This is a genomic window from Psychrobacter celer, assembly GCF_016107555.1.
Classification (GTDB): domain Bacteria; phylum Pseudomonadota; class Gammaproteobacteria; order Pseudomonadales; family Moraxellaceae; genus Psychrobacter; species Psychrobacter celer.
On sequence record NZ_JABASU010000022.1, the window covers coordinates 1 to 52570 of the forward strand.

At 43.0% G+C, this 52570-nt stretch carries 51 protein-coding genes, 2 pseudogenes and 1 other annotated feature; of the genes and pseudogenes, 22 read left to right on the top strand and 31 right to left on the bottom strand.

Features of this window, described 5'->3' with window-relative positions:
* Window positions 1–406, bottom strand: a 406-nt coding sequence (locus tag JFC05_RS09895; RefSeq protein ID WP_198336779.1) for a type I restriction-modification system subunit M N-terminal domain-containing protein, incomplete at its 3' end; no start/stop codon positions are given.
* A gap of 303 nt (window positions 407–709) precedes the next feature.
* Between JFC05_RS09895 and JFC05_RS09900 the strand changes: the two are divergent.
* The 4 genes and pseudogenes from JFC05_RS09900 to JFC05_RS09915 form a co-directional block, all read left to right on the top strand.
* Window positions 710–1024 (top strand): annotated as a pseudogene (locus tag JFC05_RS09900) (DedA family protein); the annotation flags it as partial.
* A gap of 70 nt (window positions 1025–1094) precedes the next feature.
* Window positions 1095–2795, top strand: coding sequence for a phosphoethanolamine transferase (locus tag JFC05_RS09905; protein WP_198334087.1), 1701 nt, complete (start codon window positions 1095–1097; stop codon window positions 2793–2795).
* A 44-nt stretch (window positions 2796–2839) separates the two neighbouring features.
* On the top strand, window positions 2840–3526 hold the full coding sequence (locus JFC05_RS09910; RefSeq protein ID WP_198334088.1) for a response regulator transcription factor: 687 nt from the start codon (window positions 2840–2842) through the stop codon (window positions 3524–3526).
* Between the two features lie 205 nt (window positions 3527–3731).
* Window positions 3732–4970: a sensor histidine kinase gene (locus JFC05_RS09915; RefSeq protein WP_338104542.1), complete on the top strand. Its 1239-nt coding sequence runs from the start codon at window positions 3732–3734 to the stop codon at window positions 4968–4970.
* 56 nt (window positions 4971–5026) lie between these two features.
* Here JFC05_RS09915 and JFC05_RS09920 read toward each other — a convergent pair whose 3' ends face one another.
* From JFC05_RS09920 to JFC05_RS09930, 3 genes are read right to left on the bottom strand one after another with little or no spacing between them, the layout of a single operon-like run.
* Window positions 5027–5356: a CorA family divalent cation transporter gene (locus JFC05_RS09920; protein ID WP_276511267.1), complete on the bottom strand. Its 330-nt coding sequence runs from the start codon at window positions 5354–5356 to the stop codon at window positions 5027–5029.
* 19 nt (window positions 5357–5375) lie between these two features.
* Entirely contained in the window at window positions 5376–6134 is a 759-nt protein-coding gene (locus JFC05_RS09925; RefSeq protein WP_198336782.1) for an IS5 family transposase, read from the bottom strand.
* Window positions 6135–6193: 59 nt separating this feature from the next.
* Window positions 6194–6871, bottom strand: a complete 678-nt coding sequence (locus tag JFC05_RS09930) for a CorA family divalent cation transporter (RefSeq protein WP_198336783.1) — start codon at window positions 6869–6871, stop codon at window positions 6194–6196.
* A 274-nt stretch (window positions 6872–7145) separates the two neighbouring features.
* Between JFC05_RS09930 and JFC05_RS09935 the strand changes: the two genes are divergently transcribed.
* The 3 genes from JFC05_RS09935 (at window position 7146) to JFC05_RS09945 (ending at window position 9461) form a co-directional block, all read left to right on the top strand.
* Window positions 7146–7742, top strand: coding sequence for a PepSY domain-containing protein (locus tag JFC05_RS09935; RefSeq protein WP_025651486.1), 597 nt, complete (start codon window positions 7146–7148; stop codon window positions 7740–7742).
* 432 nt (window positions 7743–8174) lie between these two features.
* Window positions 8175–8648 (top strand): diacylglycerol kinase, encoded by a 474-nt coding sequence (locus tag JFC05_RS09940; RefSeq protein WP_025651484.1) that lies wholly within the window; start codon window positions 8175–8177, stop codon window positions 8646–8648.
* Between the two features lie 48 nt (window positions 8649–8696).
* Window positions 8697–9461, top strand: a complete 765-nt coding sequence (locus JFC05_RS09945) for a PAP2 family lipid A phosphatase (protein WP_025651483.1) — start codon at window positions 8697–8699, stop codon at window positions 9459–9461.
* On the opposite strand, the gene JFC05_RS09950 is transcribed toward JFC05_RS09945, so the two are convergent.
* The gene (locus JFC05_RS09950; RefSeq protein ID WP_025651482.1) at window positions 9423–9968 is read right to left on the bottom strand and encodes a manganese efflux pump MntP; all 546 of its coding nucleotides are present in this window, start codon (window positions 9966–9968) and stop codon (window positions 9423–9425) included. The genes JFC05_RS09945 and JFC05_RS09950 overlap by 39 nt on opposite strands.
* 196 nt (window positions 9969–10164) lie before the next feature.
* Between JFC05_RS09950 and JFC05_RS09955 the strand changes: the two genes are divergently transcribed.
* The 3 genes from JFC05_RS09955 to JFC05_RS09965 all read left to right on the top strand — a co-directional run bounded on the left by JFC05_RS09955 (window position 10165) and on the right by JFC05_RS09965 (window position 13191).
* Window positions 10165–10734: a PepSY domain-containing protein gene (locus JFC05_RS09955; RefSeq protein WP_180952558.1), complete on the top strand. Its 570-nt coding sequence runs from the start codon at window positions 10165–10167 to the stop codon at window positions 10732–10734.
* A gap of 149 nt (window positions 10735–10883) precedes the next feature.
* Window positions 10884–11543 (top strand): response regulator, encoded by a 660-nt coding sequence (locus JFC05_RS09960; RefSeq protein WP_025651479.1) that lies wholly within the window; start codon window positions 10884–10886, stop codon window positions 11541–11543.
* Window positions 11536–13191 (top strand): sensor histidine kinase, encoded by a 1656-nt coding sequence (locus tag JFC05_RS09965; protein ID WP_025672617.1) that lies wholly within the window; start codon window positions 11536–11538, stop codon window positions 13189–13191. Before JFC05_RS09960 ends, JFC05_RS09965 begins: the two co-directional genes overlap by 8 nt.
* Before the next feature lie 188 nt (window positions 13192–13379).
* Here JFC05_RS09965 and JFC05_RS09970 read toward each other — a convergent pair.
* Window positions 13380–14599 (bottom strand): IS3 family transposase gene (locus JFC05_RS09970; RefSeq protein WP_198336784.1). Its coding sequence is split into 2 segments (ribosomal slippage): window positions 13380–14317 and window positions 14317–14599, totalling 1221 coding nucleotides; the frame shifts between segments, so codons are not numbered across the junction.
* Window positions 14208–14324: a sequence feature (AL1L pseudoknot), on the bottom strand. Its footprint overlaps the gene before it by 117 nt.
* 17 nt (window positions 14600–14616) lie before the next feature.
* Between JFC05_RS09970 and JFC05_RS09975 the strand changes: the two genes are divergently transcribed.
* Window positions 14617–15432 (top strand): COG4705 family protein, encoded by an 816-nt coding sequence (locus JFC05_RS09975; RefSeq protein WP_198336803.1) that lies wholly within the window; start codon window positions 14617–14619, stop codon window positions 15430–15432.
* Between the two features lie 313 nt (window positions 15433–15745).
* Here the strand turns inward: JFC05_RS09975 and JFC05_RS09980 are convergent, their stop codons facing one another.
* From JFC05_RS09980 to JFC05_RS10060, 18 genes are all read right to left on the bottom strand, one after another.
* Window positions 15746–16168 (bottom strand): ion channel, encoded by a 423-nt coding sequence (locus tag JFC05_RS09980; RefSeq protein WP_198334098.1) that lies wholly within the window; start codon window positions 16166–16168, stop codon window positions 15746–15748.
* A gap of 124 nt (window positions 16169–16292) precedes the next feature.
* Complete coding sequence (locus tag JFC05_RS09985; protein WP_227697515.1) at window positions 16293–16622, bottom strand: DUF6122 family protein; 330 nt, start codon at window positions 16620–16622, stop codon at window positions 16293–16295.
* Window positions 16623–16723: 101 nt separating this feature from the next.
* Window positions 16724–18016, bottom strand: a complete 1293-nt coding sequence (locus JFC05_RS09990; protein ID WP_198336785.1) for an ATP-grasp domain-containing protein — start codon at window positions 18014–18016, stop codon at window positions 16724–16726.
* Window positions 18017–18191: 175 nt separating this feature from the next.
* Window positions 18192–18908: a twin-arginine translocase subunit TatC gene (tatC, locus tag JFC05_RS09995; protein WP_392397126.1), complete on the bottom strand. Its 717-nt coding sequence runs from the start codon at window positions 18906–18908 to the stop codon at window positions 18192–18194.
* A 113-nt stretch (window positions 18909–19021) separates the two neighbouring features.
* A complete protein-coding gene (gene tatB / locus JFC05_RS10000) occupies window positions 19022–19408 on the bottom strand; it encodes a Sec-independent protein translocase protein TatB (protein WP_025645695.1) in 387 nt (128 codons plus the stop codon).
* A 55-nt stretch (window positions 19409–19463) separates the two neighbouring features.
* Window positions 19464–19748: a Sec-independent protein translocase subunit TatA gene (gene tatA / locus JFC05_RS10005; RefSeq protein WP_011959992.1), complete on the bottom strand. Its 285-nt coding sequence runs from the start codon at window positions 19746–19748 to the stop codon at window positions 19464–19466.
* Window positions 19749–19828: 80 nt separating this feature from the next.
* On the bottom strand, window positions 19829–22438 hold the full coding sequence (locus JFC05_RS10010) for a copper-transporting P-type ATPase (RefSeq protein WP_198336787.1): 2610 nt from the start codon (window positions 22436–22438) through the stop codon (window positions 19829–19831).
* Window positions 22439–22835: 397 nt separating this feature from the next.
* Window positions 22836–22991 carry a DUF305 domain-containing protein gene (locus JFC05_RS10015; protein ID WP_320157930.1) on the bottom strand — a complete coding sequence of 52 codons (156 nt, stop codon included), beginning with the start codon at window positions 22989–22991 and terminating at the stop codon, window positions 22836–22838.
* A gap of 93 nt (window positions 22992–23084) precedes the next feature.
* The gene (locus tag JFC05_RS12910) at window positions 23085–23357 is read right to left on the bottom strand and encodes a DUF5676 family membrane protein (protein WP_227685533.1); all 273 of its coding nucleotides are present in this window, start codon (window positions 23355–23357) and stop codon (window positions 23085–23087) included.
* Between the two features lie 112 nt (window positions 23358–23469).
* The gene (locus JFC05_RS12865) at window positions 23470–23853 is read right to left on the bottom strand and encodes a methyltransferase family protein (RefSeq protein WP_198336788.1); all 384 of its coding nucleotides are present in this window, start codon (window positions 23851–23853) and stop codon (window positions 23470–23472) included.
* A gap of 399 nt (window positions 23854–24252) precedes the next feature.
* Window positions 24253–25596: an APC family permease gene (locus JFC05_RS10025; RefSeq protein WP_227697516.1), complete on the bottom strand. Its 1344-nt coding sequence runs from the start codon at window positions 25594–25596 to the stop codon at window positions 24253–24255.
* Between the two features lie 145 nt (window positions 25597–25741).
* On the bottom strand, window positions 25742–26218 hold the full coding sequence (locus JFC05_RS10030; protein ID WP_037059145.1) for a DUF305 domain-containing protein: 477 nt from the start codon (window positions 26216–26218) through the stop codon (window positions 25742–25744).
* A 95-nt stretch (window positions 26219–26313) separates the two neighbouring features.
* Window positions 26314–27567: a copper resistance protein B gene (locus tag JFC05_RS10035; protein WP_198336789.1), complete on the bottom strand. Its 1254-nt coding sequence runs from the start codon at window positions 27565–27567 to the stop codon at window positions 26314–26316.
* A 25-nt stretch (window positions 27568–27592) separates the two neighbouring features.
* Window positions 27593–29290, bottom strand: a complete 1698-nt coding sequence (locus JFC05_RS10040) for a copper resistance system multicopper oxidase (RefSeq protein ID WP_198336790.1) — start codon at window positions 29288–29290, stop codon at window positions 27593–27595.
* Between the two features lie 67 nt (window positions 29291–29357).
* The gene (locus JFC05_RS10045; RefSeq protein WP_025645678.1) at window positions 29358–29987 is read right to left on the bottom strand and encodes a DUF411 domain-containing protein; all 630 of its coding nucleotides are present in this window, start codon (window positions 29985–29987) and stop codon (window positions 29358–29360) included.
* 139 nt (window positions 29988–30126) lie between these two features.
* Window positions 30127–30723: a c-type cytochrome gene (locus JFC05_RS10050; RefSeq protein WP_025645677.1), complete on the bottom strand. Its 597-nt coding sequence runs from the start codon at window positions 30721–30723 to the stop codon at window positions 30127–30129.
* Between the two features lie 125 nt (window positions 30724–30848).
* Window positions 30849–31127 carry a hypothetical protein gene (locus JFC05_RS10055; RefSeq protein ID WP_193006275.1) on the bottom strand — a complete coding sequence of 93 codons (279 nt, stop codon included), beginning with the start codon at window positions 31125–31127 and terminating at the stop codon, window positions 30849–30851.
* 134 nt (window positions 31128–31261) lie between these two features.
* A complete protein-coding gene (locus tag JFC05_RS10060; RefSeq protein WP_093068413.1) occupies window positions 31262–31588 on the bottom strand; it encodes a hypothetical protein in 327 nt (108 codons plus the stop codon).
* 227 nt (window positions 31589–31815) lie between these two features.
* Between JFC05_RS10060 and JFC05_RS10065 the strand changes: the two genes are divergently transcribed.
* The 4 genes and pseudogenes from JFC05_RS10065 to JFC05_RS10080 form a co-directional block, all read left to right on the top strand.
* Entirely contained in the window at window positions 31816–32550 is a 735-nt protein-coding gene (locus tag JFC05_RS10065) for a heavy metal response regulator transcription factor (protein ID WP_198336791.1), read from the top strand.
* Window positions 32540–34093: an ATP-binding protein gene (locus JFC05_RS10070; RefSeq protein WP_198336792.1), complete on the top strand. Its 1554-nt coding sequence runs from the start codon at window positions 32540–32542 to the stop codon at window positions 34091–34093. The genes JFC05_RS10065 and JFC05_RS10070 overlap by 11 nt, the downstream gene beginning before the upstream one ends.
* 147 nt (window positions 34094–34240) lie before the next feature.
* Window positions 34241–34720 carry a tyrosine-type recombinase/integrase gene (locus JFC05_RS10075; protein ID WP_227697518.1) on the top strand — a complete coding sequence of 160 codons (480 nt, stop codon included), beginning with the start codon at window positions 34241–34243 and terminating at the stop codon, window positions 34718–34720.
* A 296-nt stretch (window positions 34721–35016) separates the two neighbouring features.
* Window positions 35017–35898 (top strand): annotated as a pseudogene (locus tag JFC05_RS10080) (IS256 family transposase); the annotation flags it as partial.
* A gap of 423 nt (window positions 35899–36321) precedes the next feature.
* Here the strand turns inward: JFC05_RS10080 and JFC05_RS10085 are convergent.
* Window positions 36322–36594, bottom strand: coding sequence for a hypothetical protein (locus JFC05_RS10085; protein ID WP_227697519.1), 273 nt, complete (start codon window positions 36592–36594; stop codon window positions 36322–36324).
* A 404-nt stretch (window positions 36595–36998) separates the two neighbouring features.
* Between JFC05_RS10085 and dinB the strand changes: the two genes are divergently transcribed.
* The 7 genes from dinB (at window position 36999) to infA (ending at window position 45746) form a co-directional block, all read left to right on the top strand.
* Window positions 36999–38084 (top strand): DNA polymerase IV, encoded by a 1086-nt coding sequence (dinB, locus tag JFC05_RS10090; protein WP_198336794.1) that lies wholly within the window; start codon window positions 36999–37001, stop codon window positions 38082–38084.
* 269 nt (window positions 38085–38353) lie between these two features.
* On the top strand, window positions 38354–39529 hold the full coding sequence (gene queA, locus JFC05_RS10095; RefSeq protein ID WP_227697520.1) for a tRNA preQ1(34) S-adenosylmethionine ribosyltransferase-isomerase QueA: 1176 nt from the start codon (window positions 38354–38356) through the stop codon (window positions 39527–39529).
* Window positions 39530–39652: 123 nt separating this feature from the next.
* Window positions 39653–41509: a type IV pilus assembly protein FimV gene (locus tag JFC05_RS10100; RefSeq protein ID WP_198336796.1), complete on the top strand. Its 1857-nt coding sequence runs from the start codon at window positions 39653–39655 to the stop codon at window positions 41507–41509.
* A 51-nt stretch (window positions 41510–41560) separates the two neighbouring features.
* Complete coding sequence (locus JFC05_RS10105; protein WP_198336797.1) at window positions 41561–43210, top strand: FimV/HubP family polar landmark protein; 1650 nt, start codon at window positions 41561–41563, stop codon at window positions 43208–43210.
* A 214-nt stretch (window positions 43211–43424) separates the two neighbouring features.
* A complete protein-coding gene (locus JFC05_RS10110; RefSeq protein ID WP_198336805.1) occupies window positions 43425–44510 on the top strand; it encodes an asparaginase domain-containing protein in 1086 nt (361 codons plus the stop codon).
* 64 nt (window positions 44511–44574) lie between these two features.
* A complete protein-coding gene (gene truA, locus JFC05_RS10115; RefSeq protein ID WP_198336798.1) occupies window positions 44575–45417 on the top strand; it encodes a tRNA pseudouridine(38-40) synthase TruA in 843 nt (280 codons plus the stop codon).
* A 107-nt stretch (window positions 45418–45524) separates the two neighbouring features.
* On the top strand, window positions 45525–45746 hold the full coding sequence (infA, locus tag JFC05_RS10120) for a translation initiation factor IF-1 (RefSeq protein ID WP_021814850.1): 222 nt from the start codon (window positions 45525–45527) through the stop codon (window positions 45744–45746).
* Window positions 45747–46228: 482 nt separating this feature from the next.
* On the opposite strand, the gene JFC05_RS10125 is transcribed toward infA, so the two are convergent.
* From JFC05_RS10125 to leuC, 6 genes are all read right to left on the bottom strand, one after another.
* Window positions 46229–47362 carry a L,D-transpeptidase family protein gene (locus JFC05_RS10125; RefSeq protein WP_198336799.1) on the bottom strand — a complete coding sequence of 378 codons (1134 nt, stop codon included), beginning with the start codon at window positions 47360–47362 and terminating at the stop codon, window positions 46229–46231.
* 392 nt (window positions 47363–47754) lie between these two features.
* Complete coding sequence (leuB, locus tag JFC05_RS10130) at window positions 47755–48858, bottom strand: 3-isopropylmalate dehydrogenase (RefSeq protein WP_192994570.1); 1104 nt, start codon at window positions 48856–48858, stop codon at window positions 47755–47757.
* A gap of 203 nt (window positions 48859–49061) precedes the next feature.
* The gene (locus JFC05_RS10135; RefSeq protein ID WP_198336800.1) at window positions 49062–49730 is read right to left on the bottom strand and encodes a hypothetical protein; all 669 of its coding nucleotides are present in this window, start codon (window positions 49728–49730) and stop codon (window positions 49062–49064) included.
* 137 nt (window positions 49731–49867) lie between these two features.
* The gene (gene leuD, locus JFC05_RS10140; RefSeq protein WP_198336801.1) at window positions 49868–50518 is read right to left on the bottom strand and encodes a 3-isopropylmalate dehydratase small subunit; all 651 of its coding nucleotides are present in this window, start codon (window positions 50516–50518) and stop codon (window positions 49868–49870) included.
* A gap of 47 nt (window positions 50519–50565) precedes the next feature.
* Window positions 50566–51030: a hypothetical protein gene (locus JFC05_RS10145; protein WP_198336802.1), complete on the bottom strand. Its 465-nt coding sequence runs from the start codon at window positions 51028–51030 to the stop codon at window positions 50566–50568.
* A gap of 25 nt (window positions 51031–51055) precedes the next feature.
* Entirely contained in the window at window positions 51056–52474 is a 1419-nt protein-coding gene (leuC, locus tag JFC05_RS10150; RefSeq protein ID WP_105246307.1) for a 3-isopropylmalate dehydratase large subunit, read from the bottom strand.
* Between the last annotated feature and the right edge of the window lie 96 nt (window positions 52475–52570).

Sequence of the window (52570 nt, forward strand, 5' to 3'; positions counted from 1 at the left end):
ATAGACAGTATATAGCGTTAGACCATACGCCAGCATGAAAAATGTCCATTACACCGAATATCTCACGCGCGTCTTTTGAGAATGACTGAATATAAGTGTTTAAATTATCCTTGATATCGCTTTGACCTAGCTTACTTAAATCCATAGGAGATATATTATAAAAAGCATGCTTACTGATACGGGTAAGCTGCTTTTCTATCATGTCCTCCTGCATACCTTGGTCTTTGATAGTGGCATACTTCTCGACGACCGCTTCTTTATGGTCAGCTAATACACACTCTAAGCGGCGCAGTAGCGTAAATGGCAAGATGATGCGGCCGTATTGCGATTGCTTAAAGTCACCTCGCAATAGATCAGCGACAGACCAGATGAAAGCGGCGGTTTGAGAGAAGTTTTGTGTTGTCATAGGAGGGTCTTATTATTGAATAGGGCTTACAGAATAAGTCTAAGATAAATAGAGGTTTACCAGAATTCTTGAGATTATAACGCACCCGACCCTCTATAGTAAAAATAGTTTATTAGGTGCTAACTCCTACACTAACTGGGTGCTGAGAATATTATTAAACATATCTGTATTAAACTGTGACTATATTTCATGAACAATAAAAAAGGAAGCTGACCCTATATAAAATATAGGGCTATCTTCCTTTTTCTATTTAGTATTTTACTTAGGTGACACACTAAATATCAGGGTTTATCGTCTAGCGACTGGTTCGATAAGCATGGTAAAAAAGCGGTATTTTCTGGGCGTATGGTTCCTGGTATTCGCTCACTCATCTCTGTTCCAGCTGGCATGAACAAAATGCCGATCTTCTCGTTCTTAGCATTGACTGCTCTAGGTTCTAGTGTTTGGACAACTGTACTGACGCTTGCAGGTTACCACTTTGGCAAAAACTACGAGGTTATAGAGACTACGTTAGCACCCTACTCAAAGATTTTTTTACTGCTTGCTATCGCCATGATTTTTGGTTGGATAATTAAGCGACGATTAGCTAGTAATAAAAAAGGGAATATCTCACCTTAACGTCTTCTTAACAGGCCTCTTGTTATCGTAAGGAAACAAACCCCTTACCATCCTGTTGAGAAGCCTAGTTATGTCAACCTCTCAAGCACTTAGCACTGAAATCACCAAAGCTCCTACCAAAAAAAGCTATCTAAACAGCATTTTTAATCATGAAATTAATCTTAACTATCTGATTATTATCATTGCGCTCTATTTAGTCGCTACTGCAAATTTTGGTTTTTTCGCGCAAGTGCTTAGCATTTACCCTTTTGGTAATAACGTTGGCTTCATGGTTTCTATCACAGGCTTATTGTTTGGCTTAATGTGGCTGCTTTTCCAATTATTTTGCTATCGTCCTATTGCTAAACCAGTGCTCATCGCTATGGTAATGACAGCGGCCGTATGTGGCTATTTTACTGACGCTTATGGCACTATTTTCGATACTAATATGCTGATCAATAGTATACAAACCGATCAAGGTGAAGCGATGGGGCTGATGTCGCTAAGCTTCTTTATACGAGTGTTCCTGCTAGGCGTTATACCCGCAGTTATTATTGCTAAAATCCGCATAAAAAGAGTACCTTTACGTCGAGCGCTATGGCAAAAAGCGTTAACCTTAACCTCATCTATCGCCTTAATGGCTGTCTGCCTACTGCCCTTTGGCGATCAATACGCCACCTTTTTTCGTCAGCATAAAATGGTTCGTAGTTATGCTAATCCTATTACCCCTATTTATTCAGTTATCAAATTAGGTACCGACTATATCGATGAATTGCGTCGTCCGGATACTTTGACCCTGCATGCTACAGACGCCAAACGTATAACCCCTACTGCTGGTACTAGTGCAGCAAAACCTAAACTCATGGTATTTGTCGTTGGTGAAACGGTTCGTGCCGATCATATCGCTCTTAATGGCTACAAGCGCGACACTACGCCTTTACTTGCTAGCCAGCCAAATATCTATAGCTTTAGAAATGCGACCTCTTGTGGCACGTCCACCGCTTATTCCGTACCTTGTATGTTTAGTTATGCTAATCGAGAAAATTATGATTACAATACGGCAGACTATAATGAAAATGTACTAGATACCTTGAACAAGCAAGGCGTCAAAGTTGTTTGGCGAGACAATAATTCGAGCTCTAAAGGAGTAGCTAATAGAGTAACTTTTGAGGACTTTAAGACGCCTGATGTTAATCCAAATTGTGATGAGGAGTGTCGTGATATTGGTATGCTTGACGGTTTTGATACTTTAGTTAAGTCAGATACAGGAGTAACAGCAGACGGCTCTGCTAAAGACACCCTTATTTTATTGCATCAAATGGGTAATCATGGTCCTGCTTACTACAAACGTTATCCTAAGGAGTTTGAAGAGTACAAACCAGTATGCATGACGAACGAGCTTGCTAAATGCGATGATCAATCCGTCATCAATGCTTATGACAATGCTATTCGTTATACAGATTATTTCTTAAATAACGTGATTAATACGCTCAAAAAGTATGAGCAGGACTATGATGTGGTAATGGTATATATTAGCGATCATGGCGAAAGTTTAGGCGAGAATAATATTTACTTGCATGGCATGCCCTACGCTATCGCACCTGATGCGCAAAAGCAGGTGCCTGTCATCATTTGGTCGCCTACTAGCAATAATATTGATAAAAGTAGTCTCATTAGTACGATTAATCAGCCCGTATCACATGACTTTATTACGCCAACTTTACTTAACTTTTTCGGTATTACTACCGATGAGGTAGCAGCAGCGCCAACCTTTTTTAAAACTGTCCATTAAGACCTTCAACCTAGGCGCTACTAATATTTATACAAGAGACTATTATGTACAAGATACTTATCATCGAAGACAATCCCGATATTGTCGCCAATATCTACGCTTTTTTTGAACCTAAAGGTTTTGAGTTGGACAATGCTCATAATGGCATTAGCGGCCTAACACTCGCTGCAAATAATCGCTATGACGTTATTTTATTAGATGTCATGCTGCCGGGTATAGACGGCACCAAGCTATGTAAAAAACTGAGAGATGAGCTACATAATAAAACCCCCGTATTGATGCTGACGGCTCGTGATACGATTTTGGATAAAGTCGCAGGCTTCGATAGTGGCGCTGACGATTATCTGGTCAAGCCTTTTTCACTCATTGAGTTGGAATCACGTATCAAAGCGCTTATCCGTCGAAATCAGGATGAGTATTTTGAGCACAGCTTAGCTGTCGGACCATTATCCTTAAATGCTAATGAGCACACGATTAGACGAGAAGGTAAATCACTAAAACTGACACCGACAGGGTTTAAAATTTTAGAAACATTAATGAATGCGTCGCCACGAGTCGTCAGTAAAAGTGAGCTTGAGGAAAAGGTATGGGGTGAGGATATTCCAAGTAGCGATGCGCTACGGACTCATATGCATAGTGTACGCGTACAAGTCGACAAGCCATTTGCCAGACCTATGATAATGACGATGCCTGGAGTGGGTTATCAGATAATTAATCCGGATAAAGTATAAAATATTCTTGTACGATTTAGCGACTCAGCCTGATTGAGAGTCGTGTTAGTGATATCTACTATTCCCTTCTTACCGCCTTCTACTAGAAGTAAATACCATGTTCAGCATCGACTCCATCGCCAATAAATTTCGACTGTCATATTTTCTATTTGCCATACTACTGTGTGCGACATTCGTCAGCATTTTTGTGTACGCTGAGACAAGGATGGAGCAAGAGTTGGTCAAAGCTCGTTTGCTACAACAGCTAGAGCTTAGTCAAGAAAAGGACGGCGATCAGCCTATTTATACGGCAAAACCTGGCATCACTATTTATCGTTATAATCATGCACCTGATAATTTAAAAGCTTTGGCAACCGAGACAGTGCAAGAGATGCCCGTAACCGTGCCCACCAAAGGTGGCGATGTTAGAACGGAACTGCATTTTTTTCACTATCAAAAAAATAAGCAAAACTATATTTTGAGCTATTTAGAAGACACTGAGATGGTAATGGGGAACTACCCTGTCCTTGCCATCTTTGAGCACCTAGAAGATATCTTTGCTAATGCCTTGAGAGTTGCCGTTATTTTAAGCTTACTAATTGCCGCAATATTTTCTCAGCTATCCTCTAGGCAAATTACTAAACCTTTATTAGACTTAAAAAAAGCAGTAGAGACCGATCATCAAAATTTAACCGAATTGACCCATTTGCCCTCCGAGGTTGGCGTATTAGCACGCGCTATTGATGAGAAGAATCATAAGCTTGAGCAGTATCTCAAACGTGAGCAGCTATTTACTGGAGATGTTAGCCACGAGTTGCGCACGCCTTTGACGATTATCATGGGTGCATCAGAAGTACTGGCTTCCCAGTTAGAAGGCGATAGCCGTTTGAGCGAGTTTACTAACCGTATTAGCAATACGGCCAAAGAAACCTCTGAGATTATCAGCGCATTATTACTACTCTCGCGTGCTCCTGAAAAACTGGACGCTCCGCAAACCTCTATCAATAACATTGCTAACAATGAGGTGGAGCGCTTGAAATACTTGCTGCGTTATAAAACGGTGAGTTATACCTTAGTGGCTAAACAAGAGTATTTCGCCTATGTGCGGCCTGAACTGCTAAAAATGGCACTAGGAAACTTAATAAAGAATGCCTTTCAATACACGGATGAGGGTGAGGTAGTTATTATTATTGACGATAAAAAAATCACCGTTACCGATACTGGCTTGGGTATTCCTGAAGCGATGATGCCTCTACTCTATGAAAGGTTTGAGCGTTTAGAGCAAAAGAAAAATGATGGGCAATTAACTGATAAGTTCTCGTCAAAAGATTATACGAGCTATAAGGTTGATGGCACAGGGTTAGGTCTAAGTATTGTTCAGCGCATCATAACGCATATGGGCTGGCAACTTACCCATCAAGCTAATGCTGCAGGCGGTAGTACGTTTAGTATTTATTATAAATAAATTCTACTAATAAACAATCTTTAAAAGCCTAAGACATTACAAGTTAGCAGTACAGTTTAAAACCATTTCTTACTTTTAAAATACACAACGATGGCCACAGTCAATGTTACCATCACACCCCACAAGGCAAAGTAACCCTCATTCCATTTTAACTCAGGCATATAGTCAAAATTCATACCGTAAACGCCTACCAAAAATGTTAATGGTATAAATACCACTGACACTAAGGTCAAGGTACGTATGATTTCATTCAAACGATGGCCCTGAATTGAGAATATCAGATTGGTTTTACTATCAAGCTCAAACAACTCAAAATCAATTTCATCAATCAAATTGTTGGCTTGCTCTTTAAGTTCGGTGAAATACTTACTATCCATAGGAAAGATATTAGGGTGTGTATAGAATTCAAATCAGGGGCAACCAGATAAAGACACAAGCGAGCATTACCGCCGCTGCATAGCTATCTTTGAGCTTATCATATCGCGTGGCAATGCCTCTAAAATGTTTCAACCTAGCAAAAGCGTTTTCTACCAAATGACGGCAACGATACAAATACCAATCTAGTGTGTCGTTACAGCTTTTAGAGTTCGACTTAACGGGTATGACTGACTCAGCACAGTGCTTGAAGATACACTCTCTAATATCGCTACTATCGTAGCCCCTGTCTGCAATCACCGCTTTAGTCTGGTTATTAATCGTGCTAAATATCAACGCCTTTGCCATCTTAGAGTCATGTACTTGCCTACCTGACAGCTCAACATGTATAGGGTTGCCACAAGCATCGACCACTAAGTGCAGTTTGCTGCTATTACCTGCAACGCTTTTACCAATGGTCTCATCAAGATGACTGGCGGCGCCTGTACTATGCTGATGAGCTTTGACCACGCTACCGTCTATAAATAACCATTCACTATCATAGTTTGCTGTGACTATTTTCATGAGCTTTTGCCATTTACCGGTTTTACGCCAATAACGGTATTGATGATATATGCTAGACCAATGACCGAAATAAGAAGGTAAGTCTCGCCATGGACAGCCTACTCGTATGCGGTACAGCATGCCTTCAACGGTACGTCTTAGATTGGGCTTGTTATATACGTTAATTTGTCGCAATATAATAAATATCTTGTGCCAATGTTCATCGTTGAGCTTGGTGCGAGCCATAAGTGACGCCTTGTTTCTTTGTTGTGGTAAACATTAGAGTAAGGCGTTGCTTATTTTTTTCAATGGTTCCTCAATTCTATACAGCCCCTAATCGTTTCCAGCTTTACAATGGTATTGCGAAGGCTCAGCGTCGCTTTCTTAAAGTTCAACATGCGACGTTTTTGCTCCTCAACCTTTTTAGTAAAATAAGGCGTTGGATTAATATTGGTCACCTTTATCGAGTCACCGTCAGCATTCAGTAATTTCTCAAACGTCTCTTCATAGTTTGCTATCAATGACTCAATCAACAGAAAAAGCAAATAATCTACTTTTTTGCTTCGAACTTGTCCTTTGCCTTCGCTTAAGCGATCACGAATCCACTGAAAATGATTATTATGATTCTCTTGCAAACTCCATAACATATTTGACGATACAACGAAAATCAATTGTTTATTATCTAGATTTTTGTCATCAGTTTTTAATACTTTTAGAGCGATAAACAGGACATTATCGAGTTCGATAACCTTATTGGCATGCTCATCATCTTGCAATAATTTAATTAAAAAATCATCAAACTGGTTCTGGATGACAACTTGCTCCATCTCATCTAACTCTCTCAATCCATAAGTATTGAGCCAAAAAACTTCGTCGCCGTGAGGCTCAAAGTTCAAAATTAAGATATCTTCGCAAGGTACTTTTGATACTGTTGAAGGTGAATAAGCGATAAGCGTCGTATTTCGTAAGAATTCGTCTGACATCCTTTTTCCTCCTATAGAAACTCCTTTAATCAAAACTTAGCAAGCCTAGTATCTAAGCCAGACATTAGATCTGTTAAACATTTAGTAGTCTTTTAAATAATGATTTAACTCAGAAAATTAAGCAATATTTATTATATCTACTCGCTAATCAAACTCTTATTTTCCGCTAAGTTTCCCCTATGTCGTCTCTCGTATTATAGATTCATACCCACGAGGTAGCTGGCAAAACCACTAATGGTGTGTCAGAAATTGATTAATACAAAGGATGACTCTCATGAAAAACTTATCAACGCTAACCAAATCAGCAATCATCGCCCTTACTATTGCAGGCGTAGGTGCAACCGCTATCGCCGCCCCTGCTGCTAATACCAAAGCCGTAACTGGATCAAGTGAAGCTGTCAGCGCTATGCAAAGTAAGATCAGCTTAACGCAAGCAATCGATATAGCTAAACAGAATGCTAAAGGTGATCTAATCAGCGCAGAATTCGATTATGACGACGATGATGATAATGGCAACGGTGCTGTAACGGGCGAGTATGAAGTTGAGTTTGTATCAAACGGTACGGCTTACGAGGTCAAGATCGACGCCAATACTGGCAAAGTCATCGAGACTGAAAAAGAGAAGTTAGATAAAGAAGACATGGCTGAATATAGAGCGCTGATGCAAGCCAAAGTTACGCTAACTAGTGCTATGCAAAAAGCCACTCAAAGCGTAAATGGTAAAGTCATCGGTGTTGAGTTCGAGCTTGAAAAAGGTCAAGCCTTATATGACATCGAAGTTGTCAAAGACAATCAGATATATGATGTGAGCATAGATGCCAATACTGGCAAGGTTCTAAGCAGCCAAGTTGATATGGAGGATGATGGCTAAAAAGTAAGCAAAGCTAAATACTAACTCTTCATTAATAGGATGCAGTAGCCAATACCTTGATAAACAAGGTGTCGGCTATTGCTTTTTTGTATATATTGAATTTTGATATTAATATTGCCCTTTCCAAATAATTTTATAAATATTTTTTATCTTAACGCTTCCTTAACAGCTCCAAGCACATACTGATACCCAAGTGCTAACCAGTGCCCTCCTACACTGGGATCATTACAACAATAAATATATCGGTGATTGCACTTTTTCTTATTTTCACTGTAACTTCAATAGTCAGTAGTAGCCAATACCTTAATCAAACTCGGTATTCGCTACTGCTTTTTATTATATGAAATTCATCTTAACGCGATCTTAACATGCACTGTAATATCATTAAGACCTGCCAGCTATTCTAATCTTAATAAATACTAAGCTATCGATATGAATAATTCCAAGACTACTGCTCTGAGCCACGAACATACAAATCTTGATTATAAAAATCAGCCTGTATCTGATGATACTTTTGTAGCGGATAGTTTTGCAAATGAGGTTAAAGGTAAAAAAGGGTTAGCCCGTATTGTAAAAGCTACGGGGTATTCTATAGATGGTTTTAAAGCGGCTTATAAGTTTGAAGCGGCCTTTAGACAAGTTATCTGGCTCAATCTCTTATTGTTCACGGTCATTATATTTATGCCTTTTAACGTCAGCGCCAAAATGGTGCTTGTGATTGCTTCATTCTTATCCCTCATTGTGGAGCTTATTAATACGGGTATTGAAGCGAGCGTCGATCATACTTCAACGGATCATCATCCCCTCGCTAAAATAGCCAAGGACGTGGGTTCTGCCGCGCAATTTTTGGCATTATTACTATTGTTCGTTTTGTGGTGCATGGCGTTATCTAATCTTTTATTTTAAAAAGTGCTTAAATTTTTAGCAATTTAATACATTGAGTAAGGTATTTTCATGATTTTAGAAGATAACCCAACTAACTGGATATGGCTTAAGCTTTTTTGCTTAACAATTATTGCCGCTCTAACCTTTGAGCATAGCCAATTTGATGTTCGTATTAGTGAGTTTTTCTATAATAATGGTCAGTGGCTGATAGAAAAAGGCGAACAGCCTTACGCTTTTATTTTTTATGATGGTCCTAAAGCATTATTAATCTTGTTGGCTCTCTATTTAATATCCGTATTGGTTATCAAATACAGACAATCTTCAAATATCGCCTCTATCATCGATAACAATAAAACAAGTAAATTTATTGTGCCCTTCTCAATTCGTGAAATAAGTTACTTACTTATTGTTCTTATTGTGGTGCCTTCTACTATCGCGCTATTAAAAAGCGTTACTCATGTGAGCTGTCCTAATCATCTAACGCTTTTTGGCGGGGATCTACCTTATCTTAATCTATGGCAAAATATGCTTGCTAAAACCGATACAAAATGTTTTCCAGCAGCTCATGCCAGCGCAGGATTTTCTTTGTATGGCTTAGCATTTTTACCTACTCTTTATAAGTATCGCTATCGAATATTTGAAATCGTAACCGTATTAGGCTGGACAATGGGCCTATATAAAATGATGTTTGGTGATCATTTTTTTAGTCATACCTTAGTATCGATGTTGGTGTCTTTGACTATAGCTTGTGCGCTGGCCAGCGTGTTTTTTAAGAGAACAGAGCATAATTATGCTTCAAATAACCATCTTCACACCAATCGCTATCAGCACTAAACCGCCCAAAGCTTCTGCCCAACTGCCGAGCCATGTTCCTGACTGGCGTCCTATATAAGCCCCTAAAACACTTAAAATAGCGGTCGTCAATGCGATGATTAAACAGGCAGCATAAGCATTAACTACCAACAGGTTTAACGTAAAGCCCGCTGCCATCGCATCGAGACTAGTCGCTATAGCCAATGACAGCAAGGTTTTATGACTTACATTGATCCGAGTATCGTCACTAACCGAACACGACTCATAAAGCATCTTAATCCCAAGAGCCACTAGTATGATAAAAGCAATCCAAGCAGCCCATTCCGCAAACCAACCGAGCATAGTAGAGCCAAGCGCATAACCAATTAGCGGCATCACCCCCTGAGCAACACCGAAGTATAATCCAATGAGTAACGCCATTTTTATAAACTGCGACTTACCATCGCTTCTATGTGTCGAGCCAAGACCGATTGCAGCCGCAAACGCATCCGCAGCGAGTGCTAACGCCAATAATAGTATCTCAAACATAATAAAATATTACTCTGTATAAGGATTATCGAAAGAGCAACAGCATTATAGCCCAAAAATATGAGTAGCTAACTGAACGCTTATTCTACGCTAAGCTTCTTCTATGTCTTGTTTTGTATGATGGACTCATATCGACACTTCTGACAACTTTGATAATGAGTCGTCAGACATGAACCTTAAATACGGAGTAAACACGATGAAAAAACTATCAACCCTAAGCAAATCCCTACTTATTGCTCTTAGCGTTCTAGGTATTGGTACTCTCGCTGTTGCCTCAGGTCAAATACCTGCTATTTCAGGCGCAAAGACGAGTGACGCAGTCGCGATAGCACAGAGTAAAATCAGTCTAGAGCAAGCCGTCGCTATTGCGCAAAAAACAGTCAAAGGAGACTTAATTAGCGCTGAGTTTGACCAAAACGATTATATGGCAAGTGGCGAGTATGAAATCAAGCTTATCAATGATGGAGTGGAGCATGAAGTAAAAATTGACGCCAGTAGCGGCAAAGTTCTAAAATCTAAGCAGGAAAAAATAGATCAAGACGACTTAGCAGAATATAACGCTATGAGGCAAGCCCAAATAACCCTAACCCAAGCCATGCAAAAAGCAACGCAAAGTGTTGGTGGCAAAATTACTGAAGCAGAGTTTGATTTTGATAACGGTATACCCGCTTATGAGATTGAAATAGCTAAAGGGATGGACATAAATAAACTGATAATCGATAGCATGAATGGTCAGGTTGTCAGCAGTCAGTTAAATGATGATTAATATTTTAAAACTTGGTTGAATATAGCTTAACAACGGCTCTACTCTGTACACTAGTATCGATTAGAGCTTTTTAGTTTGAGGACGCTATAAAAAGTGTCACTATAGATAAATATTTTTTAATCCTACTAGTCACATAATAAGGATATCCCATGCGCGTATTGGTAGTCGAAGATGACTTGATGATTGGCGAGAGTCTGAGCGAAGCCTTGCAAGATGAGGCTTATACGGTTGATTGGGTCAAAGACGGTCGTCAAGCCATACTGACATTAAGGGTGCAACCTTATGACATCATCTTATTAGACTTAGGTCTTCCAGAAGTTGATGGCATGGGCGTGTTGACTGCTATTCGCGATGCCAAGATTGAAACACCAGTGTTGATACTCACCGCGCGTGATCAATTAAAAGATAGAATTGCAGGCTTAGACTCAGGGGCTGATGATTATGTCGTCAAGCCTTTTGAGTTAGGAGAAGTCTTTGCACGCATGAGAGTACTTATTCGCCGTGCCCAAGGCAAGGCTGATAATCAAGTGACGGTTGGCAATTTAAGTTTAGATACCGCGCACAAACGGGTCATGATGGATGGTAGCCCTATCGATTTAACCGCAAAGGAGTACATGCTTCTCACTACCTTTATGCTATCGCCTGAAAAAGTCATGTCCAAAAATGAGCTTGAGGATTCGTTATATGGCTGGGGCGGCGAAGTTGAAAGTAACGCCATTGAGTTTTTGATTCATAGTTTACGCAAAAAGGTCGGACAAGATAGAATCAAAAATGTTCGTGGCCTTGGATGGTATATCAGCAATGCCTAAATTTCGTAAGCCCTTTAACTCATTACAGTTCCAACTTATCTTTTGGTCTGTTGTGTCATTATTACTACTGGCAATAGTGGCTGGTGGTTATGGATTTTGGTACAGCTATAACGAGATAAATGACTTTCAGGATGATAACTTAAAAAATACTGCTGCCTTATTAGAGCAGTCGCTTAATATTAGTGGTTTAAATAATAATGCTGCTTATTCATACAGTGACGAGCATGCCCGCAGCAACATTCACTTTGATACCGATGACGATGATGGTGCGATCACCGTTGATATAGTCATACTCTCCGCCTCACTCAATAACGGGGTAGAAGATTATCAGAACGTTCAAAGCGATGATGAGCATGATTACTCAGAACCTATACCGTTGGCATTAGTAAATAGCGTTCCACAAGGGATAAGCGATCAAAACATTGACGGTCATTCTTGGCGAACCTATAGAAATGATGTCAAGATTGAGTCTTTAGATACTGATGAAGAAGTGGCTCTAATTTTGCGCCAACAGACAGATTTACAGGATGATTTAGCCAAAGCTAGTGCCTTACAGTCTTTTTTACCCCTTATTATCGGTATAGCATTATTACTGCTTTTACTGCCTTTTATCATGTGGCGCATGATGAAACCTGTGCGTCAATTGCATCATGAGATAAGCGCACGTAATGAGAATGACCTAAGTCCTTTATCGATTGGTAGACTGCCTTCTGAATTGCTGCCACTAGCCGAATCGTTAAATAGATTATTGGCTATAGTCAAAATTAGTATTGAACGTCAGCAACGCTTTATCGCTGATGCTGCCCATGAACTGCGCTCGCCGCTGACTGCCATCTCACTACAATTACAACGATTACAGCGTATTAGTAATGATAACGTTATGTCGGAAGGCCTCGATAAACTGGCTATTCGCTTGAGGCGTAATCAAAGTTTGGTTGAGCAATTATTAACGCTCGCTCGTGCTGGTAATATCAATACCGAGCTTGGTACCGAGACAACAGCAACCAATGTTAAATCTATTATCGAACAAGTCATAGGGTTACTCATTCCTATTGCTGATAATAAGAACATCGAACTAACTGTCGACTTACAGTCAAGTAGCAAAGTAAAGATAGATGAGACATCATTATTAATGCTCATAAAAAACCTGATTCAAAACGCTATTATTTATACGCTAGATAATGGTCAAGTCATGGTTAAACTCTATCAACTTGAGCAAAACTCAGGCAGTTTGGATAAATCGGCTTTAAATGCTCAATATAATTTTGGCTCACATGTGATTCAATCTGGGAAATTAAATGATATATCCAAGACGCTAGATAACAAATTAGTATTACAGATCATAGATTCAGGCGCAGGCATTGACCCTAGTGATTATGAGAAAGCTTTTGAACCCTTTATACGGCTTAATCAAGTGATTAGTGCAGCTGATCAATTTAGCGACAGTAAACTTAACAATAGTATAAGCGCTTCAAGATCAGATAGCGCAAGTAAGCAATCACAGGAAATAGAAGGTACAGGACTTGGGCTCTCTATTGTTAAATCAATCTGTGAGCAGGCAGGTATCGATGTCTTTATGAAGGACTCTAATTCTGAGATTTTAAACTTACATGATAATCGAGGACTTTGTATAACTTTGATCTTTTAAACTCATACATAGAAATTTTAATAGATCTAAATAGTTACATCTTCACACTTTCTTAACATCTCTATTGATAATTTAGTGACATCTACAACGTAACATTAAATTTGTTTACTAATAGAGTGAATCTAACCATGAATACAACCTTAAACAATTGAACCGCCCCGACTTTATCGGAGGCTGATCTACTTGAGTCAGGCAGCAATGCCTGACAGGGTTAAATTATCATAATACTGCTTTTCAAACTCAAAGGGTGACACATATCCAATCGTGCTATGTAGACGCTTCTTGTTGAACCAATCGACCCATTCTAGGGTTGCCAGTTCAACATCGTTCACACCAGTCCAGTTCTGCTTTAAATAATGAATCACCTCAGACTTGTAAAGCCCATTGACCGTTTCAGCCAATGCGTTGTCATAAGAGTCGCCTGTTGTACCAACAGAGGCAATCACGCCAGAGTCCGTCATCTTATCAGTATAGCGAATAGATAAGTACTGAACCCCTCGATCACTGTGATGAATCACATCTTTGGGGTTATTCCTATCTGCTATCGCTTGATTGAGCGCGGCCATCACCATATCGGTGTTCATGCGATTGGATACTTTCCAGCCCACAATGGCACGAGCGAACACATCAATAATAAAAGCAGTATAAACCCAGCCACTCAGTGTCTTGATATAGGTAAAATCTGCAACCCACAGCTGATTAGGACGATGGGCATTAAAGTTACGATTGACCAAGTCGTCAGCACGCTTTTGGTCGTCACGGCTGTTGGTGGTAATCTTACCCTTACCGCGCCAGATGCCTTGCATACCATACTGCTTCATTAAACGCTCGACGGTGCAACGAGCAACCTTTAATCCGTCAGCTTTCATCTGCTGCCAGACTTTACGAACACCGTAACGGCATTTACTGTCCTGCCAGATACGTTTAATCTCGCTGACATAATAGTCGTCATGCTGACTGCGCAGTGAACGTTTTTCAGGATTATTAGCTAAATATTTTTTACGATGATAGGTTGACGGGGCAATCGGTAATACTCTACAGATCAGCTCGACCCCATAAAGATGTTTATTGTCGTCGATGAATTGAATCATGATTTTAGTCAGCGGTCGAGCTCCGCCTGGGCTTCAAGACCAGCAGCCTTACGTATAATCTCATTGGCTTGCTTGAGCTCTTTGTTCTCGCGTTCAAGCTCTTTGATACGCTCTTTGTCACTTTGAGCCTGCACTGAGGCGGGAATGGTTTGGTCTATGTGCTTTTTATGCCAGGATCGCAGTGTCTCAGGCGTACAGCCAATCTTTGACGCTATGGCTTGAATGGCTGACCATGTAGAAGGATAGTCGCTCGACGCTTCAATCAGCATGCGAACGGCGCGGTCTTTAATCTCAGGAGTGTAGGTTTGTCTTTTCATTGTCGTATTCTCTCAGAATGTTGAGTCTCCGACAATCCCGGGGCGGTTCAAATCAATACTCACCCACTGCTTCTAGTAACGATCCAGTGCTAAACGCTTTGTCCAAAGTTCCGGAAGTTACCCTTCTTTTTTGGATAATTAAAATCGCAGCTACTACGCTTGGTGAGACTGCGGGTGATGCTTTATCAATGTCATTAAATCTAGGATACATTGTCAGTACTGGCATTTTCGCTATTATATTTGCTATAGCAGTCGCTACCCAGATTAAAGCCAACTCATTTAATAAATGGTTGTATTGGGGCACGATTATAGCAACAACGACTTTAGGTACAACAATAGCAGACTATGTGACAAGATCACTAGGAATTGGCTATGCTGGCGGCTCAGCGCTTCTAGTAGCTTTACTTGGAATATGTCTAATGACATGGCAGAAGACGATGGGAAGCATTGCCGTTGATAGTATCAGCAAACCCAAAGCAGAGGTGTTTTACTGGACGACCATTATGTTTTCGCAGACATTAGGTACCGCACTTGGTGACTGGGTAGCCGATAGCACAGGCATGGGTTATACCACGAGTGCGATTATCTTTGGATCTTTGTTAGCACTAATTGCGCTAGCTCATTTTTATACTAAGATATCTAAAACACTATTATTTTGGAGTGCTTTCGTACTGACTCGGCCTTTAGGAGCGGTATTAGGCGACTTTTTAGATAAGCCTATTGATCATGGCGGTCTCGCGCTAAGTCGCTTTGGAGCATCAGCAGCCTTGTTAGTGTTTATCATTGTCTGCTTATTAGTCTTCAAACAGCGGGCTAGTGCTAAAGCGTATTGATGATAATGCATCTAGTAAAGTTTACTTTATGGATTAAATGATAATTTCTTAGATGCTCATAGCTTTGTTAACGAAGGGCTGCGATTATTAGTGTGATGAATAAATATGGATAATGATTAGATATAGGTAGTAGTGAAAAAGGTTGCTCACGTATTATAAAATATAGCGTTAGCGCCCTTTTTCTATTTAGCATTTTACTTAGGTGATTTGCTTAATATTGGGGTTTGAACTATTTTTTCTGTGTCAGAATAATATCGGTGTCCTGACGTGAGTTATGGATCTCAGCGCGACCTATAGTTGAGAGAGCTTGTAGCTAACTTGAGAGGGGTTTTTTACCACTCATGACCTGAAGAACAAAGCTTCCAGAGGCTGTGATCAGTAGGAAACCGTGAAAGGCTTCCATCGCGGCCATAAATCGTAGATGTCCAGTAGGCATGAGATCGCCTCGCCCAAGCGTTGTGAAGTTAACTAGCGAGAAGTAAAAGTAGTCCATAAAATTAAGGGAGCTACTATCGCTAGATGAGGACGATACGAGGTTACCGATTTCAAAGCCGTAAACAGCAATCCAAAAGCCAGCAGCGTAAAGCAAGGCCTCGAACGTGTGAGCAATTACAATTGAGCCGACTGCGACTCCAAGGCAATGTCCTATATGGCGAGACGGCGTCACAAACTGTGACGAGAGTTTTAATGCGCCGTAATGTATTGCTGTGCAGACAGCGATCAGAATTGCTGCCATTATAATTGCCAGAATCACTTTTTATCCTTTTTGAGGAAGGAACGACATTAAAGGAAGATTACCCTATTTATTTTAACTAATCCTGTATAATTTTTTCACTATAGCTAACGACTACGCATAAGCACTAGAGTCTATTCAGATAGGTCATTACGCAGTCATTTGAATCAGTCAGCATATGTAGTAACAATCCTAGACCAATTATTCTATAGGGCTTTGGTAGAAATAGCATAGCCGCATAAACTGCCACTGCATAGTAAGTATGTAATGGATGAAAATTAATACTACAGCGATCAGGTAAGAAAACAGGTGTTGCTAGCAAGTGATCTAAATCTACCAGCATGGTTGCTAAAAGAATCAAATATACTCGTTTGTAATCATCACGAAAAAAAGTATAGGCAATAATCAACGGCATGCCAAAATGCAGGAAGTAGTGGATAACGGTTTGGATCATCATCTTTCCAATTCAGCATGATGTTTTATTGATAAGTTGGTATGCAGAATAATTAAACTAGTAAACGTTACTTAAGAAGCCAAAGCTACATGTTCATGCTATGTTCAGACTTGAAAAACAGGCGCAAAGCCACCCCCTGGTGTGCGAAAGTTAGTCGCTTGGCCTTGATAGATACGCCCAGCAGTTAGTAGCAGCTGTCCTGCATAGGTATAAAGACGTATATCTACCTTTCTAGTCGTCACCACATCATCAATCTTTATTGATCGCTCTGTAGCAGGGATAAAGGTCTGCGCAATATAGCTTTCATCTAAAATAGTCTCGAATACGCGGCGGGTAATCTTGCTGCCACGGTAAACGCCCTTACTACCATAACCAGCTACTGGCTTAAAAAACAATTGTCTCCGAGTACGCCATAATTCTGCTGCATCCTCTTTTGTAACCATTCTGGTAGTTGGTACTGACTTTTTTAGATATTCTGCATCATCATCACCTAGTCCCCACGACTGCAAAGTTTGCGTATCGGATAGTAAAGTCAGGTTGCGCTTATTAGCGAATGTAGCATGGGCATGCGGATTGGGGGTTACTACTACCGCACCCTCTAAATAGGCACTTTTAAGCACGGCGTGGTTGGGGTTTTCAAAGGCGAAATCGACTAACCGATTATAGATCATATCAATGGGCTTGCTATGAGCTGTCAGTACACCATCAGCATAGTTAAGCTCAGACGGATCGAGTATAACGGTATCAATGCCTTTAGCTTGAAGTAGTTGGCAGGCCAGCTGAAACTCCAAATACATGAACTGGCTTTTGGGCTCATTATCCACAATAGCAATGCGATTGGGCATGCTAGTTGCCGATTGTCGCTGCCATTCTTGTATGAACATATTAGCGACCGCTTCTTCAAACCCATCAAGCATTTTAGTAGTAGCAACACTTTGCTCTGAGGGGCGACAGCAGTGTTTTTGTGCGCGGGCAAGTGCTACGTTTAAAAATGCGCCTCCAGCATTGGTATTGATCTCAATAAGCTTGGGGTCATCGCTCCCTAAGTGAAAGTCATAACCCATAAAGGCCCCTATTGGCCCCGGATCGAAAGCCGCGATATTGGGTGCCCACGACAGTACTTGCTGTTGATATGACGGTAGTCTAGCAGTCGACTCAATAGCTGCGATGATTCGCACCATTGCTTCTATCTCTGTCTTAGGGACAAACACCGGTGTCGCTGAAAACAGCTTATTAAGCTCATTGGCTCCTAGTGGATTATCTCTTGTGTTTACTAATTGATCTTGCAGGCTGTTATTAAGCGCTTTACGATCTAAAGTACGGCAATAGCACTCTTGATTAAGCTGATTTGCCAGATTATCATTCGTTTTGTTTTTATTATTAATTAGGGATTCCATTTAAATCTCATTACTAAGTTGAATGTACTGATAGGGTTTAGGGGACAGCCAAAATAAAAAAAGTGTCTTAAATGTTTAAGATAAGGTTATTTTTATAGTTACTTTACGAAATAGTCATTTTGCAAGATACTTAATTTGCAATATATCTAGTTTATAAATTAGCTACTTTGCAAGGTTATACGGTTTTACGCTCTTCTTTAATGAGTACTTTCGCTAAAAACAAACCTAACTCGAACAGTAGCCACATTGGAATCGCGAGCAATAGCATTGACACCCCATCGGGCGGTGTGACTACCGCTGACACAGCAAAACAACCGACGATGATATATCGGCGCTTACTCTCTAGACTCTGAGTGGATATTATACCGACCATTATCAATAATAAAGTAACCACTGGAATCTCAAAAGTGAGTCCAAATACCATAAATAACTTTAGCGCAAAGCTTAAATAACTGTCGATATCGGTCATAGGTATAACGTTTTGCGGAGCGAATAAAATAAAGAACTTCAATACGCCTTTGAGTACCACAAAGTAGGCAAAAGCGACACCAGAATAAAATAGGAATATCGAAGATATCAGCACTGGAATAGTGATTTTTTTCTCTTTTTTATATAATCCAGGCGCTATAAATGACCAAATTTGATACAGAATATACGGCATCACTACAAAGGCAGCAACGAAAATCGTCAAGCGAATAGGTGCCATAAAGTTCGAGGTAATATCAGTAGCAATCATAGTCGAATTCGCAGGCAGCTGCGCAACCAGAGGGTCTGATAAAAGATTGTAGAGCTCACGCGAAAACCCTACCAATGCTAAGAAGACGATCAAAACGGCTACGCATATTTTGATGAGATGCTTGCGTAATTCAATCAAATGCTCAGTAATAGGCATGTCGCTAAGCGCATTCAGCACATTATCAGTCTCAACATTATGGGTAGCATCTGACGCCTTAGCATCTGTATTTGCTAACTTTCTTTGGCGACTTTTTTGGCGCTTAAATAAGCTCATTTATCCCCCTTCTCTATAGCTGAAGAAGAGGAAGTATCTGGCTGATGATTTTGCTGCTGAGGAGTGTTTGACTGATAGGAAGTATCTAAGCTTTGGTTTTGCGAGTTTTCAAACTTATCCATACTACCGCGCATCTCGGCTAACTCACGCCGCATGTCTGTCTCAGTCTGACGAATCTTTGCCAGCTCATCTTGCATCTGTTTTCGTGTCTCAGCCAAATCAAGCTCAGCTTCTATTTCAGATTGTAGAGTGGATACTGTACGGCGCAGTTTGGCATACCATTGCCCAGCGGTACGTGCGGCTTGCGGCAGTTTTTCTGGGCCCAATACGATTAAAGCAATGACGCCAAACAAGAGTAATTCGGAAAACCCAATATCAAACATAACAGTCACATATATTAATAGACTACTTAGTGCCGCTATTTATAAGCGGCGCGCTTCATACTTTAGGCTGGTCATCAGTGGAAATAGGGCTGATTTCCATATCATCAGCCTGATTACCTACACGCGTATTTAAATCATTACTTGCAGCTGGCGTACTATTTTCATGGCTAAGCACATGATTTTTGCGAGCATTCTCGGGTTCTTCATCTTTGACCGCTTCTTTAAAACCCTTCACCGCACCGCCTAAATCTTTACCTGCATTTTTAAGCTTGGCAGTACCAAATACGACCACCACTACGACCAATAAAATCAGCCAATGTGTAATAGAAAAGCTGCCCATAACGGTATCCTTATATTTTGTGATCTTGTTTAGACCAGTATGTGTCAGTGTGCTTTAGAACACTTTTTACCGTACCAGAATTATAGTTTCAAACGGCGCAATCGCAGCGCGTTAGCAATCACCGAGAATGACGACAAGCTCATCGCTGCCGCTGCTATCATCGGACTGAGCAGAAGCCCAAATATGGGATAGAGCACACCTGCGGCAATAGGAACACCAAGTGCATTGTAGATAAAGGCAAAAAACAGATTCTGTCTGATATTGCGCATGGTGGCGTGGCTAAGCTTATAAGCTTTGGCAATGCCCATTAAATCACCTTTTAGCAGGGTAATGCCCGCACTCTCCATCGCCACATCGGTACCGGTTCCCATAGCGATACCAACATTAGCTTGCGCTAGCGCTGGTGCGTCGTTGATACCATCACCCGCCATAGCGACCAATTTACCGCTGTCTTGCATTTCTTTGACGATACGGTTTTTATCCTCTGGTGAGACATCCGCATGAACTTCATCAATACCTAGTTTATTGGCGACTGCCTGCGCGGTTTTTTCGTTGTCACCGGTTAGCATCACAACTTTTAAACCTGCGTCATGAAGCAGTGAAATAGCCTCTTTAGTGCTTGGTTTAATAGGGTCAGCAACTGAAATAATACCAGCAGCTTTACCGTCTATAGCCACAAACATTACCGTTTCACCGTCTTTTCTACGGACATCAGCTTTAGTGGACAGCTCATTATCAAAACTATTTAGGCTTTCCATAAGCTTAGAGTTACCAATAGCGACTTTCTTACCATCGACCACGGCTTGTACGCCTTCGCCAGTAGTCGAATTAAAGTCAGTAGCTTTAGGAATAATGAGTGATCTTTCTTGAGCTGCTCTAACGATAGCTTCTGCTAAAGGATGCTCGCTAGCGCTTTCTACTGAGGCTACCAATGCGAGGAACTCGTCTTCATCTTGACCTACCTGCGCATCAATTGCGGTAAGCTCGGGCTTACCAGCGGTCAGTGTTCCGGTCTTGTCGACGACAATGGTATCGACTTTTTCCATACTCTCTAACGCTTCAGCATTTTTGATGAGGACGCCGTTTTGCGCGCCTTTGCCGGTACCAACCATAATGGACATCGGCGTCGCTAGACCAAGGGCACAAGGACAAGCAATAATCAGTACCGCAATCGCGTTAACCAAGGCATAGGCCATAGCGGGCTCAGGGCCGAATATCGCCCAGACAATAAAGGTTATGATAGAGGTGACAATAACAATAGGTACGAACCAACCCGCCACTTGATCTACCAAGCGCTGGATAGGCGCGCGGCTACGCTGGGCTTCAGCAACCATTTGTACAATTTTAGATAATACTGAATCTGCTCCAACATTGACCGCTTCGACTAATAGCGTTCCGGTGCCATTTACCGTACCACCAGTCACTGTATCTCCTGCTACTTTTGATACAGGGATTGGCTCACCCGTCACCATTGATTCATCAACACTACTATTACCATCGATCACTGTACCATCTACGGGTAGTTTCTCACCTGGTTTAACCCGTAGCTTATCGCCAGTGACGACCTCATCAAGCGAGACTTCGACTTCTTCACCGTTTTCATCGACACGTCTTGCGGTTGGTGGTGCGAGCTCAAGCAAAGCTCTAATCGCACCTGAAGTTTGGCTTCTGGCTTTGAGCTCTAATACTTGACCCAGTAGCACCAAGGTCACAATGACCGCTGCTGCTTCATAGTAGACTCCGACTTGACCAGAGGCATCTCTGAAACTGTCTGGGAAAATATCGGGAAAAAAGGTCGCGACAATACTAAAAATATAAGCAGCGCCTACGCCTATCGCAATCAAAGTAAACATATTTAGATTGCGGCTTTTTATAGACTGCCAGCCCCGAACGAAAAACGGGGCGGCGCCCCAAAGCACTACAGGGGTCGCGAGCACTAACTCAGCCCATTGTAAAACCTGTGAAGGTATACCATACTGACTAAAGTCAACTCCAAACATACCGCTCATCACATATATTAATAGCGGTACAGTCAACACGGTACATATCCAAAAACGACGAGTCATGTCGTCAAGCTCTGAGGTGTCCTCTTCACCGATAGTAAGCGTTTCGGGCTCAAGCGCCATACCACATATCGGACAACCGCTATTTCTAACGTCTCTCACTTCAGGATGCATAGGACAGGTATATACCGTGCCATCGTAATCAGCAGGTACTTTATCGTATTTACCGCCTTTAACAGATTTTACTCCGCTACTATCAGTATCCTTTCCATGACAGCTAGCGTGACTATCATCTTTAGCAACTTCGTCTTCAGGTTTAAGAAACATGCCACATATTGGGCAGTCACTTTTTTCAACATCTCTTACTTCTGGATGCATAGGACAAATATAAATCGTGCCGTTATAATTTTCTGGTATCTTGTCGTACTTATTGCCTTCGACAGACTTTAACTCAGTACTATTATTAGCATCCGCTTTATGACAATGCGCATGACTGCCCTCATTATTGTTGGATTCAGCAACCTCGTCTTTAGGTTTGAGAAACATGCCGCATATCGGACAATCGCTCTTCTCAGTATCTCTAACCTCAGGATGCATCGGGCAGATATAAACCGTACCACTATAGTTTTCTGGCACTTTATCGTACTGACCACCTTTGATAGATTTTTCATCGGCAATATGTTTCATAAAACCACTCCTTGAAGACAATAAATAAAGCTTTTAAAGCACAATCATCAACCTTTAATTGCTATTCATCTAATTACTAATCTAGATATCTCGAAAATTAAGTTTCAATTGGAACTTAATCTTTATTACGCAAATATTTGAGTAAGGCCATAATAGTCAATATCAGTACCGCAAAAACCAGTACTGTAAACAATAAGGAGACAATAGATTATCCCCAACCCATACCGTGCATAGTCCCGTTCATCATACCGTGCATCATAATAACCATTACAAGGACTCCTTATTTGTTATTTCCTTAGTATAAGTAATGATATAGTGCTAGTGTGTGAACGTACACCTCTCAATAGTCTGCTTACTTAATAACACCTAATACAAAGTGCTCAAAATTTGTGACTGCCTATTCCAACTCATCAATAAGCGCTTGCATCTCACCGATTTCACGCTTTTGTGCTTCGATAATGTCATCAGCAAGCTGGCGTACACGTGGATCTTCGATATCAGCACGCGAACTGGTCAAAATAGCAATCGAGTGATGCGGTATCATCGCCTGCATCCAATCCACTTGATTCTACTAATAAATACTAGCGCAATCGATTTACTCAAATTGAAAAGGTTTGCTGACTATTAATACACTAATACCTTCGACCTATTTTGCGAACCAACGATATAGTGGCACGAACAAGATGGCGAAATACCAACCGTAAAGATATGATTCTACAAGTCCAATTAGAAAACCTGTCCATGTTAACCACTCAAAGCCAGGTAGTAGAGGTGCCCAAGCTTCGTGCATCGCTATCTGTTCGGGTGCAAGTAAGCCAAAGCCTATGCATAACAGGTAACTAATGAGTAGAAACAACGATACACTGTTGCCAACAGGGGCAATCCTTAAAGTACTTGTTGTTAAGTTTGATTTGACCATCTTAGTAATCCTCACTATTGTATGATGTGGTTCAAGCTCAAGATAACCAATCGTATCTAACCATGCTAACTCTAAGGATTTGTATGAATTAAAGCTTTATCCTGTATTGATATTACTTTTTAACTCGTGCGGCGGCGGCAAGTTGATGCCATTGACCCCATTGAGGAATAAACATTGGCACTTGCTGTTTGTAAGCAAGGTAGTCTTTACCAAACTCTTCAAACATATGCCGTTCCTCACGTCGAGCTAACCATGTGTATACAAGCACAATCACTGGAAACAGACTGATTGAAAACAGAGTTGGCCAATGCACCACACCCTCACCGAACAGTGCAATAAACAACCCGGTGTACTGAGGATGACGTACGTAGGCATAGAGTCCATCAGTTACTAAACGATTTTCCCCTCGTGCTTTGTGGACTTGGCGCCAACCTTGAGCAAAAAGACCGATTCCTAAAAATGCAATAGCATAGCCGAGTAGCATTGAGATCATCATGCCTGTCTCACCTAAACCAACAAGGGTCGACCATAAGCTAGCGCTGACATATTGGCTGTCCAAACCAAAAAACCGTACTAATAAATATATAGTAAGCGGAAAGCCATACATTTCTGCGTAAAGTGCAATAATGAAAGCCTGAACTACACCAGCACCCGCCCATTCACGCCAGTTCTTTGGTGCGAAATAACGGTAAAAGAATCAAGAAATCAGAACAATAACAATTAGTGCGAGACCCCAAGTTCCAGCGTGATTAAATGACTCATTAATAGCTTACTTTCCCTGTTGTCTTTATGAATATCGTATTGCATGAAATCAATTCTTGAAGATAGTAAGCAGACGCTTAAATCTATGCAATTTTTAACCAAACAATTTTCTGTAAACTCTTTGATGTTACTGTCAATGATGGTCTGCAAGCGTATCTTTTTCGATAGCTTTTTTCCTCGCTGAAGATTTCAGGTAAACCTGCTCAGCCACAGCAATCACTACAATAGTGACGACTGCTACGCCAAGTACGAATGGATCTGAGTTTAGTTTAATCCAGACAAAACCGCCGAGAACCAACAGGTCAAGAAGTATGGCCACTATAGGCACCCACATCACCGCCTTTATATCCTGACGAAGGTATCGCAAAACACCCCAATGAATGGCGATATCCATAATTAGATAGAAAACAATGCCAAGCGCTGCAATTCGTGATAAGTCAAATAACGTCGTAAAAGCTAAACCCAACACCACAGTATAGACCAACGTATGTTTTTGAACGCTTCCCGGCATTCCCAAATGACGATGAGGCACCAGCTTCATCTCAGTCAACATAGCAAGCATACGAGAGACTGCGAAGATGCTAGCAAGGAGGCCGCCAGCGGTAGCTACCATTGCGATTGCAACTGTGAACCATAGACCATAGTCGCCAAGTGCTGGGCGTGCGGCGGCAGCCAAGGAGTAATCTTTAGTTTCGATGATTTCGGCAAGAGATAGATTACTAGACACCGCTAAACCGACTAGAGTGTAAATAACTACGCATATTGCGATTGATATTACAATGGCACGGCCGACGTTGCGATGAGGATTTTTTACTTCCGAGCCACTGTTGGTAATCGTGGTAAAGCCTTTAAATGCCAGTATGCCTAGCGCCGTTGCGCCAAGAAAGTCACCAACAGTATTAGTGTCACCTAATGTAGAAGAATCAACTGCAAAGCTATCAGCTAGCCAGATACCAACCAACCCGAATATAAGAATACCGACAATTTTTATAATACCGATAACCGATGCAACCCCCTGAATCCAACGATTACCAAGTAAATTGATAAAGAACGCAGCAAGAATAAGCGCGGCGCCAAGGATGGATACCATGCGACCGCTGTCATCGCCACCGAATAACTGCATAGTGTATGACCCGAACGTCCGGGCCAAAAAGCTCTGCGCTATAACCATGGAGAAATACATCAGCAGGGCATTAAATCCAGTCGGTAAACGATCTCCGTATGCCTGATGCAGGTACATTGCAACACCGCCAGCCGACGGGTAAGCGTTAGAGATTTTGATATAAGAATAGGCACTAAAAGAAACAACGATTGCGGCGGCTAGAAAAGCAAGTGGGAAAAGCGAACCCGTCATCTGAGCCATCTGACCGGTCAGAGCGAAAATACCAGCACCGATCATGACACCGGTACCTAGCATAACTGTTCCTGATAATGTCAAACTATCCTTCTGATAGCGAGTCGTTCTATCTTGCTTCATACTTATTCGACCTTAATCTATTTCTTCGTAGAACTTCAGTTTTACAGGTTATTTTTGAAGTAAGGAGTAGGTATAGTTAGAATTAAAAGACGCGATATAGTAAATAGTTTTTAAAGAAGAGCTTACTTATTGGTATCATAATATATTATTCCAACTCATCAATAAGTGCTTGCATCTCACCGATTTCACGCTTTTGTGCTTCGATAATGTCATCAGCAAGCTGACGTACACGTGGATCTTCGATATCAGCACGCGAACTGGTCAAAATAGCAATCGAGTGATGCGGTATCATCGCCTGCATCCAATCCACTTGATCGACCGTTTGTTGTGATCTAACGCCCCATAAACCAAAGGCAAATAGCACGACACTAATCCCATAAACCATTAGATTGACCTTAGTCTTTTTATACATATTGGTCATAAAGGCGAGCATAATAATAGCCATCATAGCGCCCATATATAACGCCATATAAGCTCTGGTTTCGCTAAAATAAACGTGATCCCATTGATAAGTATTAAAATACATCATGATAAACATCACGACTGTCGATGTTAAAATCATGATTGTGAACTTTACATAAGGGTTCATTTGCTTCTGTTTATTATCCATATGGTTATTCATATTCTTGTCCTTAATTTAGTAAAAAGGCACCTAAATAAAGAGGTGCCTTTGTTTAGAGCTAGTGTTATAAACTGTTGTTACTTACATGGTTAACACTAGAACCAAAATTTCACACCAGCTGTAACGCTACTAGAATCAACAGCTTCGTCTTCTTGACGTCGCAAATCTCTTGCGTTGCCTAAAGCGGTCTCATAGCTGATACCCACATAAGGCGCGAGCTGACGACTTAACATCTCGTAAGTAAGCCTAACGTCAGCCCCAAACTCATTAAAGCCTTTAGTAATATGGTTATCTGTATCATCTTTGCTAAATGCCGTCAGCTCTACTTCTGGAATCACTACCCAATGTTGATCTAAGCGCCACTCATACTCCGCACCTAGATCTAGACGAACTTGCCCATCAGTATATAAATAAGCTCTAGCATCGGTTTCGATGAAGTAAGGTGCAGTGCCTGCAATACCAGCCATCACGGCAGATTTATCATTTTCGGTATCATAAGCAACACCGGCTTCCCCATTCCAAAAAATACTAAGTGGCTTCCAGTAAGATAGTGAGGTTAAGCTATCAATTTCTTTATCATCTTTAGTTTGGATACTACCTTCGCTACGTAGCGTTACGCGGTTGCTGTCTGTACCGTACCACGTATCAAACTCATAATTGATTTGATCATCGTCAAATTGATAGCCCAAATCGTCTACTGATACGCCCCATAACGGTAAGCTACCCATCATCACAGGCTTACCAAAGCGACCATAGGGAACACCGTTCGAGTAGTCAGGACTGCGAGCATCGGCTGGTGCTTCGCCACCTTGCATTCCTGACATGTCCATACTGCCATGATCCATGCCCGACATATCCATGCCACTATGATCCATACCTGACATATCGCCCGACATATCCATGCCACTGTGATCCATATCTGACATGTCACCTGACATATCCATACCACTGTGATCCATATCCGACATATCGCCTGACATATCCATACCACTATGATCCATATCCGACATATCGCCTGACATATCCATGCCACTATGGTCCATATCTGACATATTGCCCGACATATCCATGCCACTATGGTCCATATCTGACATATTGCCCGACATATCCATGCCACTATGGTCCATATCTGACATATTGCCCGACATATCCATGCCACTATGGTCCATATCTGACATATTGCCCGACATATCCATGCTGCTGTGATCCATACCAGACATATCCATACCAGACATGTCCATACTGCCATGATCCATGTTCGACATCTCAGCAGCGTTTGCTAAAGGTGACATTAGTAGCATCAAAGATGACATGCCAATAAACGGTAGACCTACTTTATATATTTTCATAATAAGGCTCATATTCGAAGGTTTATTAAACAACGGCAACTTCTCTAAACATCCCTGCTTCCATGTGATAGAGCAAGTGGCAATGCCATGCCCATCTGCCAGCTTCTCCGGTGACATCAAAGCTTATCTTTTGTGCAGGCTGTACCATTATCGTATGCTTACGTACTTGAAACTCACCTGAAGGCATCCGCAGATCGCTCCACATACCATGCAAATGCATGGGATGATTCATCATGGTGTCATTGACTAAGGTAATACGTACGCGCTCGTTGGGCTTAATATTGACCGGTGCGGCATCTTTGAACATAACCCCGTCTAGAGCCCAAATATAGCGCTCCATGTTTCCCGTCAGATGTATTTCAATCTCTCTGGTGGGTTTGCGCTGCTCTGCCATTATCTCATCGCCGAAAGAGCGCAACTGACTATAATTCAAAACCTTTCTATCAATGTTACGTAGATTAATACCAGGGTCATCAAGGTTCATACGCGGACTATCAACGCGCATATCGGACTTAAAGTCATATTCTGTTTTGGCATGTTTAGCGTTATAGCCATTCGATCCCATGGCGCCCATCATGTCGGCCATCGTCAGCCATTCGATTTTGTCCATAGCAGGTATCGCAGGACGAGCACCTTTTTTGGTAGCAAGCGTTGTCGCAACATAGCCTGACCGATCTATGTTTTGAGCAAATATGGTATGCGCGTCTTTAGTGGGCGTCACGATGACATCATAAGTCTCGGCCACCCCAATACGGAAATCATCGATATCGACGGGACTGACATCAATCCCATCCGTCGCGACGACTTTCATTTTTAGGCCGGGGATGCGTACATCAAATATCGTCTGCGCTGAACCATTAATAAAACGTAGTTTGACAGGCTGTCCAGCCTTGACAAGTTGCGTCCAGTTAGCCGCTGTGGTTTTACCATTCATCAGATAGGTAAAGGTTTTTTCACCAGACAGATCAGTAAAGTCTGTCGGCATCATCCGCATCTGATTCCACATTTTGCGCTTATCAAAAGCAGCTTTTAGATCTGTTGCGGCAATATCGGACAGTAGCTTTTTAAAATCTGGTAAATGATAATTATCAAAGTCTGCGCGTTGCTTTAATAGTTTAACCAAGTTGTGCGGGTCACGGTGCGTCCAATCACTGAGCAAAATGACATGGTCTTCCTCGATAGGATAGCGTTCGCGCCCTTTAGGTTCAATCACAATAGCCCCGCGCATACCGGTCTGCTCTTGGAAGCCAGTATGCGAGTGATACCAATAAGTGCCTGACTGTGTCAGTTTAAATTTGTACGTGAAGGTGCTACCCGCAGGAATACCATCAAAGCTGATACCCGGTACGCCATCCATCTCAAACGGCACTAAGAGGCCATGCCAGTGAATAGAGGTCGACTCATTCAGCTGATTATGGACTCGAATGGTGACCGTATCGCCTTCTTGCATCTTAAGCGTTGGCGCAGGCAGTGAGTCATTTATCAGCGTTGCCATGCTTGACTTGCCGTTGACCGTTATCATCTTCTCACTGACATAAAGATCAAATTCATTACCCGTTAGTATAGGTACAATGTGATCGGCTCTATCACTATTGACTACGACATTTTGGCTTTTAGTTAAAGCACTATTAGCCATCGTCGGTAGTGTGGATAGCATCGACGCGCCGAGCAAGGTGGATGACCCTGTCAAAAAACGCCTGCGGTTAAATCTGTTTTTATTCATAATATTGACCTAAGTTAATCCATGAAATGAGAGTTGAACTTATATATCTGATAACTTATTAATAGAACTACATCTGCTGCGCTGGCGACTCAATAGCCGCATACACTTGAGTGCTGCCATCCTTGTTCAATTGCATGACTTTATAGGGCATAAATTTATCTTGATATTCCATGCCCGGACTACCAACTGGCATACTCGGTACCGCAAGACCGATGGAATCAGTTGGCGGATTGGCTAGAAACTGTGCCATGTATTTGGCAGGAACGTGACCTTCAAAAACATAACCATTAGTAGTGACGGTGGTATGACAAGAGCGCATTTGCTGCGGGACACCGTAACGCTCTTTAAATAAAGATAAATCTGTAACGTCTTGCGCAGTTGCGCTTAGACCATGACCTTCGGCATAGCCTACCCATTCTTTGCAGCAGCCACAATTAGCATCTTTGTAAACTGTAGCCGAGACGTTTTGTAGAATTGTCGACCCAGTACCTGAATTAGCACTGACAGACATCATTTGCGGTTGTGGTTGCTCTATTTGAGCACTTTTGGTGGCAAGCGTTGGCTCAGTTTGAGTAGAATTTGAAACACTAGTATCGGGCTGACTACAAGCCATTACTGTTGACGTTGCTACTAGTAAAAGAGCAGAAGCTGATACCTTTTTATGTCCATTGCCCATTATATTTATATAGCGTCTCATAACTTACTCCTAAGCGTCTGCTTATCTGTTGAACCTTCTAAAGATTTATACCCTATAACTAAGTGTAGTATAGGCAAAGTTTAAATCCCAAAAGGCAGCACTATTTAGCACTGCGCTTTTATAAAGGAATATGGAAGAATTAATGCTGCATTCCAGCTCCACCTTCTGACATATCCATCATGTCGCTATTCAGTGACATATCCATCATGTCATCATCCAGTCTAGTGGTTAGCATGGTATACTGATTCTCATTTAACTCAGGTAGTGATCTAATAAAAGCGACCATTGCCCACATTCTATCGTCGTCATGAGAAGCACCCCATGCTGGCATGCCTGATGCCATAATACCGTGCTTAATCGCCCAAAAACTTTGCTGAGCTCCTGCATCCGTTTTATAACGATCAACTACTTGCGCATTAGTGAAATTAGGTGGCTTAGGGTATAGACTCTCACTAAAATCAGTGCTCTCTACCCCAGGAGACAAATGGCAGCCTGCGCACATATCTTTGTAATCGGCACCGCCTGAGCTAATCATCTCTACTTTTTCTAAATCTGGAACAATAATGTCCTTGCTAGCGTAGGCTATTGAACGGGTGCGAGCCGTCTCCAAGAAATTATAAACCAATGGACTATGTCCTTGATCAGCGCCAATATTAATGACACCACTCATAACCACAGTAAAGACACCAACAATAGCGACCACGACAGTGAAAAGTACTCCTAGTAAAAACTTCATGGGTTTATCCTAAAATCCATTTTCTTTAATACCCTACTCTTAGCGTCTACAAATATTTCCTACAAACCCTTATTACTGATTGATGAAACTATCTAGCAGTAATAAAGGATTTATAAAATCAATGTTTAAGAGTCACTTTTATCTGTTACGCAGTGCTTTTGATACATTTGTTTCATTTTACCCATGTTAGCCATCATTGATTTCATAGCGGGATCGTTCATATCCATTTTGCTATGATCCATTTTTTGCATCATTTGCATATGCTTTTCCATTTTTTCACAGTTCATCTGATCTTTTTCAGCGTGCATTTTAGGATCATGTGCTAGAGCTGAGGTTGAAACGACTAGAGCGACGGCAGTGGCTACGATTGCTTTAGGTAAAGACTTTGATTTAAAGAGTGACATGGTTAATCCTTAATTGATTTAGTTGAGGGTACATAAAGCTTTAGGATATTAATTCAGTCTAAAGCATAACTTATTGATTCTGACAGAGAGATGACAGCAAGATGACAATATTGTCATCTTGCTACTTTTATATTTTAATGCTGCACGTATTCATTTAGTATGGCATCAGCATTTCTATCACGATCGCTACCATATTTTTTTATAAAATACTTTTCAGACTGCAGATGTTGATCTTGATGCTGAACTTGGCAAGCGACTCGTGCATCAACATAGCTTTTCATTTGAGCATCAGACATCTGCGCGTTATTGTGATCTAGATTTCTGGCAAACGTAGTTAAGTTATCGCAATTATCGATAATTGAAGTGCTTAGATTGGTAGTATGCGCATTAGCTGCTGATATACCGATAAGCATCGAAGCGGATAGCAGCACCACTTTTTTGAATGAACGATAGCTTTTCATATAACATCCTTAATAAATTATTAAATATTGAAACTAATTACCTGTAGTAATAATTCATAGTAGCTACTCGTATCAAGAATGAGCCGCTATGTACTATAGGTATAGATTAACAAACGAAGACTGACCATTTGATGACGAGCGCATGACATCTTTGTCAGATACCAGTCCGTTTTGTCATTTATATTGATTTGGGTATTATAAAATCATAATTATATTGAAGGATTACTATGAAAGTACTACTAGTAGAAGATGAATTAAAACTCGGCGAATATGTAAAAAAAGGCTTAAGTGAAGCAGGCTTCATTGTTGATCATCAGCTGACAGGTTTAGATGGCTACCATGCTATGATGACTGAAGAGTTTAGCGTGATACTCATGGATGTTATGCTGCCTGATGTTAGCGGTTTTAAGCTAGTACGTAATTACCGAGCGGCTGGCAAGCATACGCCAGTGTTATTTCTAACCGCAAAAGATGATTTAGATGACAAAATCAAGGGGATTGAGATTGGCGGTGATGATTATCTGACCAAACCTTTTGCCTTTGCAGAGTTAATAGTCAGGATAAAAAGCTTATTACGACGCGCCAATCAAGCCGACTATAAAAGTACGCTCATGCAAATAGCGGATCTCAAAATGGACATTGCCAAGCGCACTGTACATAGAGGAGACACGCCCATTAAACTAACCGCAAAAGAGTTCTCCCTATTACAGTTTCTATTAGAGCGCCGCGGTGAAGTATTACCACGCTCAATCATTGCTTCACAAGTATGGGATATGAACTTTGATAACGATACTAATGTGATTGATGTGGCAATAAGACGTCTGCGTATAAAAATAGACGATGAGTTTGATACCAAGCTAATTCATACTGTGCGTGCCATGGGCTACCGATTAGATGCTGTCGACGTTTCAGCTAGTAATAAAGCTGCCAGCGAAACGGAAGATAGCCAATATGATAAATAGATTGGACAATCGACGCTTACCCTTACTATGGCGAACTGTGTTTTTATTGACGATATTTGTCGTTTTATCGCAGTTGATAATCTATATCTGGGTACAGCACTCTGTTAAAGGCCATTTTGAGCAAATGGATGCTGAAATCATTACCCACGCAGCCTTTAATCTACGTAAGCGCGTAACAGAGGCGGATAACCAAATAGCCTCTCAGACACTACCTAAGCCTCAAAGTCCATCAAACACTCAACAACCGCTAAGCTCGAAAGCTTCTTCAAATCTACTTCCTACAATAGCCACAGAAAATGATGATCACCTGCATTCATCAGCGCTAGATTACGATCTAAAAACTATCATTGCTGATAAAGAGGGGCGATTGCTATCTAGTACTCCCAAAAACTTTGCTAATGAATTAAGTGCCGACTTTAACCTATTATCATTACAGCAAAATCATGATGACAGACAGTTTGTAATAAATATTAAAGACAGACGTTATCGAGCTATGGTTATTGGAGACGATGACATGCTTGCCCTTATCGCCTTACCCATTGACGTGCATCATCAGTATTTATTACAGTTTAACCGTCAACTTAGTCTGATCCTATTTGCCATCACACTACTGTTGGTTTCAATAGCAGCCTTAAGCGTGTATTGGGGTTTTGCTCCTTTATCCACTATCGTGCAAAGGATGAAAGGTATTCATCCTGAAAGATTGAGCGAAAGAGTAATAGTTAGTGATATGCCATTAGAGCTAAGACCTTTAGCAGAATCCTATAACTCGATGATGGCTAAGCTTGAAAGCAATTTTGAGTCGTTGTCGCGATTTTCAGACAATATCGCGCATGAGCTACGCACGCCAATAGCAACGCTGATTACGCAAACGCAAGTCATGTTAAATAAGCCTAGAGAGGAAGAGGAATATGTCGAACAATTACATCAGCAACATGACACCTTAGAGCAATTATCGGCGATGATTAACAACATGCTACTGCTAGCAAAAACCCAAAAAGGACTGAGTGATTCGCAAGTGACTACTGTAGATACTGAGGTCCTAATCAATAAGCTGTTAGATTACTTTGAAATGATTGCCGAGGATCGTAAAATAACTTTTGTAAAATTAGGAGATTTTAAGGCAGTATTAGGCGATGAAGGTTTATTACAAAGGCTATTTGCTAATCTGCTATCAAACGCGATCTACTACGCCGCTAGTAATAGCGTCGTCACAATATCAGCCACTGTCAACACTCCAAATACTTCCGTTAATAATTATAAGATGCTTGAAGACGATCAAAGTAACACTCAAACCGCGAAGCAATCTTGGCTAGAGATAACTTTTACTAACCTTCTAGAAAAACCTCTAAACCAAAGCGAAGCAGATCGATTGTTTGAGCGCTTTTATCGTCATGATAAAACTAGCCAGCACCATTCAGGATCAGGTTTGGGTTTATCTATCGTTCAGGCTATTGCTAATGCTCATAAAGGGACGGTCAATATCACTAACAAAGATGAGTATTGTTTTGAAGTTACTGTAGGATTATTGATTGCTAAGTAGCATACACCTCAATATCCTAGTGTTCAAAATATTAATAATATGTAGACCTACTATAGGTCTATTTTATTTTGATAAGTCGAAAGGCTCTGAATGCTATTATTCATATAGTGTATAAGGCTAGATTATGAAGTCTAATTTTCTTAGGTGATGTTGTTGATATGGGGGTTTGATGCAGGCCGTATTGTATTTAAGGCCACAAAAAATGGTTCTGACTATTATATGCCTACAGGTGATATCCTACAGGCCATTTTAAAAGAGCGTAAAAGGCTTAGTAGTGGTGAAGAATGGGTGTTCCCAAGTGACTTGAAAAGAAGTAATAATCATGTCAAAAACTTAAGCGGTAGTTACAAGGCTATTTCTAAAAAGGCTGGCTTGTATATTACACCGCATGATTTGCGCCGTACATTTGGCACAGTGGCTAATAGTTTAAACGTGAACTACCCTGTATTAAAAAGATTACTAAACCATCGTGAGGCGAAGTCTAGCGATGATGTGACATTACAATACATTCAAGTATCGCAGCGCCAACTGCGAGATGCTTTAAATGAAATTGAAAATTTATACTGTAAACGTATCAATCTGAGCCAAGATGAAGTTATAGATAAGATATGGAACTTTCCTAAATAATTTTACTCATCTAGGGCAGCTCCATAACTTATTAGGTGGCACACACCCCAATACTATTGTATAAAAAATATTAATAACATCTCTATATGTCGTAGATTTATTTTACTCTGATGAGTCGAAAACCCCCTAGGTGCTCTTATTTGTAAAGCGTAGAGGTCCGAGGTATAAAATTCACTTTTATCAGGTGATGTTATCCATATTGGGGGTTGATGACAAGATCATATTTCACTACAGGCATAGCCTTCCGTCTTGCGCTTCGGGCAAGTGTGCCCCACACACTTGCTTATCCTCGCTCATACGCCAAGGGTCAAACCACCACTGAGATTGTAGAGAGTATCAAAGAGCTCTACGATGTCGACATCTCAAGCACCCTGGTTTCAAGAGTCACTGACAACATCTTAGAGGACATCACCGCTTGGCAGAACCGGCCGTTAAGCAGTGTCTATCCTATCGTCTATCTAGACTGTATTGTCGTGAAGATACGTCAAGACAAGCAGATCATCAACAAGGCTATCTATCTAGCCCTAGGCGTTGCTCTTAACGGTAAGAAAGAGCTGCTTGGTATGTGGTTATCAGAGAATGAAGGCGCTAAGTTCTGGCTTGGTGTTCTCACTGAATTGCAAAACCGCGGGGTACAAGACATCCTCATTGCCTGTGTTGATGGCTTAAAGGGCTTTCCTGATGCCATCAATACGGTTTATCCCAATGCTCAGGTTCAGCTGTGTATCGTACACATGGTGCGCTACTCGATGAAATTTGTACCCTGGACGGATAAAAAAGCAGTAGCCGCCGATTTAAAGGCCATCTACGGCGCTGATACGCTTGAGATAGCAGAGGCTAACCTTGAGCACTTTGATGAAGTATGGGACAAAGAGTACCCACATGTGGTCAAGTCTTGGCGTAATAACTGGGAGGGCTTAACGGTATTCTTCGAGTACCCTAAAGACATCAGAAAAGTCATATATACCACCAATGCTATTGAGTCGCTAAACAGTGTGATTCGGACAGCGGTGAATAAGCGTAAGGTGTTCCCGTCTGATCAGGCTGCATTTAAAGTGGTGTACTTAGCCACCCAGCAGGCATCCAAAAAATGGTCGATGCCAATCCGTAACTGGACGTCTGCTTTGAATCGCTTTATGATTATGTTTGATGATCGTATCAGTAAGCATTTAATCTAAATGGCAGTTACACAGAATCTGGGATGGTCTCAAATATTTTGCATAATCTGCTGATAACTTTTTTGGTACTCTTAACTGAATCGCAGTCCGTTACATAAATGCGCTTCATCATATTGAAATTAACGACTAGATCTAAAACCAGTTAAACAAACCAATTTTTAAAAGTAATTTTGATACTTATTTGATACTTGAAAAATATTGTTACATCTTTTTAGTTATAGCTAAATATAGTCAATTTAACCCTAAGTCATTGTTTATAATTATATTTTATTTCTACTCATTGCTTATTATCGTTAAGTATATCTAGTTATTTGAGATAGCCAAAGGATTCAAAATCCGTTGCCTTTAAAAGCGTGTCGGTTCGAGTCCGACCACTGGTACCATCTTTAAAAAAAGCCTCCTATATGGGAGGTTTTTTTGTGTTTATAAGATGTATTGTATCATTGGGCTATCAATTTCTTCTTGGTCTTCTTGCGTGATGGCTGCTATCTTTATAGGCACTGCACAGGCCCAAGATGTGCCGCTACGGCAGTAAAAATATCCATCACGATAAGCAACAATATAGACAGTGAAGTCATTACCATACAGATCCATCATCGCCAGCTCATCACTCTCATCACAAACTGCACACCAGATATCCTTATCTCCTCGTGCTAGCATTGCGCGTGTCAATTCGCTCCCTGTTAATTTATTCATCATCAGCTCCTTAGTCCCTCATGCACCCCTAAGTATGTTCCTTTAGGCGGCGAGTTTACCAATACTCTATAGGCGAGTGTGGTGCGAGCCATAAACAACCTTTTTATTCGCTATAGACTAGGGCGTATAAAGAAGTTGTTTATTCTTTTAACAATCGTCTACTTCGATACTTACCTTAGTGTAAAACGTCTGAAGCAAAAGCGTAACATCTAAATGCATTAATCATGATGGACGGCAAATCCTTTAGGTTAAACGGTAAATAAAAGGTACGAGCTTAGGGGATTAGCGGGTTTAACCCCCTGATATTTTTTTAAATTGTTTTAATAGCCTATTTGTTTATAAAATCAAGTCATATTTATGGTTGCCGCTAAAATAGTTTTGCTAATTGGGGTAAAATAGCGGTCATGACTGCTTCTACTCCTCTTTCACCCCGCAAAATCATTCATATTGATATGGATGCTTTTTATGCCAGTGTCGAACAACGTGACTTCCCAGAGTTACGAGGTTTGCCTTTGGTAGTCGGCGGTGACCCAAGCGGGCGCGGGGTTGTCGCAGCAGCCAGTTATGAGGTGCGCAAGTTTGGTGTGCGCTCAGCGATGTCATGCTATGAAGCGCGTAAACGCTGTCCTGAGGCGATATTTGTTCGGCCACGCTTTGAGGTTTATCGGGCGGTCAGTCGAGATATACGCCAACTCATGCATCGATTGACGCCTCATGTCGAACCGCTGTCATTGGATGAGGCCTATCTGGATGTCACCGGCTTATCTGTATATAAGGGCTCAGCGACGTTGATGGCCAATTGGCTACGAGCGCAGATTTTGGCGCACACAGGGCTAACCGCTTCTGCTGGCGTCTCATTTAATAAGATGCTGGCCAAGATTGCCTCTGATATCAACAAACCCAATGGTATCGCAGTTATCCCACCAGCCGATGCCGATGCATTTATTAGCACCCTTCCCATCGAGCGCTTTCATGGTATTGGCAAAGCCACTGCCAAGCGTCTCCATGCCATGGGCGTGCGCACGGGTGCTGATTTGCGGCGCTTGCCAGCGGCGGCATTGGTACAGGAGTTTGGAAAACGTGGTCAGTTCTATCATGATATCGCTCATGGCCGCGATGAGCGTACGGTCAAGTCACAGCGCACGCACAAATCCGTAGGCTCTGAGACCACCTTTCGGGACAATCTTGACGACGATGCTGAGCTAAAAGTACAAATTTATGCACAAAATGAAGATGCGTTTGATCAATTGCAAAAAAAACAACTGGTCGCGCATACCATTACTTTAAAAGTTAAATACGCGGATTTTACTCAAGTCACGCGCTCACACACGTTATCAACGGCCTTTGACAGCGCCGAATCCGCCCATTATTGGCTAGACAAGCTGTTTTTGGACATCCCGCGTCATCTGCCCATACGTCTGGTCGGTGTGACTTTCTCTTCATTGGTGCCCGCCGCCCTGCTTTTGCCTCAATTAAAACTATTTGAATAGATGAGCCTGATTGATATCTGATTGATGTCTGATTGATAGTTACCTCAGGCTATCAGTATGGCTGTCAGGTTTTTGTGGCAGCGCGCGGTCATGACGACATGGCCGTAATAACGTGGTCGTTATGACACATTATGCCTGTGAGTCACTCAATGAGACATGCGTTTATCCTGTCATTTCTGCTACAATTACGCTCATATCATCCTTCATCACTCTTCATTGAAAGCCCCATTATGACCCAATCCCACGCTGTAGATTTAGATCGTAATACCATGACTGATACCCATAAAAACAATAATGACTTAGACTATCTGAGCGTTAATGACTATGACTATGAGCTCCCAGATGACTTAATCGCCCGCTACCCGCTAGCGCAGCGCTCGGCCTCAAGATTATTGTATTTACCCGCCAGCAATCCTGCGATTGTGGCAGATAGCCGTGCCGAAGACCGCATGTTTTCTGAATTGCCAGACTTACTGAATACTGGTGATTTGATTGTGTTTAACGACACCAAAGTGATGAAAGCGCGCCTGTTTGGACAAAAAGACACGGGTGGTAAGATCGAGGTGCTGATCGAGCGTTTAGTCGATATTGCCGACTTGACGCCCGCCGCCCTGCATTTGACGACCGCGGATGATCAAACGGTCTGCACTGACCATATCGCGCTTGGCCACATAAAAGCCAGCAAAGCGCCCAAGCTTGGACAGCGCTTGCAGCTCGCGGATGGTCATATACATGCGGTCATGATTGGTCGTCAGGATAATTTATTTATCCTAGCCTTTGATGCTCCTATCCTGCCGCAGCTAGAGCAATACGGCGAACTACCTATCCCGCCATATTTTGAGCGTCATGCAGACGCCACGGACAATACCCGCTATCAAACCGTTTTTCATGATCCAGCCAAACTCGCTAGCGTGGCGGCACCGACTGCCAGCTTACATTTTGATAAAGTAGTTTTGGATAAACTGGCGTCCAAAGGCATTCACACCGCCTTTGTGACGTTGCACGTGGGCGCAGGCACCTTTGCCCCTGTCAAAACCGACAACTTGCTCAATCACACCATGCATAGTGAATATGCGCATCTACCGCAGGCAACCGCGGATCTGATCAATCAAACCCATACAAACGGCAAGCAAGTGATCGCGATTGGCACGACGGTCACGCGCGTGCTCGAAACTGCCTACCAAAAGACTGCGAGCACGGGCAAGCCACTTGCTGGCTGGTCAGGCGACACAGATATTTTTATTTATCCAGGCTTTAAATTCGCCGTCATCGACAAGCTACTGACCAACTTTCATTTGCCCAAGTCCACCCTATTGATGCTGGTCTCGGCATTTTCGGGTAAACAAGCGATAGAACAAGCGTACAAACATGCCGTCGAGCAGCAATACCGCTTCTTTAGTTATGGAGATGCTATGCTACTTGAGAAGCAGATAACCGCTGAATAAAAGGGCGTTTTATACAGTAAATTAACATTTGATACATTGGACACAACAGTTGTGAAATAAACTGGTAAACTAAACCAGATTTTGTTATAAAAGCAAAGATAACCTATATTCTAAGGGCTGCATATGTCTTGTCGTTTATCTCATCGTTTGACTCACGTACACCGTGCGGTATCGATGGCATTACTGTATTCGGTAAGCTATGCCGCCTTTGTCTCTAGCGCCCAAGCGGCCACGATTGGCAAGACCGTTGTGACCTCAGCACAGCATGAGCCTCTAAGAGCCAGCATCAGTGTCTCGGACATTCGGGCTGCTGATTTTTCAGCCAGCTTGGCCAACCCTGCTATCTATCAGCAAATGGGGTTGACGCCAACTGACTCAATGAGGGTACGTTTTCAGCCGACCTCAGAAACCAGCGGCCAAGTCTATATCAGTACATCAAAACCTGTTTCTAAACCCTTTGCCGATATTGTGTTGACCATCAATGATCAGGGTCAGCGTAATGTCGTGCCCAAAACGTTATTGATGCCGCTCGATGCCAGTTTACCCATCGATACCACCAAAAACATCGTAACAGGCGCAAAAAAGCCCAATTTACCTGCCGTATCCGCCAATAATGCCAAACCTTTGACCCTTAGAAAAGGTGCTCCGCCACCACTGATATCGGCATCAGCTGCAAGCTCATCGACAAGCGCTCCTACGGCCGTCAAACGGTCCGCGCCCAACGTGCAACTACCGAATACGCAAGGTGCCAATACGCAAAGCGCAAGTATTCAAACGCAAGTTGCCTCAGCCGGAATGCCTGCCAAGACATCTGTATCAGCAACTGACCATCTAGTCTATACGCCTAGCCGTTTAGACAATGGGCGTTTGGCAAATGACTTTGAGCTCACGGCCGCCAGTCCAGCGAAGAGCAATGCTAGCCGCCCCAACCCTGCCAGCCGCTTGGACAATGGCCGTTTGGCTCAAGAGCAAACCGCCTCAAGTGTTAGCACCGCGAGCGAAGCATCACCTGCTACGCAACACACGCTCGGCACAGCGCAAGCAGACAACGCATTAGATACGCTAAATATTCAAGTCACGCGTCAGATACAGCCGAGTCAGCAAAAAACCACGGGTGTGAGTGCCAGTATCGTAGCTGCCGCCCCAAAAAACGACGCAGCTCAAGACAACCAAGCCGCCGAGCAAGCGGCTTTGAGCACTGCACATACGGCAGCGGCAACGGTAATCGGTAGCAACATACCGGCTGATGCTGCCGCGCCCTCTCAGCCAAGCACCAACAATCAAACTGCGCCTACAAACCACGTGGCAGCAGACTCTATAGCAGACGCCAAAACGCAAAGCACGGCAAACTTTCAGTATCAAGTACAGCGCAATGACAGCTTATGGATCATTGCTCAGCAGATTGCCCAAGAAAACAATGTCGATATTCAGACCGTGATGAAACAGATTCAATCACAAAACCCCAATGCTTTTATCAATAAAAACGCAGACCAGCTCAAAGCCGACGCCAAGCTAAATCTGCCGAATTATGATGTATTGCCATCACAGCAAGCGCTAGAGGCCGCTATCAGCGCCCAAAAACAAAAATATCGTCGGCGGATAAATACCCCTGTCGCACAGCCAGCGCCTAAAGCAAAGCCCCATACAGCTAAAGCGCAAAACAACTCAGCGCCTGCAGCCAAGCCACAAAAAAAACCAACCATTACCAAGACCCTGCCAAGAGCGCAGTTTTCTGTATTGGCTCCAGGACGTGATGGCAATGCCGATGGCACCCAAACCAAATCAGCGGCGGCCACAGGCAATGGAATTAGCACAGACATACTAGCTACTTTAAAAGCATCACGGCAAGCGGCTGCCTCTCAGGCCCAAAGCTTCTCCAAGACCAGTAGCGCACTTGACAGTTATACGCGAAAAATTCAATTACAGAATCAAAAATTGGCAGAGCTGCAAGCTCGTCTCAAAAAACTACGCAACCAATAATTGCCTGATATAGCAGCGTATTATGCTGTAATCATAGGCGTGGGAGTAACAATGGACAATATGCTATACATCATCGCCGGCTTGGTACTGATTGTATTAATAGCGGTTTTAGTGATACGTAAAAACAAAGCGCAAAAACCTTCGGCGCAGCCTTATGTCAAGTCAGATAGACATGCCGCGGCACAGACACCAGCGCCAAAAGCAAGTGCGCCCGTACAAACTGACGTCAGCGGCGAAAACAAGTTTGACCCCATCACCATTGCCCAGCGCTTTATAGATCAGCAGCGTTATGACAAAGCGATTGAAACACTCAATCGCGGCTTGCGCGAAAAGCCTAATGACAGTCAGCTTTCTTTAAAGCTGCTAAGCATCTATGCGACGATCAATCAATCAGAGAATTTCAACAAAGTCTATGACACCATCAGCTCGCAAAATGACCCAAAAAGCCTTGCCTTAGCAGATGAGCTAAAGACCCTGTTTTTTGAAGAACAAAATCAAGTCGCCGCGCAAACCGCGCCCGTTGAGCAAGCTGCCGACTTTGAAAGTATAGATTTTGATCTGCCAACGACACATGCCAGTCCCACCCATGATGTGGCAGCTGATGATATCAGCGAGAGCGATGCCTCCTTAGCTTCTTCTGTCGAGACCCCAGCACTATCAGAACAAGTGCTGGCAGATGACAATACCGACACAGATTTTGCTTTGACGCTCAGTGATTTGGAAGCGGATTTAGATGAGCCAGCACCGGCAGCAGAGCCTACCACGGCAGCTGACGAGTGCACTGCGGCCACAGAAGTGGCTGAAGAGACAGATTTTAGCGAATTCGACTTTGGTCTTGAGGACATTGAAACAGCGCAGCCAGAGTCATCTGATGTCTCAACCCAAGCGGACAGTGTCGAAGCGGATACCACTGAAGCGCTAACGCTAGATGAAGAGGATTTCGTCTTAGATTTTGATGATTTAGTGACAGATATGGATTCAGAAGATGCTGCTGATAAAACAAGCACGACTGACCATATGACTGATGCGACCGCCCAAAGCCGCGACGACGACTTTGTCTTGTCCTTAGACGATTTGGATGACGCAGATGACTTAGACAGTGGCCTAAACAGCGACCTAGGCAATGACTTAAACGCTGCATCAGAGACGGCACTAGCAATTGAGACAGAGTCTGACTTAGCTGACTTAGATGTTGAAACAAACACTGATGAGCCTGTGCTTGATCTAAGCGATGAGATAAGTGACGAATTAAGTGATGACAGTATCGATATTGATGACTTAACATTAGACAGTGACTTTGCAGACATCAGTGATGACGCTACTCTTACTTTGACAGCAGCCTCTGAGCTGACTTCAAGTAGCCCCACATCGTTTGATGATAATACATTGATCGATGATGACTTTGACTTTGATGCATTATCAGATGAATCGCATACAGCAGCGAGCCCAGTTGCCCCAGTAGCAGCTCAACCTGCCGAGAGTATTAAAGAAGATAACGCTGAGGACTTCTCAGCACGGTTTGCCGCTGATTTTGACTTTGTCCAATCATTAGACAGCAATCAGGTAGCACTAGACTTGGCAGGTCAGTACCTGCAGCTAGGCGAGTACGATAGCGCCAAACGCTTGCTCAATGAAGTCATTTCTCAAGGCAATAGTGCACAGCAGCAGCAAGCGCAGTCGCTACTCGAGCGCACAGCGTAATTAAAAAGCAGGCTTTTTTATCAGCGAGTATTCTTGTGCCTTGAGAATACTTGCTTTTTTTTGCATTGAGCCTTTATAGTAGGGTCTGATTTAGATGACTATTGATGCAGTTGCGCAACTCATTGAGCAGTTCATTTGAGCGATTAAGCTGGGGCACCCTAGTTCTTATTTTTATTTACTTTTTATGACGGCGCCGACTATGCCCTCTTCTGTTATGACCAAGACGCTTACTGATCCCATCCAGCTGATTTATGCAGGCGGCACTTTTGGCAGTTATGGCCGGCCATTAGCACCGCTACCAGCAGAGGTGTTTTTACCGACGTTACAAACACTGCTAGCAGAGCCAGACCATGCCCACCATCTGCCGCCAATCTCTTGGCTAGACAACACTTTAATCAAAGACAGTAGCCAATTAACGCCTGTCGATTTTGTGCATTTTTACCAGCTGATACTAGCCGCCTATGCGCAGGGGCACAGACGTTTTGTCCTCATCACTGGTACTGACACGCTCAGTTATCTCGGGGCGTTTTTGGCAGAGGCCTTTGCAGGGAGTGATATCTGTGTGGCGGTCACTGGCAGTATGCGCCCGCTATTAGACAGCGAGATGCTACATACCTATAGCGTTGATACGCATAGCGATGCGTGGGGCAACCTAAACGATGCGTTAAAACTGGCAGCAGCGGGTGAGTCAGGAGTGAAAATTGCCTTTGGCGGCGAATCTTGGCCTGCACAAACGGTACAAAAAATCCATAGTCATGATCTCATGGCGTTTACTGGTCACTCTCGGGCAGCCTATCCTGCCAATAGTTATATAAAGCACTTGCCAGACGCCCGCCGCCAACACTGGCTCGAGGACCAACAAGAAGTCAGCAAAAGCATCGATGCTCGTGCCAAGCAAGCACGTATTCATGCTCTGTATTGCCTACCCAACGATACTGAGGTTATGAGCAATCAGCTACAGGCCCTACTTTCTCAGCCGCCATGTGGCATTATCTTATTAGGGTTTGGTGCAGGCAACGTGCCCTATTCAGCTGATTTGGCACAGGCATTGACCCTTACGCATCAGCATGGGCATATGGTGGTTTGCGCCAGTCAATCGCCTTTTGGCGGCGTGAGTGACAACTATGCGGCTGGCAGTTGGCAATATGAGTATCATGTCATCGCTGGCGGCCGGTTGACCATTCCAGCCATCTATGCGCGATTATTGTGGCTGCTGCTACGGTACGACAGTGCTACCAGACGCCGTCAACGCTGGACAAACAATGTCAGCCAAGCCAGCATCACCATCAAAAAGCGCTGATTTGATCGGTCTAATTACGACCATAAGAAACCCTTACCATTGACTTTATAAGCCACACATTATCATGTCTGAGATACTCCCTATCGAAACCGCCAGCAAAAACCCCACTTACACCCTAGCAATCGCTATTGAGTTTTTGGGTACGCAGTATCACGGCTGGCAGCGGCAACAAGAAGTGCTGGGTGTCCAAGAAGCCCTCGAAACCGCTATCGGCAAAGTCGCCAATGAGACCGTGGAAGTCGTCGCCGCAGGGCGTACCGATGCCAGCGTCCATGCCAGTAATATGATTGCCCACTTTACCACCCACGCCTATCGCCCGACTCATAATTGGCTTCGCGGTGTAAACAGTCTGCTCCCCGACGACATTGCGCTGCGCTGGATACAGCCCATGCCGAACGACTTTCATGCACGGTTTGGCGCTATCGCCCGTCGCTATCGTTATATCACCCTCAATCAACCCCAGCGCCCTGCTATCTTAAACCATCAAGTCACTCATATTTATGAACCACTTGACCTGGCCGCCATGCAGCAGGCAGCAGCGGATATCGTCGGTACGCACGACTTTAGTAGCTTTCGCGCTGCCGCTTGTCAGTCCAATCAGCCAGTGCGCTCAGTCAGTCATGCCAGATTATTTGCCCATGGCCAGTTTATCGTGTTTGACATTCAAGCAGATGGCTTCTTGCATCATATGGTACGCAACCTAATGGGCACCTTGTACGCTATCGGCAAGCACGAGCTCGAGCCGGCTGATTTTTTGACTATTTTGGCCAAAAAAGACCGTACTATTGCACCACCGACCGCCTCTGGTGACGGCCTATACTTTATCAATGCTTACTATCCCGAGCATTGGCAAAAACTATTGCCCACCGCGCCTCTTACGCCCCTTTGGCTAAACCTGCCTGACTGATATACATATCGATTACAAGCTGTCAAGCCAAAACCAGGTTCTGTATTGCTTTAATACGCTAGCTTGCGTATAATATGGGCTTATTTTTAACTGATTGATACAAAATTATGGCAAAAGACGATATTATCGAATTTGAAGGCGAAGTCATCGACACCCTTCCAAACACATTGTTTAAAGTTCGTTTAGAAAACGGACACGAAATCATCGCGCATATCTCTGGTAAAATGCGTAAACACTATATCCGTATCTTGACTGGCGATAAAGTTAAAGTCGAGATGACCCCCTATGACTTATCAAAGGGCCGTATCACCTATCGTGGTAAAAACTAATTGCGATAAAAATCGACTTTAATAAAATCGATTTTCTTAAACAGTGATGACGATTACGCGGTTATGACAAATCTCATCATTACCAAATGACGCAGTACTTGCTAAGACGTTTTTAAGAGCATTTTTGTGAATGCTTGGGTGGTTTAACAGATAATAATAATGAAAATGCAAACCTACTCATTATTGGCTATCAATGTTTTGTCTTACAAGTTAGTCAGGTCAATATAAAAAAGATATGGCGAGACTCGAATAAGTTTTTTGCGGCATCGAGCGGCGCTGGCACAGCACGCAAGAAGAATTTGTACCAATCTCGCGAATTTATGCTGTGTATCTTTTTTATTTAGTAATGACTATATCCGCCATACCCGCATAAAAATACCGCTAACTGATGGTTAGCGGTATTTTTTTGGCGCATTCATAAAAACCCGCCTTTATAAGCAAAAAACTTTGATGGTTTCATGCTCTTTGTCTTTTGCCTGAAGCTATTTGAACTCTACCGTAGCCCCATCTTGTATGACACCCAATAGTGCCAAGGCATCCCAGTTGGTCAGACGCACGCAGCCTGCAGATGCTTGACGGCTGATACGGGCAGGGTCCGGTGAGCCATGAATACCATAAGAGGGTTTACTCAGGCCAATCCACACAGAGCCGACTGGGTTGTTAGGGCCTGGCGGCAAGATAGCTTTGCTCCCATCATTGGCAGTATAAGTATAGTTGGGCTCATGAACCTTGACCTCTACTGTATGCGTGCCTGATGGCGACGGAGTGGCTGTACTCCCTACTGTCGTCGGATAACTGGCAACCAGTGTCCCTTTGTCATCGTACGCATATAGCGTCTGGGTGGTTTTGTCAGCGACCACACGGCTAACGGGCGCGGTGTTAGGGTTTCCTGGATTATAGACCGTTATGGTCTCACCCGCTGAAAAGCTGGCATTGGGGTTTAGGGTTTTGAGATATTTTTCACTCATGTGAAACTTCTCTGCCAATGCCTCTATCACATTTTCATAGTACAAACCCTCTAGCTCCGCTTTTGCGGTAGCGCCCGCTGGGATAGTAGTGGTTTTGATATCGACATCCGCGTCTGTCAGTTGGTAGCTGACCAACACAGGCTGCGTCATAAGCGCCTTATCACTCGTGAGGGCTTGCCAAGTCTCGGTATTTAGAGCCTCTGTGACACTTAGGCCATTGGCTTTTTGAAAGGCTTGCATGGCTTTTTTGGTGTTTTTGCCCCAGTATCCATCGACCGCACCCACGCCACTGTGATGCCAGTTTAATAATGCTTGTAATTTGGTGCCAATCGTCCGATCGATATTAGTACCAGGCGTCCAACTGGCGTCGTTTACTTTTTTTGCCATCGCTGGCAAATTCTCGGTGCTGTATTTAATGGTAGGAAGCAGCTTATTAAGCGACATCGACGTTTTGTTATCGCCAGTCAGTTTTTGACTGACGCCATTGGTAACTGGGCTGACGTCCTTAGTGGCGACGGACTTGCTCATTGCTGCCTGAGCATCGCCCACGGCATTGTCTGTATCGGCGATAACGCTTTGCCCTATCAATACGGCAGCTGACAAACCAACCGCGGCGAGCGCTGCGCTGACTTTATTTAAATGATACATGTGTGCTCCTAGCATTTTTATCAGGTTTTATTGTTATATCAATTATTTTTATCAGATTGTTTTTTATAATCAGATTATTTTTTATAAATTGTATACGTGAAATATGGTGCCATATCGGTCTGTGAGCATATAACACCTTTATGTTAATAAGACTGGCTTTCTGCACAAGCTGTGTTAATAAAAGTACTTTTTTGCGGATAACAGGTTGGTTATGTTACCCATCGCAGCCAACTGTTAAACAAGTATAAAAAAACCCATAAACTGCAGAGCAATTTATGGGTGCTAAATTTATAAAATGTGACGATTTAACAGTCAAGAAAAGAACAGTCAGACTTTAAATGAGTCGTCAGACTTTGTATATGGCTTTTTGTAGGACGCGATATCACAGGGCCTTATACCAATTTTGCCAAAACGGCTTGTCCCATTTGCTGACAGCCAACTTGGGTCAATCCGGCTTCACTAGGATCTAAAATATCGAGCGTACGAAGTCCATCATCCAGCACGTCGCTGACTGCTTGTTCAATGGCTTGGGCGGCCGTTTCTTGTTTAAAGGTATAGCGCAGCATCATAGCAACAGATAATATCGTCGCTAGTGGGTTGGCCTTGTCTTGCCCTGCGATATCCGGTGCCGAGCCATGACAAGGCTCGTACATGCCTTTTCCTGACGCATCAAGACTGGCTGATGGCAACATACCAATGGACCCTGTCAGCATCGCAGCTTCGTCAGATAAGATGTCACCAAACATATTGCCCGTCACCATAACGTCAAACTGTTTTGGGTCTTTGATCAGCTGCATACACGCATTATCAGCATACATATGTGATAACGCCACATCACCATACTCAGCCTGCTGCATCTCAATCATCGTCTGCTTCCACAGCTCAGTGACCTCTAAGACATTGGCCTTATCCACTGAGCAGACTTTGGCAGCACTACCTGTCGCGGCTGCCCGCGTTTTTGCCAACTCAAATGCCACCTTGCCGATACGCTGAATCTCGCTTGTGCTATATACCATGGTGTTATAGCCTTGCTGCTCACCATTATCTAGCGTACGAATACCGCGCGGCTCCCCAAAATAGATCCCGCCTGTCAGCTCACGCACGATTAGTAGATCGAGACCTGAGATGATTTCAGGCTTAATGCTCGAGGCATTGGCCAACTGGGGATACAGCTTTGCCACACGTAGGTTGGCAAACAAGCCAAGCTCACCGCGAATCTTCAGAAGACCACGCTCAGGACGCTTGCTGCGCTCGATACCATCCCATTTTGGACCACCGACCGCGCCTAGTAATACTGCATCGGCGGCACGGGCACGAGCCAAGGTCTCATCTGGTAAAGGCACGCCAGTCGCATCGATGGCGACGCCGCCGATCAGTCCAGATTCGAGGGTCAAATTTAACGCAAACTTATCATTGACGGCATTTAATACATCAATGGCTTGGGTCATAATCTCAGGGCCGATGCCATCGCCCGCTAGTGTCAAAATCGTTGCCATACTGATCCTTTTTGATAGATTTTTATTGAATAATATTGCTATGGGTTTTTGCTAAAACGTACAAAAAGATATACCCTCGCTACAGCGTATTTCGCGGCTTTTAAGGCGCGTCTTTATCCCAAAACTGCGTTAAACATGAAACAAACGACAGTCAAGCAGGCTATCTAGCACAAATAGATGACACCGACGTATTAACCAGATTTTTATATACGGGTTTCTACAAACTCACCTCGATGCTTGCTATCTAACTGTTTACAAAACCGGCGCTGTACGGTACTACCCTGTAGCAGCTCAATGCATAAAGGCTCGGGCGACGCGGTCTCTAGCAAGCTGCCTGACTTGTTACTAGGTTTTTTTTGATAAGCACGTAACTGATAAGTCCCTGCCTGAGTAAAATCATGAATCATGGCAAAACGCTCAACATAGCCCACGTTGTTTTCTGGATAGAAGTTGACGTGAATTTCGCGCTTGGCTGGCATGACTCTGGCATAGTAATTGGTCAATCCTGGCATTGCAGAGGCGGATAGCGGCACTATCTTGATCGACTTTTTATTGGCAAGCGGCGTCATCTCTGTACTGGTTGGGGCCTTTTTTGCGCCCTCTGCAAGCGTCGTCACCATGGCTGGATTTACCGGCTCGTGACTGTCAGGAGCGATGACGAGTGTTTTGTCTATCTGCACGATTTCGCAATGATAGGTTCCAACACACGCGATACTTACCTCGCCTGCGACTGGCTGAATATGGCCTGCCCATACTTTGGCATTTTCGGCTTCATCGATTTTTTGATAACCGGTTAATAGCTGGCAGCCTGACATTAAAAAACTGGCAGCAATCACTGTACTGGTCCACAAAGCATAACGTGTTTTATTCATAATGGCGGCTACTGTTAATAGTAAGGAAGATAAAAACAACACAACGACCCCCTTATTTTAGCCAGTTCACCGCCATAACTCAACGCTGCATTACTATTGTTCAGCACGTTGCCCACCGCGGTTAAGAGGCGCTTTGTTTATGCTTGTACGTCATTAAATACCCAAGGTGTTTTTTGTTTCATCTTGTCCTCATACGCTTTGATGGCGTCGCCTTGCTGCAAAGTCAGTCCGATGTCATCAAGACCATTTAACAAGCAATGCTTACGAAACTCATCGACCTCAAAAGCGTACTCTTCTCCGCTTGGGGTGATGACCACTTGGCGCTCAAGATCGGCGGTGAGCTCATAGCCTTCATTGGCGAGCGTCGCTTTCATCAAAGTATCGACAATAGCTTCATCTAAAACGATGGGCAACATGCCGTTTTTAAAGCAATTATTGTAAAAAATATCTGCGAAGCTCGGTGCGATAATCGTGCGAAAGCCATACTCCGACAGTGCCCAAGGCGCATGCTCACGGCTTGAGCCACAGCCAAAGTTTCGGCGAGCCAGCAAAATGGTTGCACCTTGATAACGCGGCTGATTTAGAACGAAATCTGGATTAATCACGCGAGTGCTACTGTCTTGACCCGGATAGCCTTCGTCAAGATAACGCCAATCGTCAAATAGATTGACGCCAAAACCGGTACGTTTAATGGATTTTAAAAATTGTTTGGCGATAATTTGGTCGGTATCGACGTTTGCGCGATCGAGCGGACAAACGATACCCGTTTGGGTGTTATAAGCTTGCATAGTTTTTCCTTAAAATATCGATTACTAACGTAAATTTTTTTGACGGTCTAATGAATCTTAAAAGAGCGGGCCATTTGTTTAACAATACTTGTCATTTTAGTTTTTTCACTTTCAGGATAGTTCAGATGTAATACTGCTTCCTGACCATCCTTAACTTTAATAACATGATAAAAAACTTGACCGTCTTTTCTATAGCCGCTTGCTGTATAGGTTTTATCTTTTAACAGCTCGTAAGTAACTGTCATGCCTGTTTTATATCGATGCTGCTTCTCTTTTAGATAATCACTATCTGTATAAAAGAAAACAGTTGGTGTATTACTCCCAAAGACCAAAATAGTGGCATTAGAATTGGGTAACTTAAAATGACGACCATCACCATTATTTGCCTCAGGCAACCATGTCAATTGATTTGGCACATCGACACAATAAGCAAATCTTCCATTACAGTAATCACGAGCCATCGCTAGCTGAGAGCTACCCAATAAGCAAAATAAAACAAACAGCATTTTCATTTTTATGCTCTATAGAAATGCAAAGTTAAAACGTACGCACGTCCACAAAGTGACCCGCCAATGCTGCTGCTGCTGCCATCGCGGGGCTGACCAAATGCGTACGACCACCATTTCCTTGACGGCCTTCAAAGTTACGGTTAGAGGTTGAGGCACAATGCTCTCCAGGCTCTAGCTTATCGGCATTCATCGCAAGGCACATCGAACAGCCAGGCTCACGCCACTCAAAACCCGCCTCCGTAAACACGGTATCCAAGCCTTCTGATTCTGCCTGCTGCTTGACCTGCCCTGAGCCCGCCACAACGATCGCCTCCTTGATATTGTCAGCGACTTTGCGGCCTTTGATGACCGCAGCAGCATCACGCAAGTCTTCGATACGCGAGTTGGTGCATGAGCCAATAAAAATACGATCAAGCTGGATATCGGTAATCTTTTGCCCTGCACTTAGGCCCATATAGGTGTATGCGCGTAGCCAGCCTTCTTGTTGCGCCTCATCGATAGCTTCGTCAGGTGTCGGGACAGACTGAGTGACATCGACGACCATTTCAGGTGACGTGCCCCAAGACACCTGCGGCGCAATCTCACTACCATCAATCTCAATTACGCTATCAAATACGGCATCATCATCTGAGTATAACGTACGCCAATAAGCTTCGGCTTGCTCCCACTGCTCCTCGGTCGGCGCATAAGGACGACCTTTGACATAGTCAATCGTCGTATCATCGACCGCCACCATACCAACGCGCGCGCCCGCCTCAATCGCCATATTACAGACGGTCATGCGCCCCTCCATGCTCATATCTTCGAACACTTGCCCTGCAAATTCAATGGCGTATCCTGTGCCGCCTGCCGTACCGATTTTGGCAATAATCGCTAGCACCACATCTTTTGGCGTCACGCCAGCGCCAAGCGTACCATTGACTCGGATTTGCATATTTTTTGATTTCTTTTGAATCAAACACTGAGTGGCTAGTACGTGCTCAACCTCAGAGGTACCGATGCCATGCGCTAAACAACCTAGCGCGCCATGAGTGGCGGTATGTGAATCACCGCAGACCACTGTCATACCGGGCAACACCAAGCCCTGCTCAGGACCGACCACGTGCAAAATACCTTGACGCGCATCATTGATGGTAAACTCAGCAATATCGAACTTGCTACAGTTTTCATCCAACGTCAGTACCTGCAGGCGCGATACATTGTCTTTGATACCCGACACGCCCTCTAAGCGCTCTTTGGTCACTGTTGGGACGTTATGATCTGGGCTTGCGATATTCGCAGACAGACGCCACGGTGTACGATTGGCCAACTCTAAGCCTTCAAAAGCTTGCGGACTTGTCACTTCGTGCAGCAAATGGCGATCGATATAAATCAGGCTCGAGCCATCATCACGCTTGGTGACTTCGTGAGCGTTCCAAAGTTTGTCATATAACGTTTGACCGGCCATATTGCTATCCTTTATTGATTGCTAATTGCTAATTGCTCAGTTTTTCACTTACTTACTATTTTCACTTACTTACTATTTTCACTTACTTACTATTTT

Bases quoted from the DNA above. Each gene is read 5' to 3' on its own strand.
- JFC05_RS09905 (WP_198334087.1), top strand. From the start codon at position 1,095: ATGTCAACCTCTCAAGCACTTAGCACTGAAATCACCAAAGCTCCTACC.
- JFC05_RS09910 (WP_198334088.1), top strand. From the start codon at position 2,840: ATGTACAAGATACTTATCATCGAAGACAATCCCGATATTGTCGCCAAT.
- JFC05_RS09915 (WP_338104542.1), top strand. From the start codon at position 3,732: ATGGAGCAAGAGTTGGTCAAAGCTCGTTTGCTACAACAGCTAGAGCTT.
- JFC05_RS09925 (WP_198336782.1), bottom strand. From the start codon at position 6,134: ATGGCTCGCACCAAGCTCAACGATGAACATTGGCACAAGATATTTATT.
- JFC05_RS09930 (WP_198336783.1), bottom strand. From the start codon at position 6,871: ATGTCAGACGAATTCTTACGAAATACGACGCTTATCGCTTATTCACCT.
- JFC05_RS09935 (WP_025651486.1), top strand. From the start codon at position 7,146: ATGAAAAACTTATCAACGCTAACCAAATCAGCAATCATCGCCCTTACT.
- JFC05_RS09940 (WP_025651484.1), top strand. From the start codon at position 8,175: ATGAATAATTCCAAGACTACTGCTCTGAGCCACGAACATACAAATCTT.
- JFC05_RS09945 (WP_025651483.1), top strand. From the start codon at position 8,697: ATGATTTTAGAAGATAACCCAACTAACTGGATATGGCTTAAGCTTTTT.
- JFC05_RS09950 (WP_025651482.1), bottom strand. From the start codon at position 9,968: ATGTTTGAGATACTATTATTGGCGTTAGCACTCGCTGCGGATGCGTTT.
- JFC05_RS09955 (WP_180952558.1), top strand. From the start codon at position 10,165: ATGAAAAAACTATCAACCCTAAGCAAATCCCTACTTATTGCTCTTAGC.
- JFC05_RS09960 (WP_025651479.1), top strand. From the start codon at position 10,884: ATGCGCGTATTGGTAGTCGAAGATGACTTGATGATTGGCGAGAGTCTG.
- JFC05_RS09965 (WP_025672617.1), top strand. From the start codon at position 11,536: ATGCCTAAATTTCGTAAGCCCTTTAACTCATTACAGTTCCAACTTATC.
- JFC05_RS09975 (WP_198336803.1), top strand. From the start codon at position 14,617: ATGTTGAGTCTCCGACAATCCCGGGGCGGTTCAAATCAATACTCACCC.
- JFC05_RS09980 (WP_198334098.1), bottom strand. From the start codon at position 16,168: ATGGCAGCAATTCTGATCGCTGTCTGCACAGCAATACATTACGGCGCA.
- JFC05_RS09985 (WP_227697515.1), bottom strand. From the start codon at position 16,622: ATGATGATCCAAACCGTTATCCACTACTTCCTGCATTTTGGCATGCCG.
- JFC05_RS09990 (WP_198336785.1), bottom strand. From the start codon at position 18,016: ATGGAATCCCTAATTAATAATAAAAACAAAACGAATGATAATCTGGCA.
- tatC (WP_392397126.1), bottom strand. From the start codon at position 18,908: ATGCCTATTACTGAGCATTTGATTGAATTACGCAAGCATCTCATCAAA.
- tatB (WP_025645695.1), bottom strand. From the start codon at position 19,408: ATGTTTGATATTGGGTTTTCCGAATTACTCTTGTTTGGCGTCATTGCT.
- tatA (WP_011959992.1), bottom strand. From the start codon at position 19,748: ATGGGCAGCTTTTCTATTACACATTGGCTGATTTTATTGGTCGTAGTG.
- JFC05_RS10010 (WP_198336787.1), bottom strand. From the start codon at position 22,438: ATGAAACATATTGCCGATGAAAAATCTATCAAAGGTGGTCAGTACGAT.
- JFC05_RS10015 (WP_320157930.1), bottom strand. From the start codon at position 22,991: ATGCAGGCGATGATACCGCATCACTCGATTGCTATTTTGACCAGTTCG.
- JFC05_RS12910 (WP_227685533.1), bottom strand. From the start codon at position 23,357: ATGGTCAAATCAAACTTAACAACAAGTACTTTAAGGATTGCCCCTGTT.
- JFC05_RS12865 (WP_198336788.1), bottom strand. From the start codon at position 23,853: ATGATGATCTCAATGCTACTCGGCTATGCTATTGCATTTTTAGGAATC.
- JFC05_RS10025 (WP_227697516.1), bottom strand. From the start codon at position 25,596: ATGAAGCAAGATAGAACGACTCGCTATCAGAAGGATAGTTTGACATTA.
- JFC05_RS10030 (WP_037059145.1), bottom strand. From the start codon at position 26,218: ATGAATAACCATATGGATAATAAACAGAAGCAAATGAACCCTTATGTA.
- JFC05_RS10035 (WP_198336789.1), bottom strand. From the start codon at position 27,567: ATGAAAATATATAAAGTAGGTCTACCGTTTATTGGCATGTCATCTTTG.
- JFC05_RS10040 (WP_198336790.1), bottom strand. From the start codon at position 29,290: ATGAATAAAAACAGATTTAACCGCAGGCGTTTTTTGACAGGGTCATCC.
- JFC05_RS10045 (WP_025645678.1), bottom strand. From the start codon at position 29,987: ATGAGACGCTATATAAATATAATGGGCAATGGACATAAAAAGGTATCA.
- JFC05_RS10050 (WP_025645677.1), bottom strand. From the start codon at position 30,723: ATGAAGTTTTTACTAGGAGTACTTTTCACTGTCGTGGTCGCTATTGTT.
- JFC05_RS10055 (WP_193006275.1), bottom strand. From the start codon at position 31,127: ATGTCACTCTTTAAATCAAAGTCTTTACCTAAAGCAATCGTAGCCACT.
- JFC05_RS10060 (WP_093068413.1), bottom strand. From the start codon at position 31,588: ATGAAAAGCTATCGTTCATTCAAAAAAGTGGTGCTGCTATCCGCTTCG.
- JFC05_RS10065 (WP_198336791.1), top strand. From the start codon at position 31,816: ATGAAAGTACTACTAGTAGAAGATGAATTAAAACTCGGCGAATATGTA.
- JFC05_RS10070 (WP_198336792.1), top strand. From the start codon at position 32,540: ATGATAAATAGATTGGACAATCGACGCTTACCCTTACTATGGCGAACT.
- JFC05_RS10075 (WP_227697518.1), top strand. From the start codon at position 34,241: ATGTTGTTGATATGGGGGTTTGATGCAGGCCGTATTGTATTTAAGGCC.
- JFC05_RS10085 (WP_227697519.1), bottom strand. From the start codon at position 36,594: ATGAATAAATTAACAGGGAGCGAATTGACACGCGCAATGCTAGCACGA.
- dinB (WP_198336794.1), top strand. From the start codon at position 36,999: ATGACTGCTTCTACTCCTCTTTCACCCCGCAAAATCATTCATATTGAT.
- queA (WP_227697520.1), top strand. From the start codon at position 38,354: ATGACTGATACCCATAAAAACAATAATGACTTAGACTATCTGAGCGTT.
- JFC05_RS10100 (WP_198336796.1), top strand. From the start codon at position 39,653: ATGTCTTGTCGTTTATCTCATCGTTTGACTCACGTACACCGTGCGGTA.
- JFC05_RS10105 (WP_198336797.1), top strand. From the start codon at position 41,561: ATGGACAATATGCTATACATCATCGCCGGCTTGGTACTGATTGTATTA.
- JFC05_RS10110 (WP_198336805.1), top strand. From the start codon at position 43,425: ATGACCAAGACGCTTACTGATCCCATCCAGCTGATTTATGCAGGCGGC.
- truA (WP_198336798.1), top strand. From the start codon at position 44,575: ATGTCTGAGATACTCCCTATCGAAACCGCCAGCAAAAACCCCACTTAC.
- infA (WP_021814850.1), top strand. From the start codon at position 45,525: ATGGCAAAAGACGATATTATCGAATTTGAAGGCGAAGTCATCGACACC.
- JFC05_RS10125 (WP_198336799.1), bottom strand. From the start codon at position 47,362: ATGTATCATTTAAATAAAGTCAGCGCAGCGCTCGCCGCGGTTGGTTTG.
- leuB (WP_192994570.1), bottom strand. From the start codon at position 48,858: ATGGCAACGATTTTGACACTAGCGGGCGATGGCATCGGCCCTGAGATT.
- JFC05_RS10135 (WP_198336800.1), bottom strand. From the start codon at position 49,730: ATGAATAAAACACGTTATGCTTTGTGGACCAGTACAGTGATTGCTGCC.
- leuD (WP_198336801.1), bottom strand. From the start codon at position 50,518: ATGCAAGCTTATAACACCCAAACGGGTATCGTTTGTCCGCTCGATCGC.
- JFC05_RS10145 (WP_198336802.1), bottom strand. From the start codon at position 51,030: ATGAAAATGCTGTTTGTTTTATTTTGCTTATTGGGTAGCTCTCAGCTA.
- leuC (WP_105246307.1), bottom strand. From the start codon at position 52,474: ATGGCCGGTCAAACGTTATATGACAAACTTTGGAACGCTCACGAAGTC.